The following is a 57671-nucleotide window of genomic DNA, read 5'->3' as shown; positions in this document are numbered from 1 at the left end:
ATTGCAGGGCCTTTTCTGCAAAGGTTTTCGCTCTGGCTCAAACGCTTCCTACCTAGCCGCTTTTTTGAGTATTTGCTAAGAGGAAATTATGGTTTGAAATAAACCACGGGGAAGGCTAAAAGAATCAAATAATTTGAAAATGTAGTAATTCATTTATCGAAATTCAAATAACTCTTTGATTATCAATTGATTAAAAAATATTTTAAAGCGATTCACTGCAATCATTATCACATTTTCAACTTATCACATTTCTATTCTGGTCTTCTTTGGTAAAATTTCACTTTTTGCTGTCTTAAAAAGTCTTTAATGATTTCGGCACTAATACACACTCCCACATGCAAGAAAGGGTGATTGGAGACTTTGGCTCGGTGAGTTCCAATCCATACGTCTTGATTAATCATATCAAATCCCAAATGTAAATGTCGGGTCGACTGCTGCATACCATAAATAATCCCCTGAGTATCAAACAAAGGTCCTCCACTCTGACCTACTAATCCAGGCGTACTCATCTCTAAAGCATAAGGATAGCCCGTTTCGTCTCCAATAAAACGAGTCAGAATACCGTCTATCGGAAAAGCGGGAGTAATATGCGGAGCGTCAGGTGTCCATTCGATATCGTCTATATTGGCGTTATAACGGAAGTTTCTAAATTCTGAAAAAGGAAAACCCAAACGGCACAAACTACGCCCTACCTCATACTCCTGATTATCAGCCAAAAACTCTGCATAATGAGTATAAAAATAGGGTCCTTCGCTCTGAAAATGTAAAAGTGCGAGGTCATATTTGGGGTGATAAGTGACATCAATTTGTGATAAATTGCTAAAGGAATTGATGAAATTAACCTTTTGAGTGACGATAGTCCCCAACTCCAAGTTAAATTGCTGTTCTAGGCGTTGGATATGATAGGTATTGTGGCTATCCTTCAAGTATTTTTGAGATTCTCCTCTAAATCTATTATAATTTTGTTGAGTGATACCCATAGTAGCATTTACGATAATCTCCGCTACATGTTTACAAGTTACGGCGTATCCGTTTTCGTTGACAAAAAACATGCTAGCCGCTCCCGGGAGTACTTCTGATTGTTTATATAGTCTAGTAATGATATGAATAGGTCTAGTAAAAGCACCGACACGCTTGATAGCTTCAACAAACATTGTTAAGGGAAATTATGATTTAAAATTCTTTCAAAAACTCACAAAGTTAAACAGCAATTCTTGTACCATAAACAACTCTAGTCTGACTTCTCCTTAGCTTTCAGCCACAAATTATCGCATTTAGGGTTTTCACAAAAAAGCCTACTACAATTTGTAGCAGGCTCTTGAGTAGTTAAAAAAACAAAGTACTTATTTATATCCTATGGGCCCTCCTGCCAGTATCTGAGGGCTTGCGAAGTCTTCATATTTCATAAAATTTTCTCTGAATAACTCCGCCAAATGAAGTGCTGCATGATCATATGCTTCGGCACTTTCCCAAGTATCGCGGGGGTTCAATAGGCCACTAGGTACACCTGGACAAGAGGTAGGAATTTCCATCTGAAAAATAGGATGTTTGACAAACTCCACTTCATCGAGTTCACCTTTCAAAGCTGCCGCAATCATCGCTCTGGTATATGCCAACTTCATCCTTGCTCCTACTCCATACCCTCCTCCTGACCATCCCGTATTGATAAGCCATACTTTTACTTGGTATTTGTTGATTTTGTGACCTAATAAATCTGCATAGCGAGTAGGATGTAACGGCAAAAATGCCGCTCCAAAACAAGCCGAAAAGGTAGCTTGAGGCTCTTTGACACCCATCTCAGTACCAGCCACTTTGGCCGTATAACCCGAAATAAAATGATACATAGCTTGACCCGTAGTAAGCCGAGCAATAGGCGGTAATACCCCAAAAGCATCCGCCGCCAAAAAGAATATATTTTGGGGCCTCTCCCCCTTGGAGGGACGCATGATATTGGGTATAAAATCAATGGGGTATGCCGTACGAGTATTTTGGGTTACGGATCTGTCGGCATAATTAATGGTACGAGTTCCTTCCAAAAAACGGGTGTTTTCTACAATCGTCCCAAACCGAATTGCATCATAGATTTCGGGTTCTTTTTCGCGACTCAAGTCCACTACTTTGGCATAGCATCCACCTTCAAAATTAAATATGGTATCATCCGCCCAACCATGCTCATCATCGCCAATAAGTGAGCGGCTAGCATCTGCCGATAGTGTGGTCTTGCCTGTTCCGGATAATCCAAAAAATAAAGCCGTATCCCCTTCTTTACCCACATTAGCGGAGCAATGCATCGAAAGCGTGCCGCGTTCGTGGGGTAGCTTATAGTTCAGCACAGAAAATATACCTTTTTTCATTTCTCCTGCATAGCCCGTACCTCCAATCAAGATGATATTTTTGGATAGATTCAAAATGGCAAAATTTTCACTTCTCGTCCCATCTACATGAGGTATTGCCCTAAATTCAGGAATATTGATAATCGTAAATTCAGTTTCAAACTTTGCCAATTCCTCCACACTAGGCTTTAGAAACATATTATGGCAAAACAAATTGTGCCAAGCCCAGGTGTTGACAACCGTAATATTGATTCTGTAATCAGCATGAGCACAAGCATATCCATGACGCACGTATACCTTCTTGTCGACCAAATAATCTAGCATTTTTTGGTGAAGTGCGTCAAATTTTTGGGTATCAAAAGGGATGTTTATATCACTCCACCAGACAGATTGCACTGTTTTATCATCAGAAACGATAAAACGGTCTTGGGGTGACCTGCCCGTAAAAGTGCCTGTATCTACCATCAAAGCACCCGTATCGGCCAGATACCCTTCGGCATTTAGAAGGCTCTGCTCAATCAATGCCGCTGGAGGTAAATTAAAAAAGATTTTTTGTACGGCACTTAGTCCTAGTCTGCTTTTTTGCTCTTCGCCCAAGGCTAAAGAAGGTTCTAATGTGGTAATCATGATTTTGGATTGTTTTGATGAAGTGACAGTCTCATATAGGTATTACAAAAATAGAGCGTGTTTTGAATTATAAAAATAACCATCGATGTTTTTTGCAAATTTTATAGGATTTTTTCAACCTTCACCCAAACTACCCACAAGAACGCTAAAATAGAATGACTTTTATCAGAATTGACTAATTCCAAGACAAAAATCAGGCACCTTGGAATTAAATAGAGCATATCCCATAGATTATATATCTTAAAAAATTTGGATTTTTTTAACATTATGTTAGCAAAAAAAATCCAATATTTTTTATATTTGCCCTAACACATGGAACCGCTTAGCATCAAATATTATTTTCGAAGGCTTATTTGTTGGATTTTACTCCTACAAATGGTAAACGTGTCTATTGACCCTATCGAAGATTTGAGCTTACGAGATACCCTAAAAGTCTACCATCAAACCGAGCATCTATCCGAAGTGGCAAGTATGATAGAGTGGTTGGCAGTAAATATTTTAGGGAGTAATTTTCCAGAAAGTGACAGCGAAAATAATTTTTTAGAAGAATTTAGTATTGGTATTGTCTGGCCGCAATCAGAACTTAGATTTATCCACACCGGTGAAATAAAGGATTTCACCTCTCACTTTGGTCACTATATCAATAGCTTTATCCCGCATTACATAGAGCCTCATTCGCCTCCCCCGAATCAGGTCTAGTATTCGTTTTTTGTCAAAACGGCTTCTTTTTTTATGACTTACAGGCACTTTACCTTCAGTGCCTGATAAATCGTTTTTTTCGTTCTTTAACTTAATCCACTTTCGATCAATCAACCATTATTGTCTCTATGAGAAAACCATTCGTATGTTACACGATTGTTGGGTTGTGTATTATGGCATGCTCTAATCCACAACAAAATGCCCAAAACACCCAAGAAAAATACCCCGTTATCAAACCTATTACGATTGATACAGTCTACCATACCGACTACGTCTCCGATATCAACTCTGTCAAAAACGTTGAGATTCGCGCTCGGGTAAAAGGCTATATCGAAAGTATCCACGTAGATGAAGGAAAAACTGTAAAAAAAGGCCAAGTGCTCTTTAGAATCAGCAACCAAGAATATAAAGGGGACTTGCTGCGGGCAACAGCCGTCCTAAAAAGTGCTATTGCAGAAGCCAAAACCGCCGAACTTGATTTACAAAACGTAAAAAAACTCGTGGATAAGAATGTTGTATCAAAAACTGAATACGACATGGCTAAGGCTAAACTTGATGCCCTTAAAGCACGCATCGAAGAGGCAGAATCACAAGAACAAAGTGCTCATCTCAAACTTTCTTTTTCGGAAATCAAAGCGCCATTTGATGGCATTATCAACCGTATTCCCAACAAAATAGGGAGTCTTATTGATGAAGGAACCCTGCTGACGACGATTTCTGATAACCAAGAAGTATACGCTTATTTTAATGTCTCCGAAAAAGAGTATCTCGAATTTGCGGCCAACAACAAGCAGCCTGACAATAAGAATCAGGTATCATTGATTTTGGCCAACAGCGAAGAACATCCCTACAAAGGATATGTTGAAACCATAGAAGGAGAATTTGACAACGCCACTGGAAGTATCGCATTCCGAGCGCGTTTTCCCAACCCTGAGCGTATTCTTAAACATGGTTCTAGTGGTAAAGTAAGGGTATTACGTAAAGTAAAAAACGCCCTCGTTATCCCACAAAAATCTACATTTGAGATTCAAGATAAAATCTATGTGTATGTAGTGGACAATCAAAACAAAGTCCAAATGCGAAGCTTCGTCCCTAAACTTAGGATGCCCCATTTGTATGTGCTAGAGTCGGGAATAAACCCAGACGACAAAATCATCTATGAGGGAATTCAAGACATGCGCGTTGGTATGGAAGTCAAACCCGAGATGCAATTGTTCGAGAAAATCCTTCCGCAACTGACGCAACAGTAGTCTTTGTGTTATCACTTATTGTCCCACACTAACACACACAAATTATGTTTACCTTGTTTATCAATAGGCCCGTCCTATCGATTGTTATATCAGTTATCATTACGTTGCTGGGAGTACTTGCGATGACACAGCTCCCCGTCACACAGTATCCCGACATCGCCCCTCCGGCAGTTACGGTAACTACCAAATACACCGGAGCCAACGCCGAAGCATGTTCTAAGGCTGTAGTCACGCCCCTTGAGCGGGCTATCAACGGCGTACCCGGTATGACCTACATGACCTCCGTATCGGGCAATGACGGCACGAGTATTATTCAGGTATATTTTAAAGTAGGGACCGACCCTGATTTAGCCTCTGTCAACGTTCAGACGCGGGTTGCAACCGTTCTTGACGAATTGCCAGAAGAAGTAATCAAAGCGGGGGTATCGACCGAAAAAGAGGTAAATAGTATGCTGATGTACATCAACCTCTTGAGCGAAGATACCACCGCCAACGAAGAGTTTTTGTATAACTTCGCCGACATCAACGTAGTGGCCGAATTGAAACGTGTTGACGGGGTAGGTTTTGCCAACATCATGGGGCAGCGTGAATATTCCATGCGGGTATGGCTCAAACCTGACCGTATGACAGTTTATAATGTCTCTGCCGATGATGTTATCTCAGCACTTCGTAATCAAAACGTAGAAGCTGCTCCTGGAAAAATCGGAGAAAGCTCGGGACGAAAGTCGCAATCTTTACAGTATGTACTTCGCTACACTGGTAAATTTACTTCGCAAGAACAATACGAAAATATCATTATAAAAGCCAATCCAAGTGGCGACATTTTACGTCTCAAAGACATCGCAGATATAGAGTTTGGCTCGCTCAATTACAACGTCCTTTCCAAAGAAAACGGCCGTCCATCTGCGGCCATTTTGCTCAAGCAGCGTCCTGGTTCAAACGCCAGTCAAGTGATTGCCAACATTAAAGAGAAAATGACAGAATTACAGAAGTCGTTTCCTCCCGGCATGAAATACACCATTAGTTACGATGTTTCGCGCTTTTTGGATGCCTCCATTCATGAAGTAATCAAAACCCTCATCGAAGCCTTTATATTGGTAGCACTTGTGGTATTTATTTTCTTACAAGATTTCCGTTCTACCCTCATTCCAGCATTGGCCGTACCTGTCTCGCTCGTTGGGACATTCTTCTTTATGCAGATGTTTGGGTTTTCTATTAACCTCCTTACGTTGTTTGCACTGGTATTGGCGATTGGAATCGTGGTCGACAACGCCATCGTGGTCGTAGAGGCGGTACATGCCAAAATGGAAGAAAAAGGGCTCAAAGCCAAAGAAGCTACCATCGAAGCTATGGACGAAATCAGCGGAGCGATTGTAGCGATTACTCTGGTTATGACGGCGGTGTTTGTTCCGGTTGCTTTTATGGATGGTCCTTCGGGGGTATTCTATCGTCAATTTTCCATTACAATGGCTATTTCAATTGTGATTTCGGGCGTCAACGCGCTTACACTCACGCCTGCCCTGTGTGCGCTCATGCTCCAAAGCCACCACGGACGAAAAGCCACTTTACTCACCCGTTTTTTTGACGGATTCAACAACTGGTACAATGGCGTCTCTGACCGCTACAAATCACTCATCAACGCCATTGCCAATCGCCGTGTGGTTACTTTTGGGATGTTGGTCTTTTTTATCGCTGCTACGTGGGGTACCAATACGATTTTGCCGTCAGGTTTTATTCCCACAGAAGATCAAGGTACAATTTATGCTAACATCACTACTCCTTCGGGGGCAACACTCGAACGTACAGAAGCCGTAGTAGACGAAATCGAGAAAGTAAGCCTCAAACTCGACGCTGTGGAATCTATTTCTACTCTGTCTGGCTTCAGTTTGATGACCGACGGGGCCGGGGCTTCCTTTGGAATGGGAATGATGAACCTCAAACCGTGGGAAAGCCGCAAAGAATCGGTAGATGATGTAATTGCTTTGTTGACCGAAAAAACCAAACACATCAAAGACGCCGACATTCAGTTTTTCCCTCCTCCTGCAGTACCCGGCTACGGAAACGCCAGTGGTTTTGAGTTTCGTATCCAAGACCGCACAGGTAGCGGCAACCTACAGGCGATGGAAAAAGTAACTAAATCTTTTATTGAGGAACTCAACAAACGCCCCGAAGTCGTCAATGCCTTTACGAGTTATGATGCGAGTTTTCCGCAATACTTAATTCACGTTGACAACGAAAAAGCCGCCCAAAAAGGTGTCTCTATCGACAATGCCATGAACAACCTCCAATCGTTGATTGGTAGTTTTTATGCTACCAACTTCATTCGTTTTGGTCAAATGTACAAAGTAATGGTACAAGCTTCTCCCGAATATCGGATGCAACCCGACGACATACTCAAACTTTACGTCAAAAATACCGAAGGCGAAATGGTACCTTACTCAGCTTTTGTAAGAACCGAACGCGTATTTGGACCCGAGCAGCTTACCCGTTATAATATGTTTACGGCTGCCATGATCAACGGAGAAGCCGCGCCTGGCTTTAGTAGTGGCGATGCCATCAGAGCTATTCAGGAAGTAGCAGCTCAAAAACTTCCGAAAGGCTACACCTACGAATGGTCAGGAATGACCCGCGACGAAATTCTCTCGGGCGACCAAGCCATTTATATTTTCATCATTTGTTTGATATTTGTGTATTTACTGCTAGCGGCTCAGTATGAGAGCTTTTTGCTACCACTGCCTGTACTTTTGTCGCTTCCAACAGGGGTATTTGGGGCCTTTTTCTTTTTGGCAATTTTGGGATTACAAAACAACATTTACGCCCAAGTCGCACTTGTGATGCTGATCGGTTTGTTGGGAAAAAATGCGATTTTGATTGTGGAGTTTGCGATTCTCAAACGCAGCGAAGGCTATACTCCATTGCAAGCGGCTATCGAAGGTGCAGCGTCTCGTTTGCGCCCTATCCTCATGACCTCTTTTGCATTTATTGCGGGTTTGATTCCATTGATGATGGCATCAGGAGCAGGAGCTATTGGCAACAAAACCATCGGTACGGCCGCCGCAGGCGGGATGCTCTTTGGAACCGTTTTCGGGGTTATTATCATCCCTGGACTATATGTCATTTTTGCTACCCTCTCAGAACGTTTTTCAAATCCAAAGAAAAAGAAAGCAGTATATTTAAATCAAGAAGTTGATGCGTAACCTAACATATAAAATCCCCACCTTACTTGTTCTGACCATTGGCCTCTTTTTTACAGGCTGTAAAACCCTGAAAACCCCAGAACAATTACCGATTTTACCCACTTTACCCGAAGCCTATAACACCACTAAAAGTGACGTAAATTCGGCAGATATTTTATGGAGAGAGTATTTTTCGGATACCACATTAGTGAGTTTGATTGAGGAAGCCCTTAAAAACAACTTGGACTTACTAATAACATCCCAACGAATTGAAATGGGACGTGCCCAAATCGAGCGCGCTAAAGGACTCACGCAGCCCTTTGTTACAGGAGGTGGCTCGGTGGGTCAACGACGCTTTGGAAAATACACCATGGACGGTGTCGGAAATTTCGACACCAATTTTTCTAACAATATTAGCGAAGAACAAAGAATCCCCCAATACCTACCCGATTTTAATATAGGTCTCCAAAGCTCCTGGGAAATTGACATTTGGGGAAAATTAAAGGCCATTAAAGAATCGTCTTTGTCGCGTTATTTGGCCACGGTCGAGGGGCGAAACTTTATAGTTACTAATCTGATTGCTGATATTGCGATTGCTTATTATGAGTTATTAGGATTTGAAAGCGAGCTTGATATTGTTCGGGAAACCATCAATCTGCAAGACAATGAGCTAACCCTCATCAAAGTCCAGAAAGACGCTGGACGCGCTACCGAACTCGCCGTTAATCAGTTTGAGGCACAGCTTCTCAACTCTAAAGCACTCGAAGCAGAAATTTTGCAGCGAATCACGGAAATCGAAAATAGGATTAATTTTTTGATGGGGCGCTACCCGCAGCCTATTCTTAAAAATAAAGCTCTTTTTTCGAAATCACTTCCCAATCAGATATTGGTAGGGATTCCAGGGGATTTATTGAAAAACCGCCCCGACATCAAACAAGCAGAATACGAGCTAGCCGCTACGAAGGCAGATGTTTTTGTAGCCAAGGCCGCGTTTTATCCTTCGCTCAATATCGCAGCCACTTTAGGTTTACAATCGTTCAATCCTAAGTTTTTGATTTCGCCTCAGTCTATCGCTTATAATATTTTGGGAGGTCTGGCGGCTCCGCTCTTCAACAAAAGCGCCCTCAAAGCAGACCTCAAAATCGCCCGTGCTATTCAGATAGAAGCCTTATACAATTATCAAAAAACGCTCTTGAATGGATACTTCGAGGTATATAATCAGATGGTGCAAATCAATAACCTTGAAAAAATCTATCGACTCAAAAATTCGGAGGCTAGGGTATTAGATTTATCCATTCAAACGGCCTCAGAGCTATTCATGACTGGTAGAGCAACTTATTTGGAGGTGATTTTGAACCGTAAAAATGCCCTACAATCCAAAATAGAACTTATAGACGTAAGGCGCCGACAGTACAATGCCGTTATTAATATCTATCGAGCATTGGGAGGAGGATGGAAATAAGAGGCAGATTTGGGTAAGGTAAAAATAATTAGGCTTTTTTTTTACATTTGCGTTATGTAGGCATAGTCATAGGTTGATAAAATCATCTAAGTGACTATGCCTAATTATCCATTTCAACAAAACTAAACCAACCTTCTCTATGACTGAAAAGACTTTATTTGGCCACCCCAAGGGTCTATTTGTTTTATTTTTTACCGAAATGTGGGAGCGTTTTTCCTACTATGGCATGCGAGCCATTCTTCTGCTGTTTTTACTGGATAAAACCAATGGCGGCATGGGGCTCAACGAAGGGGAAGGAGGCGCGATTTACGGATTATATACTTTTTCAGTTTATTTATTGTCATTACCAGGAGGGTGGCTAGCCGACAATGTACTAGGACAGCGCAAAGCCATTTGGTATGGTGGTATCGCTATTATGTTGGGACATATCGTGTTGGCCTTTCCTGCGGGAGAGGCTGTGTTTTTTGCAGGCTTAGCCTTAGTAGCAATCGGCACGGGGCTTCTCAAACCCAACATCAGCTCTATTGTGAGTGAATTATACCCTGAAGGAGGTGCTATCAGAGACGCAGCCTTTTCCATTTTTTATATGGGTATCAATCTGGGTTCTTTTCTAGGCATTACGATTGTGGGCTATTTGGGGCAAAAAGTAGGGTGGCATTATGGCTTTGGAGCAGCAGCAGTGGCGATGTTTTTAGGACTACTGGTCTACCGTATTTTTGCGCAGCCTTACCTTAAAGAAAAAGGCATGGCGCCCAAATTAGCAGAAGAGACAAAAGAAGTCCAAAAAACTAATCCTTTATCATGGATACTGATTGCGGTGCTCTTAGTATTTATTGTTGTTTTACAATTCAATGGTACTTTTACTTGGAATAGTAAATCTGGCGTAGCTACTTCGATGGGACTCATTGCTGTCGCAGTCGTGATTATTTATTTTGCTAATTTGCTCTTTGCGTCCAATCTTTCTAAAATCGAAATGAAACGTATTGTGATACTTTTCATTTTGTTTTGGGGCGCGGTATTGTTTTGGGCAGGATTCGAACAGCAAGGGTCATCACTTCAAATATTTGCCGACCGTTATTCTGAGCTTCCTTTTGGGATGCCTTCTAGTTGGTTTCAAAACTTCAATCCTTTTTATATCTTGGTATTTGCGCCGGTATTAGGGGGTGTGTGGGTATTTTTAGAAAAGAAAAAACTCAACCCTCCTTTGTTGGTCAAATTTGCGATAGGTTTGTTTTTACTAGGCTTTGGCTACTATCTCATGGTATGGGGTGCCAAAGTCGCCCTCACAGGAGTAAAAGCCTCTGCTTTTGTACTCATTTTCACGTACTTATTCCATACCTTAGGGGAACTTTGTCTCAGTCCTGTGGGCTTGAGTGCTTACACTAAATTAGCCCCTAAAAAATACTTGAGCCAACTCATGGGGATTTGGTTTGTGGCGGCGGCCTTGGGAAATTTGTTTGCGGGTCTATTTGCCGGTGGTTTTGACGAAGAAAACGTCCAACAAATGCCGCAGATGTTTATGAGTATCGTTTGGTTTTGTATTGTTGTAGGGGGAATTATACTCATTCTTCAACGCCCATTAAAAGACTGGATGGGCGGAATCAAGTAAAATCATGACAAAACAAGAGCTGCGCCGCCTTTTTTCTGAACATCGCCAAGCCTTGACTCACTCTGAGGTATTGGAGGGAAGTAAGGCGATTGCGCAGCTTTTTTTTACCCATTTTGCAGTAGAAAAGCTCAAAGCTGTACACGCTTATCTGCCGATCAAACGGCGTAATGAAGTCGATACTTTTCCCATTATTTATACACTCCAAGAAAAATACCTTAAAACCCAAATAGTAGTTCCTCGGACGATACCCGATACCCCCGAAATGGAGCATTATCAATGGCTACCTGATATGACCCTTGTCATGAATCAATGGGGAATTCTGGAACCCGACCCTCATCATAGCCTTAGATACAATATCCGTAATATCGACCTTGTGCTGCTGCCACTGTTGGCTTTTGACTTACAAGGCTATCGAGTAGGCTATGGCAAAGGATTTTATGATCGTTTTTTGGCTCAATGCCACCCTAAGGTCTTAAAGGTCGGGGTTTCGCTTTTTGAGCCAATAGCGCGTATCGACGACCGCAACCCTTTCGACATACGGATGGATTACTGTATCACTCCTACCAAAGTATGGACGTGGAGTACATAATTTTCAATTTTCCAAAGGTCTTTTTAGCATTTTGGCAAACAATCAAAGCTTTTATTGTAAAAAAGGCATTCTTTTTCTTGCTTAATTTTAAAGTTTGAATTTAATTTGCACCCACATTTTTATCGTCACTGTGAACACAAAGAAATCTAAATAGACACGCGGAGCCAGATGGGAAATTGACCCCACCTAGCCAGCGTGTTTGTCCAGATTCTTAACCTTCACGGTGACGATTTTTTTTTGCCCCCACCCCCGATGGGAGCATCTCTAATCACTCTAAAAGCACTCTCCTGTCGGGGGCTGGAGGCCAAAACCATCATGAAAATCGCAGTAGTAGGCGCTACCGGTTTGGTAGGCAGCGAAATCCTCAAAGTACTCGAAGAACGCAACTTCCCCGTAACAGAACTCATTCCGGTTGCATCAGAAAGATCCGTAGGTAAACAGGTCACGTTCAAGGGTAAACAGTACACCATTGTTAGCTTTGAAGATGCCATTGCAGCAAAGCCAGCTATCGCTATTTTTTCGGCAGGTGGCGGAACTTCCTTGGCACTTGCTCCCAAATTTGCCGAAGCGGGCATTACGGTTGTTGACAACTCATCGGCTTGGCGGATGGATCCTACCAAAAAATTGGTAGTTCCTGAAATCAATGCTTTCACATTGACCAAAGAAGACAAAATCATCGCTAATCCCAACTGCTCCACTATCCAGATGGTGGTGGTATTGAACCCCTTACACAAGCGTTATGGTATCAAACGCGTGGTGGTTTCGACCTACCAATCCGTGACCGGAACAGGTAAAGCAGCTGTGGATCAACTATTTGCAGAGCGCAAAGGGGATACTAGCGTAGAAAAAGTATACCCTCACCCTATCGACCTCAACGTATTGCCTCACATTGATGTTTTCTTGGACAATGGTTATACCAAAGAAGAAATGAAGATGACCAATGAGACCAAGAAAATCATGATGGACGACAACATTGCTGTCACTGCAACTACTGTGCGCATCCCCACTATCGGCGGTCACTCAGAGGCAGTCAATGTAGAATTTGAAAATGAATTTGACCTCAATGAAATCTACGAAATCTTGGGCCAAGCCGAAGGCGTGGTGATTCAAGATGACCCAAAAAATAAAATATACCCCATGCCTCTGACCGCCCACGGCAAAGACGAGACATTTGTGGGGCGTATCCGCCGCGACGAGTCACAGCCCAAAACCCTTAATCTCTGGATTGTGGCCGATAATCTCCGCAAAGGAGCCGCCACCAACGCCGTTCAGATTGCGGAATATTTGGTAAAACACAACTTAGTGGAAGAAGCTGAATTGGTATAAATCTCCCTAATTCTTACAAGCCTGCTGAATATCAGCAGGCTTTTTTTATGAATTTTATTTCGCTCTTCCCAATAGGTTTCCGAACTTTGCGTTATTTTCCTGTATTACGGCACGGATTGTGCGTTTTATGGATTACTTTTTTGATTATCAACGTCGTAAGAACAAAGGATTTATCTAATGTCAAAAAATCTCGCTATACTTTCTCTATTTATATGCTTCGCCTTTGGGGCTTTTTCCAAAGGTACTTCTCCCGCCGACACTACTCGCAAAGCTCCTGCCTGGGCACCCAAAAAAGGGCCTTATCGCCCTACTAGAGCTCTCAAAAACGATATCTTACATACGCAATTAGAGATGCGTTTTGACTGGCTTCGTCAACATGCCCTTGGCTCCGCTGTTATTACGTTTAAGCCTTATTTTTATCCCCAAAACACCCTCGAACTCGACGCTAAAGGGCTAGAAATTAAAGGAATATTTCACCTTGACACCCTCGCCCGTCGCGATTCTACTACAGGGCAAATGGTTCGGGAGTTTATTTCGGACCCTCTCGAATATACCTACGACAAACGCCTCCTTACAATCAAACTTCGTCGTAAATACAGTCGATTCGATACCCTACACGTTTTGATTGATTATGTAGCCAAGCCCAACGAACTTCCTGATAATCTGAGAGGGCCTAAAGGCGACAAGGGGCTTTATTTTATCAATGCCGATGGCCTCGACGAAGGCAAACCTCAACAAATCTGGACACAAGGCGAAACGGAATACAACTCTTGCTGGCTCCCGATGGTGGATAGCCCTAATGAGAAAATGACCCAAGATTTCCGACTGACGATAGAAAATCGCTTCAAGACAATTTCGAATGGAAAGCTGATTTCTTCTACCATCAATCCAGACAGTACCCGCACCGACCGCTGGGTACAAAAACTCCCGCACGCACCTTATTTGGCGGCTTTTATTGTAGGGAACTTTGCAGTAGCCCGCGACACTATCCGCAATGGCTTAGAATTGAGCTACTATGTAGAACCTGAATACGGCCCTCATGCCAAAGCGATTTTTGGCCGCACGAAAGAGATGATTGCCTTCTTTGAGGAAAAATTTGGGGTTGAGTACCAATGGGATAAATATGCCCAAGTGGCGGTTCGAGATTTTGTAGCGGGTGCCATGGAAAATACTTCTATCACCGTACACGCCGAAAATGTACAGACCGATACCCGTGCGCTCCTCGACGGCAATTCCGACAATGTGATTGCGCACGAACTGATGCATCACTGGTTTGGCAACTTGGTTACCTGCGAATCATGGGTACATTTGCCCCTCAATGAAGCCTTTGCCAACTACTCCGAATACCTCTGGAACGAACACAAAAAAGGTACCGAAGAAGCTGACTTGTGGGCGCAAGGCGAGCTACAGCAATATTTGGGTGAGGCCGAACAAAAGCAAGAGCCTTTGATTCGGTATCATTATACTGACTCAGAAGATATGTTTGACAGCCACTCCTATGCCAAAGGGGGACGCGTCCTGCACATGCTTCGCAAATATGTAGGTGATGAAGCATTTTTTACGGCATCTCGCAATTATCTCATAAAATATGGTTTTGGAACCGCCGAAATCAATGACCTTCGCGAAGCTTTTGAAGAAGTAACGGGCGAAGACCTCAATTGGTTTTTTAATCAATGGTTTTTATCTTCTGGTCATGCTAATCTCAAAGTAGAAAAAACTTGGGCCAATGGCAAGGTCAATCTCAAAATAAACCAACTACAAGATTCTACTTATACGCCTATTTATCGTTTACCTCTCAAGGTAGATGTATGGGTCAATGGACAAAAAAACACCCATGATATTGTGGTCAATCAAGCCAAACAAACCTTTGAATTTCCTGCCCCCCAATCACCCGATTTAGTTGATTTTGATGTTGAAAAACAAATTTTGGGAGAGGTAGATTACGAAAAAAGCAAAGCTGAGTGGATTTTCCAATACAATAATTGTGACAAATATTTGGCTCGCTACGAAGCCCTTACTCGTCTCGAAGGACAAATGATTGACTCTACGGTGCGCAATCTGATGATGCGTGCAATGAGCGACAAGTTCTGGAAAATCAGGCAGTTGGCTGTTTCAAACTTTTCCGAATATGACGGTCTGCAATTTAATGAAGTCGAGCGAATTCTTCAAAGCAAGGCCCGTGTCGACCCTCATCCTCGGGTACGTATGGAAGCTATTATCACGCTTGCTTCCTTTGGCGACAACACCAACGACCCTCTTTTCCGCGAAGCGCTCAACGACAGTTCTTATCAGGTGGTATCAGCGGCACTTGATGCCTACCTTATTGGCAAACCTGATGATGCTGCCGACATCGCAGCTCGTTTTGAAAATGCCCCCAACAGCGAAATCATAACCGCCGTGGCCAATTATTATGCAGGATTGGGCAAGCCTGAGCAATATGACTGGTTTATCCAAAAAATGAACCGTCTTAAAGCCGCCGAAGTATATAATTTTTTACAGGTATTTGGCAAATACCTCATTCGTTCCAATACGCAGGTGCAGCGCCGTGCCCTTCCTATGCTCGAAACCACGGCTCGTAACTCCCCCGCTTATTTTGTTCGTTTTGGAGCTTATCAAGTATTGGGACTACTGACGGATATTGAAGGTGTCAAAGCCATGCGTAAAGATATTCGCAACGCCGAGCGCGACCCCAAACTCAAAGAAATGTACGGGCAATTTGCTGACTTCTAATCATTTGCCCAAAATCACTCTCTACGCCTAGGAGAATTTGCTTCTTCTAGGCGTAGTTTTATGTAATCTGCATAATCGGAGTCGGTATTTGAACCATAAAAGTCATCTAAGTAAGGCTGATAAAAAGATTTGTTGGAGGCATAATTTGGCGTAATCGCAATTTGCTCATACAACAGAACTAGTAGAAGTTGAGTCCTTAAGTTTCCCTTATAGTGAGCCATTACATACTTAAATAAAGCCGCAAACTCTTCACTATCCGCAAAAGTATCTTTTTTATAACATCCACATTCCAATTCCACAAGCCCGTACAGCGCAGGAATCCTAAACATAGAGCCTACATTCAGTGAGTCAGCAAGAAGTTCGGATTTTATTTGAGTCAGTTCCTTCGATAAAGGTAGCTCTCTAAACGACTTGTTTCGGTGCCTCAACCACGACGCCATCCATTGATAACTCCGTTCTTTTTGGAGATAATTCATAAATTCTTTTGAAAACCCACCCTCCTGCCTCAACTGCGCTATTTGAACTTTACTATCTCGTTTGACCGAATCCAAATACATCTCGGCATCTTTCCAAGATCTAAAGTTTACATTCATGAAATAAGGCTCCGTAAAAGACTGCTGTTTCACTACATCCTTCATCATTTCCCATTCTTTGACTCTTTTACCTTCAAACATCAGCTTTCCTAACATAGATACCCTCACAATAAGCGTATCTTGAGGAAATAAGAAAATAGGAATCATATCGGCGGGTTCTTGCTGGAAAATCAGCACGCTTGGCGATTTGTCACTCACTACTACGGTTTCTGTTTTGAAGGCGTCTCCACCTGAAAAATGATAATGAAACTGTCGATTTGGGTACAAAAACTTAGTACGTTCATAAAAAAATAGCCCCTGTTTGGGTGCCAACTTTACTATTATATACGACTGAGCAGAAACATGCGCCACCAGTCCACCCCACAACCCAACTATTAAAATCCAATTTTTCATCTCTCAATTTTTCACAAAAATATAATCCTAACACGTCGATTTTTACTTTTGACCTCCTCACTATCACTAGAAGTAGCTGTTTCGGACGAGCCTTTCCATTCTATTTCAAGTTGCTGCGGTGAAACTCCTTTTTCTAACAAATAACTCTTAACTCTTTTGGCGCGATATTCCGACAAAATCATATTTTTTGACCGCTCTCCCACGCCATCAGTATAGCCCGTAATGAGTGCCTTCCTATCCTTTTCGTTTGTTAAAAACCTCGCCACCGAATCCAACTCCATTTTGGTTTGCGCTGTCAGGTCATGACTACTCTGTTTAAAATACAGCGATTTAGGTTTAAGTGACTTAATCCGCGACTCATCAAGTTCGACAACAGCGTCCTTTACTTCATTGTCTTGGATAGTCATTTCCAAAAAATTAACCCCTGGCAAAATCGTAAACTCCCGTTTCAACACTACTTTTCCCGTTTTTGTGAAAGCTCTATATACATATTTTCCTTCCTCATAAGGTAGGGTGATTACAGGAGAGCGTTTGTAGTAATTTTTATTGGTATAAAACATTCCATATCTAGTTGTATTAACTATATCCCACCGATGCTCTAAATCCAGGCTATCTATTACCGCAAACCGGTATATATGCCATGTACCAACTGCTAAAGGCAAAGAATCTTTTTCACTCATTTCTACAAATAAAGGGAATTTGGCAGCACTTGAAACTTTTCCCACAAAATGAATCGGATAAGTAACCGTATGATAACCCTTTACCTCAAACGAAAGGTATTGGGTAGAATCGGGTATTCTGAAATCCCACTTTCCTGTGGCGTCACATTGCCCCAATAGTTGTTTCCCTGTTTTGAAACCCGCATATACGGCACTGTTTTTTAGAAAATCTTTGGTGGTATTGTCTCGACAACTCCCATAAATTCCCACCGTATTGTTGACTTGGGTAGTTTGTTGTGGTGCCGAAAACAAGGCGATAAGGCTTAAGAAACAGCTGTACATGGTGTTTGAAGAAATAGGTTTAGAAAAAATAAGATAATGTTGATTTCTTGTTCCTAAATGTAGAACTATTTTTTTAGTTAAAAAATAGTTCTACATTTTTTCTTCTATTACCTCTATACGACTATTTCGACACTTCGGCTTGTATTTCCAACATTTCATAAATCTCGCTTTTGTGTGTGTATTCTATCCTGACAAACTTTGTGCATTCAAAATACAGCCAATACATATGAAAACTCCTTCGTTGCTTTCCTTTGCCATTGCTACGGCAATGCTTCTATTTTTAAACGCTTGTCGTCATACACACGGCGAATCTACCCCTGAGGAGCCCCTCTCGATTCCTCCTAAGCTCCAAAAAGCCTTCAGAAGTGATACTGAATTTCAAGAGTTCAAATACGATGCCGCCGGTCGCATCATTCAGTATATCTCGCAGTGGCAATACGTCATATCAGACCCAACGCAAGTGCAGCGCATCGAAAATGCTTTCGAATACAATACCGCAGGGCAGCTTATCCGGGTAAATTCCAACCGTGGTTTTCATGATTATTATTACAAAAACGGTATGTTGGAGCGTATTGAAAGCTTCTCGGGAGGGAGATTGATTTCGACTACTTATCTAAAATTCACGGCAAAGGGCCAGGTAAGTGAAAGAGAAGAAGTAACCCCCGAAGCCCATCAACAACCCGACAGCCCTTCTAAAACAAAATGGGTGTATACGTATGATTCCAAAAGCAACTGTACCCATGTGGACTATTTTTTGTTTCTCAAAAACCAATATGAATTATATGAAAAAATAGACTATAGCGGTTTTGACAACAATTACAATCCACTCAATCTGGTAGCTTTTTATCCATACGTACCTTCGGCGTTGTTTCACATCAACAACCCCGGCAGAGCCGTTACTACCTTGGCCGCGACGGGAGTTCAGACTATTACAACCTTTGGGTATCAATACAACGAAAAAGGGATTCCTATTTCAAAAACCACCACTTATCACAACGAGCCTAATACACTTCATTTTCAATATTAAGACGAGGTTCCCCTGAGGAACTAATTTCTCAGGGGAAAAAAGCGAAGCTACCAAATCGATACTACAATAATCAACAACGCAAGTACAAGTTGAATCACTACTTTCAGGGTGAATGTTTGCCCAAAATGAATCGGATACAGAATAGAACCCACAATGACGCCAGTGACAAAAAACAAAAAGCGATTGGACCACATGGAGCCGTTAAACCCTTGAACCCCATATTCGGAGGCTTTAATCCAAAGAAATGTGCAAGCTAAGGCTAACAAATAAGGATAAAAAGAAGTAATCCATTTAGGAGATTTGAACTGCCAATACATAATGTACCAGTGTCCAAAAGAGCCAAGTAGAAATAAAGCGGTAGAAAGTAAAATTTTGGAGTAATTCATATCTCAAGAGTTAGGGGGTTAAGACCTTAAATTTACATCTAACCCCACTAATTCTCAATATGATTGTATGCCTAATATTTTAAACTTAATATTGGTGAAAAGCATCCGAAATAAATGACAGCACCGTAGGAAGTGCACGTCGCCAATAAGTCCAAGTATGCCCACCGTCGTAGATGCGAAATTCGTGAGGTATTTCTTTTTTACGCATCGCGATATGAACCAAAGAATTTCCTTCGTACAAAAAATCATCATCTCCGCAGTCGATATACCACCTAACTGCTTTCTTTTGGTCATCGGGCATATTCTTAATAAGTTCGAGTACACTCTGACGTTTGAAGTAAGCTTCTATTTCGGCATCGGTATAGTTTGCATCAGGTTTTGAGCGTTTTAATTGTGCTTTGGTATCTTCAAGCGCCATAGGGCCAGTAGCTGCACTCAACGGGCACGCCGACGAAAACAACTCAGGATGATGCAAAGCATAGGTAAACGACCCTCCCCCACCCATCGACAATCCTGCCACTGCTCTAAAACGTTTTTCGGTTTTGATGCGGTAGGTTTTTTCTACGTAGGGCATAAGTTCTTGAAAAAAGAAATCTTCATAACGCCACTCATTGCGGACATCGTTGGCATAGCCACGCTGCCCTGTGTTGGCATCGGGCATGACGATAATCATCGGAGTAGCTTTGCCTTCTTCAAAAGCTTTATCAGCGATATGCTGCACCTCTCCAAATTGGACCCAGCCTGTTTGGTCGTCGCCTGCCCCGTGCAATAAATACAGCACAGGATAGCTACGCTGTGAAGTCTCATAGCCTGGAGGTAAATAAATAGCGTATTTTCGGTCGCTTTTCAAGATTTTGCTCGGCACAGTTAGGTTATCAAATACCTTGCTTGACTGCGCCTTTAAGCCACTGAAAACAGCCAATAGCAACATTATTGATAAAACATTTTTCTTAATCATGTTTTTAGGATTTAGATGAATAATCAATGTCAAAAGGCAAGCTTATGGTTGATTATACTTAATCCAAAAGAAAGCACATGACTTAACCCTACAATAAAATCCTCGCCACTGTGAGTAGCGAGGATTTTATCAAAGTAAAACTCAGATTTAGCGTGTTTTCACGTATTCATCCCAGTTAATTTCTGCCTGTGGACGAGCGAGTTGTTTAAAAATAGTACCTCGGTCGAGCGAAATATCCACGTTTTGAGCATTGAGGCGGTCATAACGACGCAAATCTACCCAACGGTGTCCCCAAGGTTCGGCCCAGAGCGAATAGCGGCGCTGAAACAAAATTTCATCAATCAGCGCTTCTTTGGTGGTAGCTCCTGCGTAGTTTCCAATACCCGCCGCAGTACGAATGCGATTGATAGCTGCCAAAGCAGCTTGTGTATTGCCTAGCTGAGCATTGGCTTCGGCGGCAATCAACACCAATTCTTCATTGCGCAAAAACTTCACTTCGCTGGTATTCGAAGCAAAGCGACGGTCTTGGTATTGACCCGATAAAGGTGTTCCGTCGGAAGTCACTGAAACGGGTACGGTACGACGGAAAAACTTGTTGCGCACGCGAGCATCTCCTGCAATGGTATCTCTCAATACCGAAGGATGAACCACCATCATAGTAGTAACGTTGGCATTTTGTACAAAAAACAACGGATTGAAAGCATCAGGAGGTGCCCCGTAGGTATGCGCAGGGCCCAAATCAAGGCTACCCGTAAGGCTATAAAAAGAGCCATTGAGTGCCTCTACCGCCTCTTGCCACTGCTGACGATACACCGCCAAACGCGCTGCAAGACCACGATTGAGCTGCCGCAAAGCCGCAATTGTATTGAAATTGTTAGCAGTGAATCCACTGGTAAGGCGTAATGGGAAATTACCCGTTCCCGCATTTCCTAATTCGGTATTACCTTCATCCAACACACGTTTGATTTGGGTCAAGGATTCTGCCAAAGGCAAGAAAGGCCCAGGATTTTGAATATCTTTTACGTCAATCCGAATCCCATTTTCGTATTGCCCCATCGCTACCAGTAAGTATTGATAAGCCATGATTGTTTTGGCAAATCCTGAAACCGCATTTTTTTCTTGTTCGGTAAAAGTATTGGTATTCTGAACCGCGTCAATCACTGTTTGCGCTTGTCTAATGGCAAAGTAAGGGTTTTGATAGGTTGCCAGATATCCAAACATATTGGCAGTCGCTTGGCGATTGTTCATACCGAGCCAATCGGTTTGCCAGCGTGGGTCAGAAGCATTGAGATACCACAGTTCTCGTCCCATACTTCCAAAGAGCATCGTAACCGTAAATACATAATCACGATGACGCGACTCTAGGCCAGTTATCAGGTTTTGAACTTGATTGCGAGAGGCATTTTGAGACACACTCCCCAACGAAGGGTTATTAGGGTCATTGGGGGCGCTAAGCTCAAAAAAGCTACAAGAGCTCATAAGCATTAGCCCTATTAATATTGGCGTATACAAACTTAATTTTTTCATGATGTTCGAGCTTAAAATTCTACAACTAAATGACCAAAAAAGCGACGCTGTGTAGGATAAGGAGCAATATCCACACCCGAGCCCACGGCTTGTACCCCAAAAGTGGAAGTCTCGGGGTCATATCCAAAATAGTTGGAGAAAGTGAGCGGATTTTGAGCTGATACTCCCAGACGCACGCGCGAAATTTTGTTGTTAAACCATTTACCCAATGAACCTGTAGGTACACTGTAATAAACCGCTACTTCACGTAAACGCACATAAGACGCGTCTTGTACCCAGCGGTCGGCACCATTATAAGGAGCTAATCCTCGCTGACGGCCATTGGGTACTCCGTCGGCATTATCATCGTCGTCCCAGTCGGGAGTAGTTCCACCCGAATCCATCAAAAACTGCGAAAGGTTGATATTATCACCCCCTTTTTTCCAATGCCAAAGCATATTGACATCAAAACTCTTGAAAACCGTAAATTCGTTCATCCAAGACATCTGAAAATCGGGTTGGTTGTCGCCCAATATAAAAGCACCTGTGCGTACCCCTTCGGCCAATGGCGTGTCATTGGCATCACGCGCAGGGCGAGTACCGACGATGGTAGTAGGCGAAAACCCTTCTTGGTACAAAAACGTACCGAGCGATACCCCAAAAGCTCCTAAATTATACGCCGGGATGCCTAGACGAGTCATAAGGAGGTCATTTTTCCACCACATCAAGCGCGAAAACCAGCGAAAGTTTTCTTTTTGTACAGGACTAGCTCCCAACGAAAACTCAAGTCCACGGTTTTGAAGCTGTGCCAAATTACTAGGAATCGTACTTATACCTACAGAAGGCGACAGTTGAAGGTTTTGAATATTGCTACGGGTTTGTTTGTCATAGTAAGTAGCTTCCAATTGGATACGATTGTTGAATAGCCCTAAATCTAAACCAAACTCAAGCTCACCCGCCCGCTCAGGCTCAATATCGGCATTTCCAGCAGCTGTTGTTACTACCGACCCAAGCAATCCACCGATATTAGCTGAATTGAGCGCAGTAAAAGTAGTTCCAAAACCTGGCACACCGGCGGTTTCACCGTAAGCTACGCGAGGTTTGATTTGAGAAAATATCGAGGCAAGATTACTACTTCTGATAAAATCAAAATTGGCAAGGTTGATGGCCAAAGAAGCTTTAGGAAAGGCCCAAAACTTATTGGCATTGCCAATGAGGGTTGATTTATCCCAACGTACCCCCGCCGTAGCGATGATTTTGTCGTCCCAGTTGGCTTCTTGTTGGATAAAAGCTCCCACGTCATTGACCGTCTGGAAGCGTTGGTCAAAAATCTCTTGTACCGTCCCTTGGCGTAGGTTGTTTTGCCCTCCAGCCAATCCCCGCGAACGGTTGAGGAGACGATCTTCACGAAATTTGAGCCGCACTGCGCCTGTCTGAGACGTCAAATTTACTTTACCGATATTCCAGTTATATACCAAAGCCGCTTGGATGTTCATATTCACATTTTCTGTTTTTCCCCATAGTGCATCACCAGGGTTGCCTTGTCCACGTTGGTATTGTAAGTCCTCAGGCAAGTACACTTGAGTAGTATTTTGGGTATAATCTACGCCCCCTTGACCTACAAATTTTAACAACGATTTCTCAGATTTATAGAGATTGGCTGTCAAATTAAACGATTGAATAAAACGGTTGACGTTGGTATTATTGACCCCTCTTTCGGTGACAGCTACCGGGTTTTCAGAAAAATAAGGGTTGTCGGGATAACGGCCACTTTCGTCGGCAAACAAATTAAAATAATTCGGCACATACGACATATTGTAACCTATACTTGCTCCTGAATTGTTTTGATTTCCCGTAAACCCGCGGTCGGTATTAGAATTGATATAGTTTGACCCTACCGACAACGTAATGTCTTGGGTTAGTTTGTGGTCGATGTTGGTCCTAAACGAGTAGCGCTTAAAACCAGTACGACGAATGATTCCTTTTTCGTCGGTATAGCTTCCCGAGATAAAGAATTTGGTTTTGTCAGTTCCTCCTGAGATTCCCAAGCGAGTATTGGAAAGGGGGGCCGTGTTGCCGTAAAAATACTTTTCATAGTCCCACGTTTGGCCATTGGCTGCACGAAAACGCTCAAGTTCAACAGGTCTGCGGGCTGCGGCAAAGAAAGTATTGATTTTTGCTTCCGACCAACTATCCACCCCTAAGAGCTTTTGAGGCGTAGCAAATCCGTAATCCTGCGCAAAAGAAACTTTGGTTTTGCCCGCACTTCCTCTTTTGGTAGTGATGATGATAACACCCGCGTTGGCACGGGTTCCATAAATCGCCGCAGCGGAAGGCCCTTTAAGTACCTCCACGTTTTCGATGTCATTGGGGTTAAGGTCCGAAATACGGTTGGCTGCGTCATCTTGGGTTTCGGCACCTGCCCCTGTTACGGAAGCACGTCCCGAACGGTTAACGCTGTTGTTGGCATATACCCCATCAATAATGTAAAGAGGCTGAGAAGCTCCCACCAACGACGAAACCCCACGCAACTGAATCGATACCCCACCACCAGGCGCACCACCGTTGGTATTCATATTGACCCCTGCCAGCTTTCCATAAAAGGCATTATCAACCGTCTGGATTTGGGTAGTTCCCATAAGCTCCTTTGCCGAAATCGTTCCTATGGCATTGGCTAGGTTGGAGCGTTTGATACTAGTCGCCAAGCCCGTCACTACAACTTCCTGTAGATTGGAGACATCTTCTACGAGGGTCACATCAACGAGGCTGCTGTTGCCTACGGCCACCTCTTTGGCCTGAAATCCAATCGACGAAAACACGAGGGTGACATTGGTTTGACGTAGAGAGAGGGTATAAGTACCGTCAGTGCCACTAGTAGTCCCGGTCGTGGTTCCTTTCACTACTACATTTACCCCAGGGATAGGGCTTCCGTTTTCTGTTTTGATAGTGCCGCTGACTTTATTTTGGGCAAAAGCAGCTACACTCAGCAGCCATAGATTTGCGCAAATTGCCAGCTTGGCTACCAATTGTAAGGTAGTTTTGTGCATAAAAATGGGTAGATTTAATTTAGGAAAAAATTTTGACTTAAATTAAATCCGAAACTCAATTAATACACAAAATGTTTTTAAAAAATCCCACAAATTTTTATTTATCGATGCCTTTCCGTTGAGTAAAAAAACTTCTTCCTTTATATATGCATCATTTAGTGAGAGCGGTAGAATGCATTTGCACAAGCCACCATTTTCTTTTTTTCTTGACCAATATCGCACTCTCAAGCCATTTTACTTTCCGTTTTTGCTGAGAAGTGATGTTGGTCAGATGAGCAGTGTTATAATACCCTACCCAAGCAATATTTTTTTGGACTTTGAAACTTATAAAATTAAACTCATTTGCCCGCTCCCAAGTTTTCTTTTGCGCTTTTCTTTTGTTAATTAGATTGATGAGGGTATCGTTTGTCCAGCGAGTCCCTACTTCATATAGCTCAAAATCAGGCGTACAGTTTCGTTCCAAGTATTTTAAATCATCTTGGGAAAATAGTTCAAAAAAATCGATAATAACGCCTTTGATAGCCGTAGTGTCTTTATCTAAATTTTGAGCCTTTACACCAAAAAAGCTTCCAATTAAGCACAATATCAATAAGAAAATTTGTTTTATCATTTTCAAAAACCTCCTTTTAAAGTAGGAAAGCAATTAATCAATTTTTGGTTCTAAAAACAACTGTTTCATTAAAAGACGTCCTATTTTTTGTGCAAAAATGCCCTAATCACGAAGTACAACTAAGTAATATTAGTCATACAATTTAATACCCATAAATTGAAAATCAAAAAAACGGCTCCAAATCAGAAGCCGTTTTTTTTTAAAATACACAAAAAAAATACAATTTCACACAACACAAATAGGCATATTATTTTACAAACAACACCGCACCATAATTTATTTTTTCTCTTCCTCTACCGGAGGAGCGCCAAAGCGTTTGTGGGCATGTTTAAGTTCTCCGTGCGAATTGATGAGTATCAACGTCAACAACGCAATCACTCCCAGCACTAACCCAAAATTGCGCCCCCACTTATTGCGTACAATCAGGCGAGGGGTAAACTCTGGCTCTATTTGTCGAATCACAAAGGCGACAATTACCCAATTGACGATATAGAGATATTGCTCTATGCGATACCCACTCATAAAAGCCCCCGTTACTAATAAACTATACACCACATACAACCCCCAATGCCCTAAAAATAAGCCATAGACTTCGTTGGCACTGTAGGCAATAGGGTTAGGTTTGGCTTGATAATAACGCACCCACCAAAAAGCCGTAAATACCAACACCAATCCAAGCGATACGAGCTGTACTCCTCCAATGACGGGGCTATCAGAAGTAAGATTGAGATTAGTAAAAATTCCTTGCAAACGCTCCGTTCCAAATGACTGCTCCCATACCGTAAACGGAATCACCAAAGCCACCATGAGTAGCGGAAACCATACTTTGGACTTGGGTTGGGTGGCTTCGGTTTTTTCCCATTGTGAAGTAAAAGTGCCATAGGCCATCCCTAATCCTCCAAAGAAACCTAATGAGTACTCCATTACATTCCAAAAATTAAATTTAATACCAGTAAGGCCACCCAACACCTGGAGGAAGTTGCCGAAAGCAAAACCAAAACCACCGCCTAAGCCGGAAAAAACAGCCACGCGTAGCGCGGATATTTGCTTTTCGCGAATCAGGTACCAAGTAAGAGCGACGGCTGCCCCAAAACAAGCCGCCCACATCTCCGAACGAGGGGGAGTCATGAGCCAACCAAACTCTTCAATCATGAAAAAATAAAATAAAATAGCACCGACTGTCATTTCTACTATCAGTTGATGCCACTTAATCGGTTTAGCAGATGAGTTTGCCAATGCCAAGCCAAACAAACCTCCCCCTACATATCCATACAAACCTCCTACCACAAACAAGCTCAATAGGCCATAATACACATTGACAAAATCGCTGCCCCGACCATAACCTACCAAAATACCGTAGCTTGCCAAACCCGTCAACCCCCAACCCAAAGCACCTGCCAAGGTAGCTACAAAAACTTTGGCGTACCAATCGGGCCGTTTGGCAACGACTAATATACTAAGTGCACCCACGGCACCTGCCCAAGCAGCGCCATGTTCGTGCCCAAATTGCCCACGAATAGCCCAAGCGGTCGCCAATGACATACCTACCATGAGCATGGATAAATAGAGTTGTTTGTTTTTCATTCTTAAAAAGGATAAATTAAAGGTTTAGTCTTATCTTATTTTGATATACCCACCTAATTCAAAAATGGGCTACTTCTAGCCCTGTTTTAGGGTAATTAGTGAAGTAATTTTGCCTTTTTTTCCTATCATGGTATTGAGTCTGTGGCTCCTTCCAATAGCCCAAAAACCAAAAAATTCAGTATTATTTTTTAGTATTTATTTTCGATATACGTTTCATAGATTTGTATGATTTAGGCTCGGTGATCAGAGGCAATCATCTTAAAGAGAGCCTATTGCTTACACCCTAAAGCATACAAGCTAAATAGCTACATACTTTTATCAAACATTAGAGCAACATATTGTGGAAACAGTAGAAAAAACCGTAAAAAAGACATTTTCTTGGCCCATATTCGACGAAACCGAAGTGGAAGCTGTAGCCGAAGTAGTAAGAAGCGGCAAATGGGGCAACCCCGATTGTGGCGATTTGGTCGAAACATTTGAGAAAGAATTTGCCGCTTATTGCGGAAGCAAATATGCCATTAGCTGCGTCAATGGCTCAGTATCTTTGCGATTGGCGCTCATTGCATGTGGTGTAAAACCAGGCGACGAAGTCATCGTGCCACCTTATACGTTTATTGCTACTGCATCTACCGTCATTGAAGCTAACTGCGTACCGGTGTTTGTGGACTTAGACCCCGACACTTATAACATTTCTCCGGCGGCCATTGAAGCAGCTATCACACCTCGCACGAAGGCCATTATTCCGGTGCATTTTGGTGGACAAGCCTGCGATATGGATGCTATTATGGATATTGCCAAACGCTACAATCTCAGAGTCATAGAAGATGCAGCTCACGCCCACGGAGCCGAATACAAAGGCAAAAAGTTAGGTTCGATTGGCGATGTAGGAAGCTTTAGTTTTCAATCTTCCAAAAACCTCACCGCTGGCGAAGGTGGTATCGTGGTCACCGACGATGATGAGCTTTACGCTATGATGCACTCTCTCCGCAATGTGGGGCGCATTGAAGGCGGACAATGGTACGACCACTACAATCCCGGCTGCAACTATCGCATCACCCAAATGCAGGCGGTATTGCTGTCGGCCCAACTCAAACGCCTAGAAAGTCAAACTCTCACCAGAAACGAAAACGGACTGTACCTCAACCAGTTACTCATGCAAATACAAGGTATCACACCGCTCCAACGCGGCCTAGGTGAGACCCTTCATTGCTATCATATTTATATTTTCAAATACGATAAAACGTATTTCAACAACCTGAGCAAAATTGAATTTGTAGAACGACTTGCCGCCGAGGGAGTTCCTTGTTTTAGAGGATATCCTCATCCTTTATATAAACAACCTTTGTTCCAAAACAAAAATTTCATGTGTTATGCCATTCCAGACGATGTAGATTATACGCAGGTTTACTGCCCCGTAGCTGAGCGCGCTTGTAATGAAGAGGCTGTTTGGATTTTACAACATGCTATGCTAGGAGACAAAGAAGACATGGAGGCATTTGCAAAAGCAATCAAAAAAATACAAAGTGAGGCTTGAATGATTTAGCCACAAAATTTATTTCTTACTTGTGGGTCACAACCTACACCATCAATATGATTAATACGACTTTAAAACTCTCTTTTTTTGTACTAATAGTAGCTGCACTTTCGAGCTGCGGCTCAAAACTCAAAATAGAAGACCGCCCCCTACGCGAAGGGTGGATGATTGCGTCTTCCAAAGAAGTAACAGGCGATGCCAAAATGTTATCTGAAGGAATCGGTTCGGGCGAAAAATGGTACCAAGCCACTTTACCTACTACTGTTTTAGGAGCCCTTGTTGACGCAGGCGAATACAAGGATGTATTTGTGGGAAAAAACCTCGAAAAAATACCCCGTGCTCGTTTTGAAAATACTTGGTGGTTTCGAAATACATTTACTTTAGAAAGTTTTGAAGCCCAAAAAGAGCAAATCCAACTACTCGTAGAAGGTATCAATTATCGCGCTAATTTTTGGGTAAATGGTCAGCCAATCGCTACGCAAGATACCCTTTTTGGAGCATTTCGTCAGTTTGAGTTGGACATTACAAAGGCCGCCAAAAGTGGCGAAAACACGTTGTTGGTGGAAATTGTCCCGCCCAAAGTACGTGACTTCTACATGGGATACGTGGACTGGGCTCCTACCCCACCCGACCATTTTATGGGAATTTACCGCGACATTCGCCTCAAACGCTCCGGAAAAGTCTCTCTTCATGCGCCTTTTGTAGCCCCTGACGTAGATACTAAAGACCTCACCAAAGCGTCCCTTACGATTACTACCGAAGTCGAAAATCACGGCGATGAAGCCAAATCGGTCGAAATCTCGGGAAAAATCGAAGAGATTAGCTTCAAAAAAACAGTCCAACTTGCACCGCATCAGCGGCAAGAAGTGAAATTTACGCCAGAAGAATTTGCCCAACTCAACCTCAAAAATCCACGGCTTTGGTGGCCAAATGGCTTGGGCGAACCGGCCCTTTATCAATTGCAATTAGAAGTAACCGACCAAGGTACGATTCAAGACACACAAAGTACCAAATTTGGAGTACGCAAAATCGAAACTTACCTCAACGGCAAAGGCGTAAGAGGCTACAAAGTCAATGGCCGTGATTTGCTTATCAAAAGCGGTGGCTGGGTCGATGATTTGTTTTTGAGATATATGCCCGAAAAAGATGCCGCCCAAATCAGGTACGTCAAAGAGATGAATCTCAACTCGTTGCGTTTTGAAGGAATTTGGGGCAACAATCATCATATTTATGATCTTTGTGACGAAAACGGTATCCTGCTCATGGTGGGTTGGAGCTGTCAGTGGGAATGGCCTGACTATCTGGGCATGGAGCTAAAAATCAAACCCGGTGACGAAAACCTCCCTATCAACGAAGGGGTAGATTTGTATGCTGTAAAACTCACTCCTGAAGAAGAAACCCTACTTTCTAATTACTTCCGCGACCAAGTTAAGTGGCTTCGCAACCACCCTAGTATTTTCACTTGGGCAGGTGGTAGCGATGCCATGCCCAAGCCTTCTTTAGAAAAAAGATACCAAGAAACCCTTAAACAATATGACCCTACCCGCCAATTTTTGGTTTCGTCTGGGGCATTTGTTAGCACCTTAACAGGCTCGTCAGGAATGAAAATGAATGGTCCTTACGAATATGTCCCACCTGTATATTGGTATGAAGACAAAAAATTGGGGGGCGCCTATGGTTTCAACTCTGAAGTAGGTCCTGGCCCTCAAATTCCGCCTATCGAGAGTATCAAAAAGATGATTCCTGAGGCCGATTTGTGGCCGCCCGACAATTCGATGTGGAACTACCACTCAGGCCGGAAGGATTTCAATACTATGGGGGTCTATCTCAAAGCACTCAACAATAAATACGGCACACCTGCCAATTTGGAGGAGTTGGCAATGAAGGCACAGTTGATGAACTACGAGGCTATCCGTCCGATGTTTGAAGCGCACGTCATCAACAGGCCCGTGGCAACAGGTGTGGTACAGTGGATGCTCAATTCACCTTGGCCTGAATTTTATTGGCAATTGTACGACTACTATCTGATGCCAACGGGGGCTTATTATGGTACTAAAAAAGCCGCACAGCCTATCAATATTATGTATGATTATTACCATCGTAGTATTCATGTAAGTAACGACACCCGCACTGCCCTCAAAGGCTATGAGGCTGAGGTAAAACTGTTAGACCAAAACTCTAAAGTGATTTTTGAACAAAAACAATCATTTGATTTGGCCGAAAATACTGTTCAAAAATGGCTTCAATTACCAGCTTTACAAGGCCAAAAGCAGGTGTATTTTTTAGCCCTAAAATTCAAAAACAACAGTGGAGAGGTAATAGCTGATAATTTCTATTGGCTACCTACTCAAACTGATGAATTAGACTGGAAACAATATTTTTGGTTTTATACACCTCAAAAACAATACGCAGATTTCTCCGCTTTAAATACGCTTGCCAAAGTGAAAGTGCAAGCCGAAAAAACGATGAAAGAGCAAGGTGATGAGTATGAAATCAGTGTCAAACTCTCTAATCCTTCGGACAAAGTGGCGTTTTTTATTGAACTAGAATTAGCCAAAGAGGCCAAAGGAGCAGCTATTTTGCCCATTTTCTGGAGCGACAACTACGTGTCACTTTTACCCGGAGAAACCAAAACCGTAACTGTAAAATGTGCTAAAAAAGAAGCAGGTTCCCAACCCGTTGTGAGAGTCAAAGGCTATAACTTAGACAATAGTTTTGTAATTCCTTAAGATAAACCAACGTTGGCAGCATTTTGAAACCAACGTTGGCAGCGTTTTGAACGCTGCCAACGTTCACCGTTTACCAACCCGTTGTGAGAGTTAAAGGCCATAACTTAAACAATAGCTTTGTGACAAACCAACGTTGGCAGCGTTTTGAACGCTGCCAACGTTCACCAATACGTTTACCAACCCATTGTAAGAGTCAAAGGCTATTACTTAGATAATATCTTCGTGATTCATTAAGATAAACCAACGCTGCCAACGTTTTTACCAATCCTTTCCAATTTATGTTTTACAAACTCACTATTTCGTTTTTGGGTGTGCTATTATGTAGCATCTTAGCGGCTATAGCCCAGCCCATTAGCGTTAAAAATGCTACACTCTTGGTATCTCCGTCGGTGCTTTCTCCCATGAGAGAAACGGCTCCACAGATGCTCATCGAAGAAGTAGCTAAACGCACCAACCTCACCCTCAAAACCAGTACTACTTGGCCAAAAGCCAATACTTTAACCATCGCTTTTGTCCTCTCTAGTGACCGTGAGCTACTGGGAAAAACAATTCCTGCAAAAAACGACAAAAACGGGGCAGAATATCAGGCCGAAGGTTTCCGCGTCGTCAGTGAAATCACCCCCAAAGAAAGTACGCTGTGGATTATCGGTGCCGATGCTCGTGGAGTGTTATTTGGAACAGGTTGGGTGTTGCGTAAATTACAATGGCTCGCTGGCACGGCTCAATTCGAAACCAAAATAGATATTGCTACCGCTCCTACTTACCCTATTCGCGGGCATCAGTTGGGCTACCGACATACTGCTAACTCTTACGATGCTTGGAGTGTAGCCCAATACGACCAATATTTTAGGGAGTTGGCCATTTTTGGAACTAACGCCGTCGAAGGTATTCCTTTTCATGAAGATGATAAACCCAATCCTCATTTTAAAATTCCGGCGTCTGAAATGCGCCTTAAAATGAGCGAGCTTTGTCAACGCTACGATATGGATTATTGGGTTTGGACGCCAGTCACGTTTGAACTAACCGACCACGACAAACGCGCTGCTGAGTTGCGCCTTCATGAAGAGTTTTATCGTAAATGCCCTCGACTCGACCATATTTTTGTGCCCGGTGGCGACCCTGGCGACAATCACCCCCGTGAAGTATTACCTTTTTTGAAAGATATGCACCAAATTTTGGTCAAATACCATCCCAAAGCCAAAATCTGGATTTCATTACAAGGATTTAGTGTCGAACAAACCGACTATTTTTATCAGTATTTGGCCGAAAACAACCCCGATTGGCTTCAGGGCGTGGTATCTGGCCCTAGTAGCCCTCCGATGCCCGAAACACGTTTTCGTTTACCTAAAAAATACCAACATCGCCAATATCCCGATATTACCCACAATGTTCGCTGTGAATTTCCGGTACGAGGCTGGGATCAAGCCTACGCCCTCACCCTAGGCCGCGAAGCCATCAATCCTCGCCCATATGCTTTTGCCGAAATTCATCAAACTTATGCACCTTTTACGGACGGTTTTGTGTCGTATTCTGACGGCTGTCACGACGATATCAACAAGGCCGTATGGAGTATGAGAGGCTGGAATCCTCAGCTAGAAGTCAGAGAAATTTTGACCGATTATACCAATTTCTTTTTTGGGAAAAATATCTCAGAAGCCGCAGCCGACGGTATAGCCGCTTTGGAAAACAACTGGAAAGGTTCGCTTGTCCAAAACGGCGGAGTCGAAACTACTTTCTCTTTCTGGAAAAATTTAGAAACTAGCCACCCAGCACTCAAAAACAACTGGCGTTGGCAAATGCTTCTCCTTCGTGCTTACTATGACACGTACACGCGTCGGCGGTTGATTTATGAACAATCTCTTGAAAAACAAGCCAATGTGATTTTGAATAATATTACCAAAAATGATATTTCCAAAACAATGGAAGCTGCATTGGCTACCGTCAATAAAGCTGATGCTGTGAATATTGCTCCAGACATTCGCCAAAAAATTGAGCAACTTTGTGCGGATCTGTACGCTTCCATTGGCCTTCAAACCAGCGTAGACAAACACAAAGCCAAAGGCTATGAGCGCGGCTGTGTGCTTGATTTTGTAGATTATCCTCTCAACAATCGTTGGTGGCTGGCCGATGAATTCAAAAAAATCAACAGTATAACTTCTGACGACGAGAAGTTGGCGCGCCTTAAAATCATCAGCAAATGGGAAAATCCCGGCCAAGGAAGTTTTTATGACGATGTATCGAGTGTGGCCAAAGGAACACGGGTACGCACGTTTTCGGACGATGCCACCGACGTAGCTTGGTGGGAGAATGGATTCAGTAGAGCAAGACTTTCTTCTCAATTGTTTCAAAAATGCCCCGAACTCGTCTATGACAATCTCCAACCCGGTGCACGATACAACATCAGAGTGGTAGGCTCAGGAGAGGCACTACTTCGCGTAGATGGGCACCGTTTGCAACCGATAGTTTATAACCGCGACACAGAAACAGTGAAAGAGTGGATTGTACCTCTGTCGCTCACGCAAGATGGCAAGCTTCATGTGACATTTGACGAACCAGAAGAATCACACCTCAATTGGCGCAAGCAGTCCAAAATTTCGGACGTGTGGCTCTTGAAACAATAAATTTAAAAGCATCTTCTCTCCATACTGCTCCCACTAAGTAAATACCACTTGGGGAAGCAGTATTTTTTTATAGACTTTCCAAGTTTAACAATCTACCAAGCCTCAAACTTGGAATGTCTTATTCTACAAAAAAAACAGACATTCCAAGTTTAATACACCACCAAGCCTGAAACTTGGAATGTCTTAAACATCCAAAAAGTCTAGTTTTCAAGTCTTGTAAACCTCCCCTAATTTGGTAAATCTATCTCCCCCCTTTTTTTAATCCCTTCCAATTCTCTATTTCAGAAATAGGGAACAAAACTTATTGACTTTTACTGTTTTTCGTCATTTTCTCCCTTGAATTGGGTGAATATATTGGGGGATTATTCTAAGTAATATACACATGTCTTGACAAAATTCTTACTTTTACGACATTATAACTTCAAATATTCACATAAACCATGAAACAACGTTTACGAAACCTAAGCTTTTTGCTTTGTTTTCTTCTTTCGCTAGAAGGGATTGCGCAAAACCTAACTATCAAAGGCAAAGTAACCTCCGCTGAAGATGGAACTGCCCTTCCGGGCGTGAGTGTGGTCGTCAAAGGCAAGACCATAGGAGCTACCACCAATGCCGACGGAGAGTATAGTATCTCTACCACCAAAGGCTCTGAATTGATTTTTAGTTTTGTAGGAATGGAGAGTCAAACCATAACCGTACAAGACCAATCTACTATCAACATTGTGATGGTAGCAGGCGCGAATACCCTTGGTGAAATAGTGGTGACGGCTTTGGGCCAAACTCAAGAAAAAAGAGCACTTGGCTACGCCATTCAGTCTGTAAAAGCAGAAGAAATCAAAAACTCAGGAAGCCAAAACCTCGTAGGGGCATTGCAGGGAAAAGTAGCAGGAGCCGTGATTACGGGCTCGGGAGGGGCACCTGGTTCTGGGGTAAACATCATTTTAAGGGGCGTCACTTCGCTTAGTGGTAGTGCCGACAATCAGCCTCTTTTTGTGATTGACGGCATCATTATCTCAAACACTACAAGTGCTGGCAATCCCCTTCCTAGTGCAGGTACCAACTCACCAGGTGCGGCTGAGCAATTTGCCAATACCAACCGCGCTGCCGACATCAACCCCGATGATATTGAGAATATCTCTATCTTGAAAGGCCCCTCGGCTACTGCTTTATATGGACTCCGTGCCTCCAATGGTGCGATTGTAATCACTACCAAACGTGGCAAATCTGGAAAACTCAACATCTCGGTTTCTTCTTCGATTGGAGCAGATATATTGGGAAAATCACCCTCAATTCAAACCACTTTTTTACAAGGACGTTTGGGTGAGTTTATTCCGCTAGGCCCAGGTCGTACGCCTTATCAATCTTTTGGTCCTGTATTAGACCCTAACAATACTACCGATCAAATCTATGACAATTTTAGAGGATTTTATCGGACGGGTTTGAGCAACAACAACAATATTACCCTGACCAAAGGCAACGCGAAAGGAAATATCTATGTGTCGCTAGGACGTAGCTATCAAACGGGTATCGTGCCCAACACTGATTTTGGACGTACTTCCGCTAAAGTCGCGGGGAGTTACAACCTTACCAAAAACTTTACGGTATCAGCTTCATTGAATTACGTCAATTCGGGCGGAAAACGTCCCCCAGCTGGCGACAAATCCATTTTTAGTGCTTTGAGTTACTGGCCAAACACGTATGATGTTAATGATTACCTAAATCCTGATGGTACTCAAAAGAACATCTTGCCCGGCTTCACCGACAACCCTCGTTATTTGGTAGAAAAAAGCCCACGTATTGATAAGGTCAATCGCTACATTGGCGATATTTCGCTCAACTATAAAGTGAATGATTGGCTCTCAGCCAAATACCAACTTACGTACGACACTTTCCACGAAACTCGTAGTCGACAAGTAGATAGCACTTTCGATGTAGGTATCCAAGTAAAAGGATTTTTGGTCAATGAGTCTTTGAACTTTCGGGAGCTAAATTCTAACCTCTATCTTACTGCTCGCAAAGATTTTAATAGCAATTGGAACGGTTCGTTGATGGTGGGCAACTCGGTGGTAGATAGCAAGCGCCCCGACAGCTACTACATCAGAGGAGAAGGTTGGAAAGCTCCCTTTACAAACGACCTCGATAGCTATCGCAATCAACAGAAGCGTTTTTATTCGCCTGCTCATTTCCGAATCGTGAGTTTCTTTGCTGATGCTAAACTCAACTACAAGGATGTCCTTTACCTCAATGCCACGGGTCGAAACGACATCGTCTCGACTTTACCCCAAGCAAGCAATTCATTTTTCTATCCTTCATTTAGCGCAGGTTATATTTTCACCGAAAATTTACCCAAAAACAATGTCTTATCTTACGGAAAACTACGGGCATCGTGGGCACAAGTGGGCAAAGGAACGGATCCTTATGTAACGGGCAATTACTTTGAAATTACGGACAACTTCCCTTACGGCAACAGCGTACCGGGCTATTTCCGCCGAACTACTACCGCCGACCCCAACCTCAAACCTGAGCGCACAACCTCTATCGAGTTTGGTACTGAACTACGATTTTTCCGCAATCGTCTCATGCTCGATGCTACTTATTTTACCATGGATAGCAAAGACCAAATCGTAAGGGCTCCCGTTTCCAACGTCTCAGGTTATTCGTTTTATTATACCAATATTGGCTTGATTCGTAACCAAGGCATAGAACTTTTGGCTACGGCTAAACTCGTCAATACCAAAGACTTCACGTGGGATGCCTCCGTCAACTGGTCGAAGCTCTCGGGTAAAGTAATTGAAATGCCCGCCGAGCTTCAGGAAATTTCTTATTATGACAACGTAGTAGGAAGCCTACGCGTACGCCAAGGTAGCAAGGTAGGCGACTTGTGGGGCTATGATTATCAACGTGCTCCTGATGGTCAAATCCTCGTCAATGCCACTACAGGCTTCCCCGTCACAAGTACTACGCTTACTCAATACGGCAACGCCCTCCCCGACTGGATTGGAGGTCTTACCAATACTTTCACTTATAAAGGTCTGAGCGTATCGGCCTTGCTCGAATGGCGCCACGGCGGCGATGTGATTGACCTAGGCGAGCGCAATGCCCTTCGCAGTGGTTCTATCAAACTTACTGAGCGCCGCTACGAACAAGTCGTGTTTAATGGCGTAGTAGAACAAAAAGGAGCCGACGGCAAATCTACCTATGTTCCTAATACCCGCGCGGTATATCTCGACGATTTGCTTTACAACCCGTCCACTTCTACTCGTTTCAACGGTTGGTCGCACCTAAATATCCAAGACGCCTCTTGGATTCGGCTTCGTAACGTAAACGTCGGTTATGCCTTACCCAAAAGCCTCATTGGCAAAACGGTATTCAAAAATGGGGTTAGATTCAACTTTACGGCCACCAATTTATTTCTCAATACGCCATTCCGTGGTTATGATCCCGAGGCGTTGTCATTTGGTTCGGGAACCAACATCATTGGTTTTGTAGGTCGTAATAACCCTGCAACTCGTAGCTTTATTTTCGGAGTAAACGCCAATTTTTAAAATCTCAGCACCATCATTAATTTTTATTTAGGATGAAAAAGATACACTATTTATATACTCTTCTAGTGGCATTAGGAATGACGTTGCTGTCGGGCTGCCAGAGTTTTTTAGACATCAACGTAGACCCTACGCTCAAAGCGGATGCTACCGTGCAAGAACTATTGCCGACGGCTCAGTTTTATACCAGTGAAGCTAGCTACCAACAAGCCTACGTGGCTTGTCAATATGCCCAACAACTCGGTAGCAACCTTGGCACCAACGGAACTGATGCCTATTATGAAGCCGAAAACGCCTCGGGCTGGTCCAACTTATACCTGTACGTGATTCCGCAGTTGAATACCATTATTCAGAAAGGACAATCAAGCGACATCCCTATCTATGTTGGCATCGCAAAGGTACTGTTGGCTTATAATTTGGGAATTGCAACCACCAACTGGGAAAATATCCCTTATACCCAAGCTGACCAACGCAATTTTTCCCCTGCTTATGATAATCAACAGGCAATCTATACTACCATTCAAAAGCTATTGGATGAAAGTATCATAGAATTGGCTAAAAATTCGGGAACAAAACCTACTACCGATGACCTAATTTATGGCGGAGATGCATCTAAATGGACACGTTTGGCCTATTCGTTGAAGGCGCGTTATGCCATGCACCTATCGGGACAAAATGCTCAAACCGCTGCACAAACCGCTTTGACCGCCCTCCAAAATGCGATGAAAAGCAACGCCGACGATTTTCAGTTTGCCTACAACTCCAAAAACCTTAGCCCTTGGTATAGTCGTGTAGCCTTGGCCAACAGCACTTCCAACCTCTCTGTAACGTACGGTAGCACTTTTGTAGATTTGATGAACGGTAAAGTCCAAAACGTAGTGGACCCTCGTCTTCCTATCGTTGTTACTCTCAAAACAGGACAAACCACATATTCGGGCGTAGCACCAGGCTCAGGAGCAGGCTCTACTGTAGATTTCAATATAAGAGCTTGGCATTCAAACATCAACTCTCCTATCGTAATGATGACCTACGCCGAAGTAAAAGCCATCGAAGCCGAAGCTCGTTTTCTGGCAGCCAATGGCAGCATTTCTTCGACGGGCAGCACGGCTGATGCTTACAACGCTTACTTAGAAATAGCGCGTGCCAATATGCAAAAACTCGGCATAAGTGCCGCCAATATCACCACTTATCTGGCCGCCGAAAGTGTCAATGTGGGAGCTTCTAAACTTACGCTTTTACACATCATGCGCGAAAAATACAAAGCGATGTTTTTGATTGGCGATATCTGGACTGATGTAAGAAAATACAACTATCTCGATTTCCCAATGCCGCTCAATATCAACCCCGATTTGGCAGGTCGCCGTATTCAACGCATGAAATACCCTTCGTCGGAGCTGACCCGTAATGCTAAAAACGCCGAAGCAAATCTCAAACAACCAAGCGTTGGGATGTGGATATACACTAAGTAAAAATAAACGAATACCCTTTTTTGTTTGACTTTCTAAACTGTAAATAGATATGAAAAAAAATGTTTTGTTTGTCATGTTAGCGCTTTCAGGATTTTTGCTGACAGGATGCTACAAAGAGCCCGATTTGATTAGTGAACTCACCACAAGCAAAGGAAAAGTACCTCAGATTTCGGTGGTATGGATAGGAACCACGCGTACTACCACTGCTAATACGTCGGTGATTACAGGTCTGACTACCAATGCTGGCAGTACGACCAATTTCAACATTGAATATACTTCAGAAGTCCCCGTAAAAGAATTCAAGGTGTATTGGGCTGCTACAGCAACAGGCGCGCAAACCCTGATAGCCACCGTTCCGGCAGGTACCCAAAAGTACGACCCTATTTTACGCAATTATGTACTTGCTGTGCCTATCACGGCCCAAGAAACCAAGAAAAGTACGCGCGTATTTTTTGCGGAAATTGTAGGAGCGGATGGCCTTTTATCTGCCCAAAAATCGGCGATATTGACCACCAACCCCTAACATTTAATTGACTCTTTCCTTCCTTAATCCAAAGAGGCTGCCGATTGGTAGCCTCTTTTTACGTTTAATTGACGAGTAAATAGCAATATAACGTTGGCAGCGTTTTGAACGCTGCCAACGTTAATTTTTACAAAAAAGGGGCAGACGCGAGGCCTGCCCCTACGGGGTTGGGAATTTATTTAATTGATAATCAGGCGTAGGAGACGTGAATCTATTGTAACCCCCAATTATAGTTTGGGGCTACAAATAGCAACGTTGGCAGCGTTTTGAACGCTGCCAACGTTAATTTTTACAAAAAAGGGGCAGACGCGAGGCCTGCCCCTACGGGGTTGGGAATTTGTCAGAGACTCTAATCTATTGCCCTCCAAACTATAATTTGGGGCTAGAGATAGATAGAAAATGGGCCTCTACAAAAATCTTCGCGTAAGTAAATCACGCAGCATCCGAATAATTTTTGACCTTAGGTCGTAAAAACAAAAGTTGAATAATCAAAGCCACCAACACCACCAGTGCCATCATGGCAAAATCTTGTTTGAGATTTCCGTCATCCACAGATTTACCCAAAAAAGTAGTGACTATTGCCCCTGCCGAAATCCCCATGAGGTTCATGGTGCCGTAGGCAGTGGAGCGATATTTTGAATCAACAAATTGACACAGAATCGGCATATTGTTGGTATCAAACATTCCAAACCCAAAACCAAAACAAAAAGTAGCCAACACAATATGAAACAACGAGCTGCCGTAAGCAATCAAGAAAAGAGCAGGAATGGTAAGACCTAGCCCCAAAGCACTCACAAACACCCGCCCACGCATATTTTTTTCGAGCCATTTGTCCGAAATAATTCCCCCGATAATCACCCCCACCAACGACGACATGGCATTGGTAATGGTCGCAATCGGCCCCGCTTTGGCCATTTCGATGCCAAGACTTTCAGAATAAAGCGTAGGCAACCAGTTTTTGACACCCCATCCCGGAAGACTCGGAACGGTAAAAATCAATAAGATAATCCAAAACGAAACATTGGATAACAAAATACTAAATACCTGAAAAATAGGTACACTAGCACGTGCTGACTGAGAAGAAGTAGGAGTGATAACCTCTTTTTTGGGGACATCCAAAAAGAAAACCAACACAAAAGAATAAATCATCCCTACCAATCCAAAAAATAAAAAGGTACCATTCCACGAGAATTGTTGGGCAATGGTAGCACCAAAACCACCTAATGCCTGACCCACATACAAGCCCGAGAGGTGAACTCCCACGGCGAGAGAGCGAGTTTTGGAGGTATGAAAATCCGCAATGAGAGATAGTCCCGCTGGAATATAAAAGGCTTCACTCACCCCCATGATGGCTCGCAGCCAGTATAATTGGTCAAAAGTTTGGGCATAACCCATAATGAGCGTCACGCCCGACCATATAAATAAGCTTATGACAATCAACCATTTTTTGTTGGTTTTATCCGCAATCAAACCCGCAATAGGACTCATAAAGCCATAAATCCACAAAAAAATAGCCATTAAACGACCAAAGTTTTCTGCCGTTTGTAGCTCAGCAATATCAATTTGCATAACAGGCTTGAGCGTTGACAACATCTGCCTATCCAAATAATTTAGCAAGGCCACTACCCACAGCAAGCCTACCACAATCCACTTGTAATTTTTCGATTGAGTCATAAGTACTTTGTTTTCTGATAAAGGTTTAATTGTACTGATTTCTGGTTTAGTTTATTTCTTAAAAATGCTCAGGGTTTAAAGGAAAACACAGGTTTTACTTCACTTGCATGCAATGACTCGTGGCGAGGTTATATTAAATATCTTCTTCACAAGAGACAAAAACCCTTGTTGTCAAGAAGGTAGAACCGTTCTTTTTCTCCTCTTTTTAAAGAAAGATACCCCTTAAAACTCCCTAATTCGGATGTTACGGAAAGCCGCTTCATCGCCGTGGTCTTGCAGTAAAATATATCCTGGAGCAGTTCCAAAATCTTCTATGTCTTTGAATTTGCTCGCTGCTTTGGCCTGTTTAAAGGCTGAGCTACCAATGGTATATTCTACGACTTTCACCCCGTTGAGCCAATGCGTCACTTTATTGTCTTTGGCCAAAATTCGACCTTTGTTCCATTGGCCTATCGGCTTGAGCTGCCGCGAACTAGGCTCGAAAAGTTCATATAGTCCCGCCGTGCGGCGTTTGTCGTTGGCGTCATTTGCAATGTCTTTGTTGCCAGTATCGTCAATCAATTGATATTCGCAACCCAGAATAGAACCATTAGGGTATTTTTTGACAAAATACTTCAGACCCGTATTTGCCCCAGGAGTCAATTGAAATTCAAATTCTAAGTCAAATTGCGAATATGTTTTTTTGGTGATGATATCACCACCACGCACTACTTTTGGATCGTTTGGATTCTTTTTTTGATTGACTACTAGCTCTTTATTTTTTACGGCCCAGCCTTCTTTCGGAAATTGGTCGGCTTTAGCCGAGACCCATTGGTCGGTAGAAGTACCGTCAAAAAGCCATACCCAGTCGGATTTAAAAGAAAATGAAAAGAAAATGAACGCAATTAAGAAATAAGAGAAGGGTTTCATGATTAAGGTAAGGAAAGGATTTTTATTGAGGGTTTGGAAAATAAACATTCACTTCGGGGTGCATGGTGTAAAAGCGGTATTGTTTGCCGTCATGCACTAAAATTCCGCTTGATTTATCATTGCCGATGATGGGATTTTTCTCATATTTTTTCCAATGAATCAAATCTTTAGAAACAGCCACATTGGTTGACCATTCACGCCAGTCTTTATACGCCGATGCGTGATAGTACCCATAATACAAGCCTTTGTATTTGACAACCTGATTCATCGCTACGGCATATTGGTCGTAGGCTTCGGGACCCATTTTTATGACAGGTTCATCTTGTACGTTTGTCCAAGTTTTGAGGTCTTTGGAAGTCGCCAACCATATTCCCAAATCACCACGTTCATAGAATAAGTACCATGTACCATTTTCGACCCATATCGCTGGTGTTCCATAGGCTCCTTTCGAAATAGGTGTACCGTTGGTCTGACGTACATCAAGGGGACCTTTTTCTTGCCAATGAATGCGGTCGGTAGAGGTAAGCAAATGAGCCACATCGTTTCGACCTTCGGCAAACATATAGTAAGTCCCTTTTACCTTCACTACCGACATATCTTCCACCCAATCCAAATCATAAATAGGCTTGTCGGTATGTCGCGTCCATTTGATGCCGTCTGGCGAAGTAGCATAGCCTAGCTTCATCACCGCATTTTTTTCTTTTTTATAACCTGTATACCAAAGATGATACGTTTTGCCTTCGCGCAAAATGTAACCTCGTTCTCTGATTTTTTCGTCCCAATTATCAGCTTTACCCGTGCCACCAAAAACAGGATTTTGGGCGTAAGGTTTAAAATCTACTATTTCGGTCGGAAACTCTTTCGACGTGGTTGACTGTGCCATTCCAACTTGCGTTAGAGCAACACCTACCATACCCAATAGCGAAGGCAATAGGTTTTTTATCATCATTTTTTTAACATTTTGTCACGAGCAGCTTTGAATTCGGAGCCACTTTTCCACCCTGGATAAATAGTTTCATTTCCGATACGATACCCTACTTCGTAGAGGAGTGTCATGTCTTCTACGATCCCCGACAAATCCCACTTATCGTTGTATTCGTCGGTGGGCATATGGTATCGATAAAGATTAAATTCTTCTTTTTGTTGCTTTCCCCACTCTTCTCCATGTTGGCGAGAAATGACCCCATTTTCGATGTATAAAGAAGGCACGCCCACTTTGGCAAAATTGAAATGGTCGGAGCGAAAATACCATCCACCTGAAGGATTAGGCTCACCACGGGTAAAACGGTCTTGTTTTTTGGCGGCAGCTTCTATATAGTCATCCAAATCTGATTGGCCCTTGCCCACCACAATCACGTCTTTGGTACGGCCAAAAGGTTGTAAAACATCCATATTGATGTCGGCTACGGTTTTGTCAAGCGGAAATACAGGATGTGTACAATAATACTCCGAACCCAGCAGTCCCTGTTCTTCGGCAGTGACCACCAAAAACACTATTGAGCGTGCGGGTTTCTTTTTGAGTTTGGTAAAAGCCGTAGCGATTTCCATCAAAGCAGCCGTACCCGAAGCATCGTCGGCAGCGCCATTATAAATAGAATCACCATTGATAGGTTCTCCTTTCCCAAGATGATCCCAATGAGCGGTATAAAACACGTATTCGTTGGCGCGGCTCGTACCCGGAAGAAGCGCAATCACATTGTGTGAAATAGATTTTTTGAAAGTATTATTAATAACCAATGAAGTCTTGACACCCAACGGTACAGGTTTAAAGCCTTCTTGGCTGGCTTTGTGCATAATGTCGGGCGAAACTCCTGCTAACTTAAATAGTTTTTTGGCCGATTCGAGGGTTATCCATCCTTCCATAGCAGCCCGTGAGCGATTGTCGTCTTCGGCTTGCAAATACAATTTTGATTTTGACCAACCGCTACGCACTACCGACCAGCCATAGCTCGCTGGCCCTGTATCATGTACGATCAACACGCCCGTTGCTCCTTGGCGAGCGGCTTCCTCAAACTTGTAAGTCCAACGACCGTAGTAGGTCATGGTATTGCCTTTGAAAAGCTTATCATCTACGATTCCTGGGTCGTTGACCAATACGAGTACGGTTTTTCCTTTCACATCCAAGCCCGCATAGTCGTTCCAGCCATATTCGGGGGCTACGATGCCATAACCCGCAAATACCATTTCGGAATTTTCGACCTTTACTTGGTCTTGCACACGGCGAGTAGCAGCCACATAGTCAGTAAGGTAATTGAGCGATATTTCGCCGTCTTTTCCTTTCATAACGAGCGGCCCTGCGGGAGTAGAAGCAATATCGACCATCGGCACCTCCTGAAAATAGCTCTTGCCATTGCCCGGCTTCAATCCTATTTTTTCAAACTCTGTTTTAAGATATTCGATGGTCTTGGCTTCTCCGGGACTAAAAGGTTTTCGTCCTTCAAAAGCATCAGAAGCTAGTACTTTGATATGTTTGGCAAAAGCTTTGCCATCAATAGCTGAGTCGGCGGCTCTATAACTTACCAAAACAGAAATAGTGAGTACTAATATTATAGGTAAGATTAACTTGTTCATAAATTGGTTTTTGAGTCAGTGAATCTTCAAAGATAGGCACAGTACACGATAGTTTGCGCTTACTTCCCCGCCAAATATCGGTTGCGATATTCGATAGGCGTACAACCTTTAATTTGCCGAAACTGCCTTGCAATATTTTTGCTGTCAGTTAAGCCCATATCAAGTGCAATCTCAAAAACAGTCATGTCGGTTTCGAGGAGTTTTTGGGTAAATTTCTCAATACGGAGGTTAAAAATATATTTATAAATAGGATAGCCCGTAATCAACTGAAAACGCTGCTCCAAAGCTCGTCGCGACAAAGGCACTTGTTTTACGACATCTTCAACTTGAAGATTTTTATCAATGTTTTGGTGAATAAACTTCAAAGAAGACGCGATGTAATGGTCGTTGGTAGCGTAGATATCGGTCGATTGGCGCGTAATGACTTGCGTAGGTTTTACATAAATATCATAGAACTCTGACGTCCCATGCTCAATCATATGGTGCAGAAGTTTGGCGGCATCATAGCCTCCTTTTTCGGTATCTTGCCCAATACTTGACAAAGGCGGATCCGAAAACTCGCAAATCATTTCATCGTTGTCCACTCCTAGTACCGCTACTTGCTCAGGAATCCGAATATTCGATTGGCGGCAAGCTTCCGTGATATGTTGTCCTTGGTTGTCATCGCAAGTCATGAGCGCAATCGGCTTCGGCAATGATTTGAGCCATTGACTCAGCGGGCTCGGCTTATAATACCAAAGCTCGCTCGAACGTGCCATAATGTGCTCAAAGTAATGTACCTGATAACCCGCTTTTTTGACCCGTTCTTCAAAACCTTCAGCGCGCTCACGCGACCAAACAATGTCGCGAAAGCCGTAAAAAGCAAAATTTTTAAAACCTTTTCGCAAAAAATACTCCGCTCCCATTCGCCCTGCTTCCACGTGGTCGCCGGTAATGTTAGGAATTTCTTTGAACCGCTCCTTAAAATCTTGGGCAATTACGGGAATTCCGGCTTCCACGATTTTGGATATTTTGGGGTCGTTGTAAAGCTGCCCAATGATACCATCGGCCTCCCATTCCAGCGCCCATTCAAGTATACCATCTATCCCGATAGTTTCGCGCTGAAAAAGCGGCATCCGACAAAAAATCCACGGGCCATGCTCTTTGGAGTACTTCGAAATTCCCTTCAGCAAGCCCTTGCTGTATTCTTCGGCAAAGTCGATGAGAAGTATAATCTTGTACATACAGCGGGAGGTATTTTTAAAGAAAATATTATTTGCTACGCAAACAACTCTTTCCAATTTTTGATAGTGGCATTGGTAACGAGCGGCTTAGCCCATAAGCCAATGCTTAAAATATATCCTAAAGTAACCATCAAAAAGAGCATTGCCAAACGCAATCCTACCAACTCCGCCAAACCGCCAATAATCAAAGGCACTATGGCTCCGCCCGCAATACCACTGCAAAGAATACCAGAGAAAGTTCCGTGATGATATGGAACCGAATTGAGGGCCAATGAAACGATAATCGACCACATGACCGAAGCACAAAAACCACTCAGCGGAAACGCATATAAAGCTACTTCCACTGGGCCAAACAGCCCTGCCAATACCGACACAATCGCCCCCACAGTAAATAGTATCAATACGCGACGGCTATCAAAGATTTTGAGCAAAATCAATCCCAAAACGCAGCCGATTGTGAGCAATCCCCAAAAATAAGAAATCACCGAAGCTCCTTCTGTGGCAGGGTCGATGTTGTGATAGGTCTGTAAAAATTTAGAAGTCCAGTTGGCAATGCCTTGCTCCGTACCTACGTAGCAAAAAATACCAATGAAAAACAGGAATACATAGCGGTTTTTGAGCAAGTCTTTGAAGGCATTGTCGGTATCAATTTTCTCATCTTCTTTTAGTTCGACTTCTGGAAACTTTACTAGCCACACAATCACTACCATTAGCAAAGCCACTACCGCAAAAACCCAATAAAGCGAAACCCACTTTAAATCAGTGGGTACAATACCATTGAGGGTCGAAATCAGCGCATTAGGAGCAGAAGAAGAGTGTACATTGAGCACCAAATAACTATATAACATAGGACTCAAAAAAGAGGCTCCTCCAAAAAACAACTGCGCCATGACCGAATTAAAGGCAAAATTGGCCTCTCCTCCCGCCACTCTCAAGAGCGGGTTGATGACCACTTGCAGCATAGCCATCCCAATCCCAATGATAAACAAGGACACCAATGCTACCGTAAAAGTAGGAATCAAGGCAAAAAGCAAAGCCCCTGCAAAAGCCAACAAAAACGCCCAAAATAGCACTTTCTTCTCGCGGTATTTTTCAACCAAAATCCCTGAAGGGATAGAAGCTACGCCATATGCCACAAAAAAAGCAAAAGGTAAAAAACCTGCCAATCCAATACTTAAATCAAAACTATCGACGATATCGGGGATGATAGGCCCCAGGATATTGCTAAGAAATGAAATAACGAAGAATATGATAAAAATAAGAATGACGATGAAAGTGTTGCTTTTCATGAAGAATAAGGTTGAAAATACAGGTGTCTAGGGTGGATATAACTTATGGCTTTTCCTAATTAAAAGTCTATACGTTATATCTTTTACTTTTAGGGTAAGCAAACAGAATACTTTCCAAGATTTTGACTGTTTGCTTAGTTTAATCTTGGAAAGTCTGTTTTTAGTGTTTCAAAGATACACTTACTGTCTGAAACTCTTGTGGTACCAATGCCGCCGCTCCTAGCAAAGCGATGTTATCATCTTGCGACTGAAAGATTTTGATGCGTTTGATAGACTCTGGAAACGCAAAATCATTTAATGCTTCATACATTCCAGCTTCAAAAAAAGGAAAAGCTTTGGCGATAGACCCACCTAGCACAATCGCCTCAGGGTCATAGACATACATCACAGCTTTGATAGCAAATCCTAGATGAACTCCAAACTCAGCCCATAAACTAAGGGCTTTTTTATCTCCCTGAAGCGCTGCCTGATTGGCATCTAGCGCACTCATGCCATGCACCGCATCGAAGAAATTGCTACAAGCATAATACTCAAAATTATGGTCACGATAAGGAAGCATTCCTATCTCCCCTGCGCCACAATTGTTGCCAGCATAAAGCTGATTGTCAATGATAATGCCCGAGCCTAGCCCTGTCCCGATAGTCATACCCACTACCGAATTGAAGTTTTGGGCCACGCCGTAGCGATGTTCTCCTAAAATGAAGCAATTTACGTCGTTGTTGACAAAAACGGGTATATTAAATTCTTCTTCCAGAATTTCCCTTAATTCGACCTTTTCCCACGACGGAATATTAGCTACATTATAGACAATGCCCCGTTCGATATCCACTACCGATGGTACTCCAATCCCAATACTCGTGGCCGAACTTGCAAATGGCTTAATGAGTTCAATCAACTGATTCAATGTAGCTGATAGGGAGTGCTTCTCCCGCAACAACGTAGAATGTTGCTGAATGATAGAACCGTTGTACTCGATTCCGGCTTTCATTTTGGTGCCCCCTAAATCTACCCCAATTTTCATTCTAATGTATATGTTTATAAATTAACCATCACCGTACGACTTCCTTTACCAGCAGCATCAAAACACCGCAGTTTTACGAGCCCTTTTGCTTTAATTGGACTTTGATAAACAGGCGATTGAGCTGTTGGCTCTGAGCCGTCGGTTGTATATCTAATAATAAGACCTGGATAAGCTACATTGGCTATCACCGCGCCATTGTCGATGATAGTCCCCGGTAGCGGAATGCGGTAATTATAACCGCCATTGAGATAACTCAATCGGGGTAATTCTTTCTGAGCAAGTGTATTAGCAAAAATATTCCAACTTGTTTGGATGGCTTTTTCACGGGCATTGCGCTCGGCGATATTTTCCCAAGCTCTCTCTGCGGCCCACGCACTTTCGGCAAACCCCATCAGCTTAGGCAAGGTATAGTACTCCATCATATCGCGCCCTTTGACCGTTTCGCTCCATAGCTGCGCTTCAATCCCAATGATGTTTTTACGTGCTTCTGGTTTGAGCCTTTCCACATTGGTAAAGACCATAGGCTTACCCATAGAATTGGTATAAGTGGTCTTAAACATATCATAAGGAGCAAAGGTGTAATTGTCGCGAGCATCCACAAAACCCGCCCAATAAAGCCCCGGCTCTTTAGGGTCGTTGTTGTAAGCCAAGTCAAAGTAAAAATTAGTAACATTACACAACACCACCGGATAGCCCGCATTGGCCAATCGATAGCCTAAATCGGGGTCAAAGACGTTGTTCCAGATATACGGGATTACGTTTTGCCCTACAAACTCTGGATTGGCTTTGTATTTACCATCGGGGGTTTTGGTAAGTGCTACTTCTTCCCAACCGTGTACCGTAAGGTTACGTTTTTGTAACCTTGGCAATAGTTTTCTGAAAAAATAAGCCTGAAAATGACTCGCATTTTTGAGTGAAGGGTCTTTTTTCATCATTTCAATGGCACGAGGCGATTTCATCCAAGCGCCTTCGGCTACTTCATCTCCTCCGGCATGAATTACGTCCATTGTCAAGCCCGCTTCTTTGTACATCTTGGCCATATCGTCCATTACTTTTTCGTAAAAGCGATATACCGATTCTTGCGTCACATCTACCACATTGTCTTTATAAGCTTGTGCCGATAGATACACCGACTTATCGTCGGGGTCGGCTAAGCGATATTCATTGGCTTCTTTTTCTTTGCCTTCTTTCATCAAGCGCTCATAGCGCGCCTCCATCGCCTTGATAGCGGCCCGTGCATGTCCTGGAAAATTCACTTCTGGAATCACTTTGATATGACGCGCATGGGCATATTTTAAGATTTCGATAAAATCCGCTTTGGTATAATACCCACTTCCATGCTTTTCTTTGTCATAAGCGATTGGTCCAGAGCCATAAGCAGGATGTAACACCGACGTTTTATAACTCGAAGTATGCTCGCGTTGCGCGCCTACTTTGGTAAGCTCAGGCAATGATTCTATCTCCAAACGCCAGCCTTCATCTTCAGTCGTATAAAACAAAAAGTGATTAACCTTATAAAAAGAAAGGATATCAAGGGTACGGAGAATAGTCTCTTTGGTTTGAAAATTGCGACTAACGTCTAGGTGCATACTCCGAAACTGAAAGCGTGGCGCATCCTCAATTTTGAGAGCAGGCAAAGAAATAGGGGCATTTCTTTGCTGTAAAACACCGATAGGAATCATCGAAATCAGGCTCTGTGTTGCATAAAAAACGCCTGCCGCATCACTGCCCGTAATAGAGACACCTTTGTCGTCAATGCTGAGATGATAAGCTTCTTTCTCTTTGCCATTGACGGCGATTTTTCCAGTTTGCAATGAAATAGTATTAGCAGCGGCAGCAGCATTTTTCGTTGTCAAGGCCTGCCCCGTGAGTTCTTTTAGGCGTTGGGCTAGCAAATTCGCTTCGTTTTCTAGTCCTTTTTCATAATGAATCGCCGTAGTATTGGTAAGACTAAATGCGCCCGTTCCTTTGGTCGTTTTGACAGGCGTAGGAATCACCGGCAAAAGCTGCTCCGTTGGTAGAAGACTAACCTTCAAATTTTCAGCGTAGCGAAATGAATTTGTCTGAATTGAATCTTGGTCTTTCGTTCCGCGTAGTAGTTGGTCGCGCCGCGCAAAAGGCACTACACTACACTGGTCTATTTGTACAATTTGGCTTTCTTTTCCTTCTTTATCATAAAATACAAAATACAATCCCAAAGGCGCGTCGGTTTCTTTGATAATCCCTTCGGTACCCTGATACGCTACCGCAATCGAATCGCCCGGTGCCAAACGGAAACCTTTGTTGGGCGTCATTTTGTACCAATCGCCATTGATATGCTCCAAACTTGCAGGCTGTGCCGTAGGATATGCCACCAAAGGCCGAGGAGACATATTAAAAAACAATGCCCAACCCGTTTCTTCCAATGTTAGGTTACTATTGTTTTTCAAATAAAATTTTGCTTCAAATCCGTCAGTCGGCCCTGAAAAATTGCTGACCAATTCCCAAGAAACCGCAATTTTAGAGGCTTGGTCATAAGCACCACTTTCGGTACTCTTACAAGCATGCAACATCCACAAAGTCACAGAGATACAGACGACGAATAAAATATTGCGCATAATTTGAAGTGTTAGATAGCCTTTATAATACTTGGCACCGTATTAAAAATACCACTGCTTTTGAGGTTATTTTTAACATTTACCTAATCTTTTCTTTCAGAATGATTCCCCAACCCAATCGACTCATCTCGCTAGATGCACTACGTGGATTTACCATTGCGGCGATGCTCATGGTCAATTTTCCGGGTAGTGAAGAGCACGTTTTTTTTACATTACGCCATACGAAGTGGAATGGACTCTCTTTTACGGATTTGGTAGCGCCTATTTTTTTGTTTGTGGTAGGAGCTTCTATCTCATTTGCCTACCAAAAACGAAAAGCAGACGGAAGTCCAAAAGGTGAGTTATACAAAAAAATCGTGATTCGGTCTCTCAAAATATTTGCAGTAGGAATGTTTCTAAACCTCATGCCCGATTTTAATTTCGACGAAATTCGCTGGACTGGTACGCTACATCGCATCGCTTTTGTGTTTTTGGGCTGCGCTATTTTGTTTTTGAATACCGATTGGAAACAGCAAGCATGGATTTGTGCGATTATTTTGGTGGGATATTGGCTCGCGCTCACGCTCATTCCTACCCCGGGTGTGGGGAAAGTCATGCTCGAACCTGGCGTCAACATCGTGGCGTGGGTGGATAGCCAATGGCTGCCCGGTAAAATGTGGCAAGGCACATGGGACCCCGAAAGTATTTTAAGTACTTTTCCGTCGATTGCGTCGGGGATTACGGGTATGCTCGCTGGCCGCTTGTTACAAAGTCATTTTTCTGCCAACGAAAAGGTAAATTACCTCATGACGGCGGGCGTATTCTCTGCGGCGGCAGGTTATTTCTGGGGCTTGGGATTTCCGGTAAACGAAAACCTCTGGACAAGCTCGTTTGTACTCGTTACGTCAGGTTTTGCTTCGCTACTGCTAGGTGCGCTTTACTTTTTGATTGATATTTTGGGCAAAACGCGCGGGACTCAGTTTGGAATCATCTTTGGAGCCAACGCCATCGCGGCTTATGTATTAGGTGATATATTGTCGTTATTGTTTTATCGGCTCAAATTTGGAACCCACTCCCTCAACGAACACGCCGTCAATGCTCTGATAAACATCGGAATAACCCCCAACTTGGCTAGTCTGATGTATGCCTTGTTTTTTGTAGGGATCAACTTCATTCCTATTTATATTTTATACAAAAGAAAGATTTTCATAAAACTATAATATAAACAACTGTTCAATATTAGTAAACATTTTATAAGTTGCATTCGCATTTTTCTCTGTTTGAGTAAAAGCCCGTCGATCTCACAACTTATAAAAACTTTTTTATGAACACTCCCCCAAATTTCTTCTCCATGCGCCGTAATCTGAGCCTTATCAACAAATGTATTTTGGCTTTTTTTGTATGTTTTTTGAGTGTAAACCACCAAAGCATAGCTCAAAAAATAAAGAAGGTAAAAATCGGTATGTTTACCGACCTTCATATCGCTACTATGCACGATGGCAAAGAGCGGCTTACGGCTTTTATGGATAGTATGAAAACGGCCAAGCCAGATTTTATCATCGAACTCGGCGATTTTAATACTGTAGCCCCCAAATATGCTTACGCTTTCGACATCTGGGATACTTACCCTGGCCCTAAATATCACGTTATTGGCAATCACGAAATGGACGGTGGCTACAACTTACAACAAGCCCTAGCGCGCCGCAATATGCCTTCCTCTTATTATTCGTTCGAAAAAAATGGTTTCTATTTCATTGTCTTAGACGGAAATGATAAAAAATCGCCTGATGTAAAAGGCTATCAAGAACACATGAATCCGCCACAGATAGCATGGCTCAAAGACGAACTCACCAAAGCCAAAGGTCCTATTGTGATTTTTTCGCACCAAGGTCTTGGTAAAGATGGCATCGATAATGCCGAAGAAGTAAGAGAAATTTTGGAAGCACATAATGCCCAAAACAAAAAAACGAAAGTTATCGCCAATTTTTATGGGCACATCCATTATGACCGCGCTGAAGCGGTCAATGGCATCTGGTATGTATGCATCAACTCTATGTCTTACAAATGGCTAGGCGAAGAATACGGACATGTAAGGTACAGCGACGAAGTCGATAAAAATTTTAAATGGATTAAATATACAGCACCTTACAAAGACCCTCTTTATACGGTAGTGGAGATTTCACCCGCAGGCACGATTACTATATCGGGCAAAAAAACCTCATGGGTAGGCCCTTCACCAAAAGAAGTAGGCTATCCACAAGACAAGGCGGCCTACGATGTTCCTGAAATCAGAGCACGAACGCTAAAGTTTAAATAAAATTCGACAGCGTAAGTCACTATTCCGAACCCAAACCTTTACTAATAATGACCAAACTGTATCTGGCAGTCTGTTTTCTTTTTATATGCAGCCTCAGTAGCTACGCCAACAAGCTTGATTTGTCGTCTGCTCAGATTTTTTGTCCCATTCGCAACAAAGAAATCACTAAAAGAAGTATCGAAATACTACAGCAAGAAGTCAAAAAAAGAAGCTACCTAGACTTGTCAGTTACTTCCACACTTCCTTCTCACGAACACGCCTGCATAGGTATTGCCCTCGAAAGTGATTTATCAGCTTTTCCTGAAATTTACAAAGCAGCTATTCGTCAATTGCCTACTATCAGCGCAGAGGGTTTTAAATTGGTAGTTATTAAGGATAAAAAAACGGTTTTGATTGTAGGTAAAGATGCACGAGGGGTTTTGTACGGAGTAGGTCGGTTGTTACGCAAACTAGAAATGACCCCTCAACAGCTTATGCTACCGACGGATGTATCCATCGCTACTAGTCCTCGTTATAGTATTAGAGGGCATCAGCTCGGCTACCGCCCCAAAACCAATGCTTATGATGCTTTTACGGTGGCGCAGTTTGACCAATATATCCGTGAGTTAGCTCTTTTTGGAGCCAATAGTATTGAGATTGTACCACCCCGCACCGACGACGACCCCACAAGCCGCCACATGGTCATGCCTTCCCTTCAGATGATCACCGAACAAGCACGCATCTGTAAAGAATATGGACTTGATGTATGGATGTGGTATCCAAACATGGGACTCAACTACACTCATCCAGACTCTATCCAAAAAGAATTGCAAGAACGCCATGAGGTATTTGGTGCCGTATCTCGCCTCGACCACGTTTTTGTACCAGGCGGAGACCCTGGCGAACTAGAGCCAGACGTCTTGTTTGCGTGGTTAACAAAAGTGGCGACTGTCTTGCACAAATACCATCCCAAAGCCAAAATTTGGGTCTCGCCGCAGGTTTTTAGACCTACCCAAAAATGGTTTGATGCTTTTTTTGCGCATGTCAACAAATCTTATCCGTGGTTTGGCGGCGTGGTTTTTGGCCCGTGGGTCAAAATCCCCGTACATGAGATTCGCCGTTTGGCGAAGCCTTCGATTCCGATTCGCCACTATCCTGACATTACCCACAATTATACCGCTCAATACCCCATTCCTTATTGGGATTTGGCGTATTCGATGACGCTCGGGCGAGAAAGCATCAATCCGCGTCCGCACGATGAAAAAATCATTCATAATGCCCTCGACCAGTACGGAAACGGCAGTATCAGCTACTCCGAAGGTACCAACGACGATGTGAATAAGTTTGTATGGAGCGACCAAGATTGGAACCCCGACACACCCGTCATTGAGACTTTACGGGATTATGCTCGGCTATTTTTCGGCCCTAATTATCAAGAATCCATTGCACAGGGCATTGTTGCCCTTGAAAATAACCTCAAAGGACCATTGGTTACCAACGAAGGTATTTATCGTACTTTGACGCAGTGGCAAACTATAGAAAAAAGCGCCCCTCTGTCCCTCCTTCAAAATCCTCGTTTTCAGATGGGGCAAATCCGCGCTTACTATGATGCTTATACCCGCCGCCGTCTGCTCTATGAAAATGAACTTGAGCAACAAGCCCGCGACGCACTACGTATGGCATCTGCGACCAATATTTCGGCCTCTTTGCAAGAAGCCAAATCAACTCTCCAAAAAGCGTGGACTAGTCCTATTTGGCCAAATTACCGCCAAAAATGTTTTGACCTTGCGGATTCTCTTTTTAAAAGTATAGGCGCACAACTTACGGTTGAGAAACACGGTGCGGTGAGTGGACGAGGCAATTTTATAGATAACATTGATATTCCGCTCAATGACTCCCCTTGGCTTTTAGATCAAATTGCCCAGCTCGAAAAGCTAAAATCCCCTTCAGAACAATTACAAAAAATACAAGAAATACTGCATCGTACCGACCCAGGCGCAGGTGGTTTTTACGACCATTTTGGCTCACCCGAAAGCTGGCATCGAGTGGTATCTGACGTAAGTTGGGAAAAAGACCCCGGCAGTTTGCTTTCTCCACGCGTAAGTTTTGGGGTAGGTTTGGCAGGAGAAGAATGGGTAGATGAAATCAAAGCGACAGGATTCAAAGGCCAAGTGACTCCTCGGGTATGGATGAAACAAGTAAAAACACTCTACAACTTACCTCTTAAAATCGCCTATGATGAGCTTGACCCTCGTGCTGCGTACAAAATTAAAATTTCTTATACAGGTCGTTTCCAATCGCGCATGAAACTCACGACCGACGACGGTTCGGTGGTTCATGATTTTTTGCAAACGGGCGAACAACCTATTTTTGAATTTGAAGTTCCCCAAAAAGCCACCGCCGACGGAAAAGTGACTTTTGTCTGGAATTGTGGCGAAGGTGAGCGTGGCTCTCAAGTGACCGAAATTTGGTTAATGAAGAAATAAAAAACGGACTCTCAAACGTAAATTTCTCAATTAGTATGAAACACATTATTTGTTCGATTTTGTTGGCTGCGACCATCAATGGTTTTGCTCAACAAATCGCTACGGGGGTAGTTTTTCACGACCTCAACAAAAACAAACAAAGAGACAAAGGCGAACCAGGCATTGCGAATGTGTGCGTATCCAACGGCAAAGAAGTAGTCAAAACAGATAAATCGGGAAAATGGTCGCTACCTAGTAGCAATGACGCAGGATTTTTTGTAATCAAACCTGCTGACTACAGCGTTCCGCTCAATGTCGATAAGCTGCCTCAACATTATTACTTACATAAACCCGACGGCTCTCCTACTACCAAAAGTATCGGAGTAGCACCTACGGGTGGCTTACCTACGTCGATTGATTTCCCCTTATGGGCCCACAAACCCGAGAAAAAGTTTTCGGTATTGCTATTTAGTGACACCCAAACGCGCGGCCTCACCGAAGTCAATTATGTGACCCGCGATGTAGTGGAAGAGTGTATCGGGACGAATGCACGATTTGGAATTTCTTTGGGGGATATTGTGGCCGACGACCCAAATTTGTTTGCCGAAATCAATCAAAGCATCGCACAAATCGGCATTCCGTGGTACAATATTTTCGGCAACCATGATTTCAACCGGGGTGCCACTGACAATCTATATAGTGACGAAACTTTCGAGCGTTTTTATGGTCCCAGTAGCTACGCGTTCGAAGAAGGAGAAGTAGTTTTTATTGGATTGAAAAATGTATATTTTAGCCCAGATGGCAAATACAAAGGTCATTTTACGGACGAACAACTCGCATTTGTCAAAAACTACCTTTCTCTAGTACCTGACAACAAGCTTGTGGTATTGATGATGCATATTCCTGTGGTGATTTGTGACAATCGTACCGTCCTTTTCGACATCATCCAAAAACGCCCTTATGCTTTTTCGGTGTCGGGCCATACGCATACTATGATTCAATTGTTTGTGGATGAAAAATACGGTTGGAAAGGCGCCGTACCGCACCATCATTTTGTCAATACTACCATCAGTGGAAGTTGGTGGTGCGGCCTCAAAGATGAAGTAGGGATTCCGCACGCTACTATGAACGACGGTGCTCCCAACGGCTATTCTATAGTTACTTTTGACGGTAATAAATATTCCGTTCAATTCAAAGCCGCTCGTCGCCCTGCCGACTATCAAATGAACATTTACTGGCCTGATGAAATCTCACAAGCAGCATCCGACACCCTATCGATATTGGTAAATGTATTTGCGGGGTCAGCTCGTTCAAAAGTCGAATTTCAAATAGACCAGCAACCCACTTGGACACCCCTACAACTCACCCCCACCCGCGACCCTGCAAATCAAGCCATGCACGAACTCAGTCCTTATCTAGAGGCTGAAGTGAAGGGTACTAAACTTGACAAAGTATTTGGCTGGACGATGGACAAACCTAGCATTTCGACCCACATCTGGGCGGGAAAATTACCCTCAAAATTATCCACCGGCATACATCGCATTACAGTCAAAACCACTGATATGTATGGGCAAACGTACGTAGCTTATCGGGTTTTTAGGGTTAATCCTTAAGGTGAATGAGTCATTAAAATAAGAATAGGGGTGACTCCGTAAAGTCACCCCTATTCTATATTTCGCTAATAAATTAGCGCCCCGTGTAAGATGGGGGATTTTGATTGCGTTCGTTTTCCTCACGCAGCTCGCGGTCGCCCTCGCTTTCTCTCCATTGTTCTTGATTGGGCTGATTTTGGCCTTGGTTTCCTTGGTGGCGTTGTTCTTGCTGTCCTTGGTTACCTTGCTGCCTTTGTTCTTGCTGCTTGCCACTGTCTTGGCGTTGTGGTTGGCCTTGTTGCTGAGGATTGTTGCGCTGCTCAGAACTCTGGTTCTGATTGTCGCGGTTTTGATTGTTTTCCATTTTTACTAAGAGCTTTTAATTTAAAAAAATGGTTGTGATAATTGAGATTTTGTATCTCGTGCTCTTAAAAGTAAAACATCTATGCCACCGCATTTAGCAGGCTTTCTTCATGTATGTCGAGGTAAAACTTTCACAGAGTGGGTTATTTTTTGCCATTTATGTGGATATTATTGTGTTTATCAGGGTATATATTATACTTTTTTAATAATTTTTAAAAACAAAATATTCTTTATCATCAACCACCGTTATTGTCGCCACCGCCGCCGCCGCCGTAGGGGCAGGCCTTGCGTCTGCCTCTTTGGGGACAGACACAAGGCCTGTCCCTACCTTATTTTACCCGTTCTGGGCTGGGCAGACGCAAGGCCTG

Annotated in this window: 39 protein-coding genes (1 of these 39 cut by a window edge); 20 read left to right on the top strand and 19 right to left on the bottom strand. The window is 43.1% G+C overall.

The window, feature by feature from the left end:
• A protein-coding gene (locus tag G563_RS0128520) for an SDR family oxidoreductase (protein ID WP_028668333.1) crosses the window boundary here: on the top strand, nt 1–102 show its final stretch. Its footprint begins 702 nt before the window's first position; the window shows 102 of its 804 coding nt (coding positions 703–804); the start codon falls outside the window, past its left edge; it ends in the stop codon at nt 100–102.
• 149 nt (nt 103–251) lie between these two features.
• On the opposite strand, the gene G563_RS0128515 is transcribed toward G563_RS0128520, so the two are convergent.
• Both G563_RS0128515 and pckA read right to left on the bottom strand, forming a co-directional pair.
• A complete protein-coding gene (locus G563_RS0128515; RefSeq protein ID WP_028668332.1) occupies nt 252–1154 on the bottom strand; it encodes a trypsin-like peptidase domain-containing protein in 903 nt (300 codons plus the stop codon).
• Nucleotides 1155–1343: 189 nt separating this feature from the next.
• Entirely contained in the window at nt 1344–2960 is a 1617-nt protein-coding gene (gene pckA, locus G563_RS0128510) for a phosphoenolpyruvate carboxykinase (ATP) (RefSeq protein ID WP_051211264.1), read from the bottom strand.
• Nucleotides 2961–3272: 312 nt separating this feature from the next.
• On the opposite strand from pckA, the gene G563_RS0128500 reads away from it, so the two are divergent.
• The 8 genes from G563_RS0128500 to G563_RS0128465 all read left to right on the top strand — a co-directional run bounded on the left by G563_RS0128500 (nt 3273) and on the right by G563_RS0128465 (nt 15801).
• Nucleotides 3273–3659, top strand: coding sequence for a hypothetical protein (locus G563_RS0128500; protein WP_028668330.1), 387 nt, complete (start codon nt 3273–3275; stop codon nt 3657–3659).
• A gap of 128 nt (nt 3660–3787) precedes the next feature.
• Nucleotides 3788–4909, top strand: a complete 1122-nt coding sequence (locus G563_RS0128495) for an efflux RND transporter periplasmic adaptor subunit (RefSeq protein WP_028668329.1) — start codon at nt 3788–3790, stop codon at nt 4907–4909.
• 44 nt (nt 4910–4953) lie between these two features.
• Entirely contained in the window at nt 4954–8106 is a 3153-nt protein-coding gene (locus tag G563_RS0128490) for an efflux RND transporter permease subunit (RefSeq protein WP_028668328.1), read from the top strand.
• On the top strand, nt 8099–9547 hold the full coding sequence (locus G563_RS0128485) for an efflux transporter outer membrane subunit (protein WP_028668327.1): 1449 nt from the start codon (nt 8099–8101) through the stop codon (nt 9545–9547). Before G563_RS0128490 ends, G563_RS0128485 begins: the two co-directional genes overlap by 8 nt.
• Before the next feature lie 139 nt (nt 9548–9686).
• Nucleotides 9687–11156, top strand: a complete 1470-nt coding sequence (locus G563_RS0128480) for a peptide MFS transporter (protein WP_028668326.1) — start codon at nt 9687–9689, stop codon at nt 11154–11156.
• 4 nt (nt 11157–11160) lie between these two features.
• Nucleotides 11161–11745 (top strand): 5-formyltetrahydrofolate cyclo-ligase, encoded by a 585-nt coding sequence (locus tag G563_RS0128475; RefSeq protein WP_028668325.1) that lies wholly within the window; start codon nt 11161–11163, stop codon nt 11743–11745.
• Between the two features lie 315 nt (nt 11746–12060).
• A complete protein-coding gene (locus G563_RS0128470) occupies nt 12061–13071 on the top strand; it encodes an aspartate-semialdehyde dehydrogenase (protein WP_028668324.1) in 1011 nt (336 codons plus the stop codon).
• A 177-nt stretch (nt 13072–13248) separates the two neighbouring features.
• Nucleotides 13249–15801: a M1 family aminopeptidase gene (locus G563_RS0128465; RefSeq protein ID WP_028668323.1), complete on the top strand. Its 2553-nt coding sequence runs from the start codon at nt 13249–13251 to the stop codon at nt 15799–15801.
• Between the two features lie 14 nt (nt 15802–15815).
• On the opposite strand, the gene G563_RS0128460 is transcribed toward G563_RS0128465, so the two are convergent.
• Both G563_RS0128460 and G563_RS37330 read right to left on the bottom strand, forming a co-directional pair.
• Complete coding sequence (locus tag G563_RS0128460) at nt 15816–16787, bottom strand: hypothetical protein (protein ID WP_028668322.1); 972 nt, start codon at nt 16785–16787, stop codon at nt 15816–15818.
• An 11-nt stretch (nt 16788–16798) separates the two neighbouring features.
• On the bottom strand, nt 16799–17788 hold the full coding sequence (locus G563_RS37330) for an OmpA family protein (RefSeq protein WP_051211263.1): 990 nt from the start codon (nt 17786–17788) through the stop codon (nt 16799–16801).
• 226 nt (nt 17789–18014) lie between these two features.
• Between G563_RS37330 and G563_RS0128450 the strand changes: the two genes are divergently transcribed.
• On the top strand, nt 18015–18815 hold the full coding sequence (locus G563_RS0128450) for a hypothetical protein (protein ID WP_028668321.1): 801 nt from the start codon (nt 18015–18017) through the stop codon (nt 18813–18815).
• 47 nt (nt 18816–18862) lie between these two features.
• Here G563_RS0128450 and G563_RS0128445 read toward each other — a convergent pair whose 3' ends face one another.
• The 6 genes from G563_RS0128445 to G563_RS36110 form a co-directional block, all read right to left on the bottom strand.
• Complete coding sequence (locus G563_RS0128445; RefSeq protein WP_028668320.1) at nt 18863–19201, bottom strand: hypothetical protein; 339 nt, start codon at nt 19199–19201, stop codon at nt 18863–18865.
• 85 nt (nt 19202–19286) lie between these two features.
• Nucleotides 19287–20159, bottom strand: coding sequence for an alpha/beta hydrolase (locus G563_RS0128440; protein ID WP_028668319.1), 873 nt, complete (start codon nt 20157–20159; stop codon nt 19287–19289).
• Nucleotides 20160–20306: 147 nt separating this feature from the next.
• A complete protein-coding gene (locus tag G563_RS0128435) occupies nt 20307–21686 on the bottom strand; it encodes a RagB/SusD family nutrient uptake outer membrane protein (protein ID WP_028668318.1) in 1380 nt (459 codons plus the stop codon).
• An 11-nt stretch (nt 21687–21697) separates the two neighbouring features.
• The gene (locus G563_RS0128430) at nt 21698–24712 is read right to left on the bottom strand and encodes a SusC/RagA family TonB-linked outer membrane protein (RefSeq protein ID WP_028668317.1); all 3015 of its coding nucleotides are present in this window, start codon (nt 24710–24712) and stop codon (nt 21698–21700) included.
• A gap of 151 nt (nt 24713–24863) precedes the next feature.
• Nucleotides 24864–25322 (bottom strand): hypothetical protein, encoded by a 459-nt coding sequence (locus tag G563_RS37325; protein WP_051211262.1) that lies wholly within the window; start codon nt 25320–25322, stop codon nt 24864–24866.
• 276 nt (nt 25323–25598) lie between these two features.
• The gene (locus G563_RS36110) at nt 25599–26906 is read right to left on the bottom strand and encodes a hypothetical protein (protein ID WP_037328443.1); all 1308 of its coding nucleotides are present in this window, start codon (nt 26904–26906) and stop codon (nt 25599–25601) included.
• Nucleotides 26907–27246: 340 nt separating this feature from the next.
• On the opposite strand from G563_RS36110, the gene G563_RS0128415 reads away from it, so the two are divergent.
• From G563_RS0128415 to G563_RS0128385, 6 genes are all read left to right on the top strand, one after another.
• Nucleotides 27247–28440: a DegT/DnrJ/EryC1/StrS family aminotransferase gene (locus G563_RS0128415; RefSeq protein WP_028668316.1), complete on the top strand. Its 1194-nt coding sequence runs from the start codon at nt 27247–27249 to the stop codon at nt 28438–28440.
• Nucleotides 28441–28496: 56 nt separating this feature from the next.
• Nucleotides 28497–31169: a glycoside hydrolase family 2 protein gene (locus G563_RS0128410; RefSeq protein ID WP_028668315.1), complete on the top strand. Its 2673-nt coding sequence runs from the start codon at nt 28497–28499 to the stop codon at nt 31167–31169.
• A gap of 278 nt (nt 31170–31447) precedes the next feature.
• Nucleotides 31448–33790 (top strand): hypothetical protein, encoded by a 2343-nt coding sequence (locus G563_RS0128400; protein WP_028668314.1) that lies wholly within the window; start codon nt 31448–31450, stop codon nt 33788–33790.
• 440 nt (nt 33791–34230) lie between these two features.
• Complete coding sequence (locus G563_RS0128395; RefSeq protein ID WP_028668313.1) at nt 34231–37335, top strand: SusC/RagA family TonB-linked outer membrane protein; 3105 nt, start codon at nt 34231–34233, stop codon at nt 37333–37335.
• A 32-nt stretch (nt 37336–37367) separates the two neighbouring features.
• Nucleotides 37368–38801 carry a SusD/RagB family nutrient-binding outer membrane lipoprotein gene (locus G563_RS0128390; protein WP_037328442.1) on the top strand — a complete coding sequence of 478 codons (1434 nt, stop codon included), beginning with the start codon at nt 37368–37370 and terminating at the stop codon, nt 38799–38801.
• A 49-nt stretch (nt 38802–38850) separates the two neighbouring features.
• The gene (locus tag G563_RS0128385) at nt 38851–39324 is read left to right on the top strand and encodes a hypothetical protein (RefSeq protein ID WP_028668311.1); all 474 of its coding nucleotides are present in this window, start codon (nt 38851–38853) and stop codon (nt 39322–39324) included.
• A gap of 432 nt (nt 39325–39756) precedes the next feature.
• Here G563_RS0128385 and G563_RS0128380 read toward each other — a convergent pair whose 3' ends face one another.
• The 8 genes from G563_RS0128380 to G563_RS0128345 form a co-directional block, all read right to left on the bottom strand.
• Nucleotides 39757–40998: an MFS transporter gene (locus G563_RS0128380; protein WP_028668310.1), complete on the bottom strand. Its 1242-nt coding sequence runs from the start codon at nt 40996–40998 to the stop codon at nt 39757–39759.
• A 222-nt stretch (nt 40999–41220) separates the two neighbouring features.
• Entirely contained in the window at nt 41221–41907 is a 687-nt protein-coding gene (locus G563_RS36105; RefSeq protein ID WP_169579818.1) for a 3-keto-disaccharide hydrolase, read from the bottom strand.
• A gap of 22 nt (nt 41908–41929) precedes the next feature.
• Complete coding sequence (locus G563_RS0128370) at nt 41930–42856, bottom strand: glycoside hydrolase family protein (RefSeq protein WP_229598581.1); 927 nt, start codon at nt 42854–42856, stop codon at nt 41930–41932.
• Entirely contained in the window at nt 42853–44478 is a 1626-nt protein-coding gene (locus G563_RS36100; protein ID WP_051211260.1) for a M28 family metallopeptidase, read from the bottom strand. The genes G563_RS0128370 and G563_RS36100 overlap by 4 nt, the downstream gene beginning before the upstream one ends.
• A 59-nt stretch (nt 44479–44537) precedes the next feature.
• Nucleotides 44538–45701 (bottom strand): AraC family transcriptional regulator, encoded by a 1164-nt coding sequence (locus tag G563_RS0128360; protein ID WP_028668308.1) that lies wholly within the window; start codon nt 45699–45701, stop codon nt 44538–44540.
• A gap of 35 nt (nt 45702–45736) precedes the next feature.
• On the bottom strand, nt 45737–46990 hold the full coding sequence (locus G563_RS0128355; RefSeq protein ID WP_028668307.1) for a sugar MFS transporter: 1254 nt from the start codon (nt 46988–46990) through the stop codon (nt 45737–45739).
• Between the two features lie 160 nt (nt 46991–47150).
• Nucleotides 47151–48011 (bottom strand): ROK family protein, encoded by an 861-nt coding sequence (locus tag G563_RS0128350; protein WP_028668306.1) that lies wholly within the window; start codon nt 48009–48011, stop codon nt 47151–47153.
• Nucleotides 48012–48025: 14 nt separating this feature from the next.
• Nucleotides 48026–50608: a family 20 glycosylhydrolase gene (locus tag G563_RS0128345; RefSeq protein ID WP_028668305.1), complete on the bottom strand. Its 2583-nt coding sequence runs from the start codon at nt 50606–50608 to the stop codon at nt 48026–48028.
• 101 nt (nt 50609–50709) lie between these two features.
• On the opposite strand from G563_RS0128345, the gene G563_RS0128340 reads away from it, so the two are divergent.
• The 4 genes from G563_RS0128340 to G563_RS0128325 all read left to right on the top strand — a co-directional run bounded on the left by G563_RS0128340 (nt 50710) and on the right by G563_RS0128325 (nt 56961).
• Nucleotides 50710–51807, top strand: coding sequence for an acyltransferase family protein (locus G563_RS0128340; protein ID WP_028668304.1), 1098 nt, complete (start codon nt 50710–50712; stop codon nt 51805–51807).
• Nucleotides 51808–51911: 104 nt separating this feature from the next.
• On the top strand, nt 51912–52904 hold the full coding sequence (locus G563_RS0128335; RefSeq protein WP_229598580.1) for a metallophosphoesterase family protein: 993 nt from the start codon (nt 51912–51914) through the stop codon (nt 52902–52904).
• Nucleotides 52905–52951: 47 nt separating this feature from the next.
• Nucleotides 52952–55369, top strand: coding sequence for an alpha-glucuronidase family glycosyl hydrolase (locus tag G563_RS0128330; RefSeq protein ID WP_028668302.1), 2418 nt, complete (start codon nt 52952–52954; stop codon nt 55367–55369).
• A gap of 35 nt (nt 55370–55404) precedes the next feature.
• A complete protein-coding gene (locus tag G563_RS0128325; RefSeq protein ID WP_028668301.1) occupies nt 55405–56961 on the top strand; it encodes a calcineurin-like phosphoesterase C-terminal domain-containing protein in 1557 nt (518 codons plus the stop codon).
• 73 nt (nt 56962–57034) lie between these two features.
• On the opposite strand, the gene G563_RS0128320 is transcribed toward G563_RS0128325, so the two are convergent.
• Complete coding sequence (locus tag G563_RS0128320; protein WP_028668300.1) at nt 57035–57304, bottom strand: hypothetical protein; 270 nt, start codon at nt 57302–57304, stop codon at nt 57035–57037.
• Nucleotides 57305–57671 lie beyond the last annotated feature (367 nt).

It is taken from the genome of Runella zeae DSM 19591 (genome assembly GCF_000423565.1).
Taxonomy (GTDB): Bacteria; Bacteroidota; Bacteroidia; order Cytophagales; family Spirosomataceae; genus Runella; species Runella zeae.
The sequence above is the reverse complement of the archived record's forward strand: the minus strand, read 5'-3'. Positions and strand labels throughout refer to the sequence as shown.

Coding starts and splice junctions, on each gene's coding strand:
- G563_RS0128515 (WP_028668332.1), bottom strand. CDS start 1,154: ATGTTTGTTGAAGCTATCAAGCGTGTCGGTGCTTTTACTAGACCTATT.
- pckA (WP_051211264.1), bottom strand. CDS start 2,960: ATGATTACCACATTAGAACCTTCTTTAGCCTTGGGCGAAGAGCAAAAA.
- G563_RS0128500 (WP_028668330.1), top strand. CDS start 3,273: ATGGAACCGCTTAGCATCAAATATTATTTTCGAAGGCTTATTTGTTGG.
- G563_RS0128495 (WP_028668329.1), top strand. CDS start 3,788: ATGAGAAAACCATTCGTATGTTACACGATTGTTGGGTTGTGTATTATG.
- G563_RS0128490 (WP_028668328.1), top strand. CDS start 4,954: ATGTTTACCTTGTTTATCAATAGGCCCGTCCTATCGATTGTTATATCA.
- G563_RS0128485 (WP_028668327.1), top strand. CDS start 8,099: ATGCGTAACCTAACATATAAAATCCCCACCTTACTTGTTCTGACCATT.
- G563_RS0128480 (WP_028668326.1), top strand. CDS start 9,687: ATGACTGAAAAGACTTTATTTGGCCACCCCAAGGGTCTATTTGTTTTA.
- G563_RS0128475 (WP_028668325.1), top strand. CDS start 11,161: ATGACAAAACAAGAGCTGCGCCGCCTTTTTTCTGAACATCGCCAAGCC.
- G563_RS0128470 (WP_028668324.1), top strand. CDS start 12,061: ATGAAAATCGCAGTAGTAGGCGCTACCGGTTTGGTAGGCAGCGAAATC.
- G563_RS0128465 (WP_028668323.1), top strand. CDS start 13,249: ATGTCAAAAAATCTCGCTATACTTTCTCTATTTATATGCTTCGCCTTT.
- G563_RS0128460 (WP_028668322.1), bottom strand. CDS start 16,787: ATGAAAAATTGGATTTTAATAGTTGGGTTGTGGGGTGGACTGGTGGCG.
- G563_RS37330 (WP_051211263.1), bottom strand. CDS start 17,788: ATGTACAGCTGTTTCTTAAGCCTTATCGCCTTGTTTTCGGCACCACAA.
- G563_RS0128450 (WP_028668321.1), top strand. CDS start 18,015: ATGAAAACTCCTTCGTTGCTTTCCTTTGCCATTGCTACGGCAATGCTT.
- G563_RS0128445 (WP_028668320.1), bottom strand. CDS start 19,201: ATGAATTACTCCAAAATTTTACTTTCTACCGCTTTATTTCTACTTGGC.
- G563_RS0128440 (WP_028668319.1), bottom strand. CDS start 20,159: ATGATTAAGAAAAATGTTTTATCAATAATGTTGCTATTGGCTGTTTTC.
- G563_RS0128435 (WP_028668318.1), bottom strand. CDS start 21,686: ATGAAAAAATTAAGTTTGTATACGCCAATATTAATAGGGCTAATGCTT.
- G563_RS0128430 (WP_028668317.1), bottom strand. CDS start 24,712: ATGCACAAAACTACCTTACAATTGGTAGCCAAGCTGGCAATTTGCGCA.
- G563_RS37325 (WP_051211262.1), bottom strand. CDS start 25,322: ATGATAAAACAAATTTTCTTATTGATATTGTGCTTAATTGGAAGCTTT.
- G563_RS36110 (WP_037328443.1), bottom strand. CDS start 26,906: ATGAAAAACAAACAACTCTATTTATCCATGCTCATGGTAGGTATGTCA.
- G563_RS0128410 (WP_028668315.1), top strand. CDS start 28,497: ATGATTAATACGACTTTAAAACTCTCTTTTTTTGTACTAATAGTAGCT.
- G563_RS0128400 (WP_028668314.1), top strand. CDS start 31,448: ATGTTTTACAAACTCACTATTTCGTTTTTGGGTGTGCTATTATGTAGC.
- G563_RS0128395 (WP_028668313.1), top strand. CDS start 34,231: ATGAAACAACGTTTACGAAACCTAAGCTTTTTGCTTTGTTTTCTTCTT.
- G563_RS0128390 (WP_037328442.1), top strand. CDS start 37,368: ATGAAAAAGATACACTATTTATATACTCTTCTAGTGGCATTAGGAATG.
- G563_RS0128385 (WP_028668311.1), top strand. CDS start 38,851: ATGAAAAAAAATGTTTTGTTTGTCATGTTAGCGCTTTCAGGATTTTTG.
- G563_RS0128380 (WP_028668310.1), bottom strand. CDS start 40,998: ATGACTCAATCGAAAAATTACAAGTGGATTGTGGTAGGCTTGCTGTGG.
- G563_RS36105 (WP_169579818.1), bottom strand. CDS start 41,907: ATGAAACCCTTCTCTTATTTCTTAATTGCGTTCATTTTCTTTTCATTT.
- G563_RS0128370 (WP_229598581.1), bottom strand. CDS start 42,856: ATGATGATAAAAAACCTATTGCCTTCGCTATTGGGTATGGTAGGTGTT.
- G563_RS36100 (WP_051211260.1), bottom strand. CDS start 44,478: ATGAACAAGTTAATCTTACCTATAATATTAGTACTCACTATTTCTGTT.
- G563_RS0128360 (WP_028668308.1), bottom strand. CDS start 45,701: ATGTACAAGATTATACTTCTCATCGACTTTGCCGAAGAATACAGCAAG.
- G563_RS0128355 (WP_028668307.1), bottom strand. CDS start 46,990: ATGAAAAGCAACACTTTCATCGTCATTCTTATTTTTATCATATTCTTC.
- G563_RS0128350 (WP_028668306.1), bottom strand. CDS start 48,011: ATGAAAATTGGGGTAGATTTAGGGGGCACCAAAATGAAAGCCGGAATC.
- G563_RS0128345 (WP_028668305.1), bottom strand. CDS start 50,608: ATGCGCAATATTTTATTCGTCGTCTGTATCTCTGTGACTTTGTGGATG.
- G563_RS0128340 (WP_028668304.1), top strand. CDS start 50,710: ATGATTCCCCAACCCAATCGACTCATCTCGCTAGATGCACTACGTGGA.
- G563_RS0128335 (WP_229598580.1), top strand. CDS start 51,912: ATGAACACTCCCCCAAATTTCTTCTCCATGCGCCGTAATCTGAGCCTT.
- G563_RS0128330 (WP_028668302.1), top strand. CDS start 52,952: ATGACCAAACTGTATCTGGCAGTCTGTTTTCTTTTTATATGCAGCCTC.
- G563_RS0128325 (WP_028668301.1), top strand. CDS start 55,405: ATGAAACACATTATTTGTTCGATTTTGTTGGCTGCGACCATCAATGGT.
- G563_RS0128320 (WP_028668300.1), bottom strand. CDS start 57,304: ATGGAAAACAATCAAAACCGCGACAATCAGAACCAGAGTTCTGAGCAG.